The sequence below is a fragment of the Halomonas sp. S3-1-1 genome (assembly GCF_023757625.1).
Taxonomy (GTDB): Bacteria; Pseudomonadota; Gammaproteobacteria; order Pseudomonadales; family Halomonadaceae; genus Vreelandella.
In genome coordinates this window covers 916,310-959,622 of record NZ_JALGBZ010000002.1, presented here as the reverse complement: position 1 = coordinate 959,622, position 43,313 = coordinate 916,310, and the positions used below count along the sequence as shown (strand labels likewise).

The window sequence follows — 43,313 nt, the reverse complement described above, 5'->3', positions numbered from 1 at the left end:
TCACGGCGACCACTTCCGTGGCCACGCCCTGCTCCTTCAGGCGCACCGCCTCTTCCACGGCGATCTCGCAGAAGGGGTTCATGGCCATCTTGACGTTGGTGAGATCCACGTCCGAATGGTCCGCCTTGACGCGAATTTTCACGTTGTAATCGATGACGCGTTTGACCGCGACTAATACTTTCATGGTTTCCTCGCTCGGCTGATAAGAAGCCCAAACTCTGGCTTAATTAACTCGGCGGCCAGTGCATTGTGGCGATGGCTAATGCCGCCTGGCTCTAAAAATGAAAAAAAGGCCTGCTCGATACGACATTCATTCAAGCGTTTGACAGACGGGTATTTGCATCAATGTGCCACAGCTTGTCTACGCCCTACAACGTCGAGCCGCTAAAATGCCGTCTAGAGCTAATATAGCGCTTTTGAAACAATAAATCCGGCGCCCAGGCAAGGCTAAAACGTCTGTCGAGGCGCCACAAATGATCGGCAGACCATCGTCGTGATGACCCGAGACCGGTATTATGCCTATCATGGGGTATAACCAGAAGCAAACGACCGTTTAGTATTAAGTCCGTGTTTTTATAAGCCACGGTACTAACGAGAATAAGGAGAGACCAGTGGAAAACGCAGAGCGCGATGTCATGGAAATGGACGTTGTCATCGTTGGTGCGGGGCCCTCTGGCCTGGCGGCGGCGTGTCGCCTGATGCAGCAAGCCAACGAAGCCGAGCAGGAACTGAGCGTGTGCGTCGTAGAGAAGGGCTCCGAAGTCGGCGCCCATATTCTATCCGGTGCGGTGCTGGAGCCGCGCGCCCTAAATGAGCTATTCCCGGACTGGCAAGAGCGCGGTGCCCCGCTCAACACGCCGGCCACCCGCGACGATCTTTACCTGTTGAAGGATAGTGAGAACGCCCGCAAGCTGCCCCACGCGCTGGTGCCCAAAAGCATGCACAACACTGGCGGCGACCAGACGCGCTACGTGATTAGCGCGGGCAATCTTTGCCGGTGGCTCGCCGAGCAGGCCGAGGCACTCGGCGTCGAAATCTTCCCAGGCTTTGCCGCTCAGGAAGTGATTATCGAGGATGGCGCGGTGCGCGGCATTCTCATCGGCGACATGGGCGTTGCCGCCGACGGCACGCCCAAGGATGGCCACATGCCGGGCATGGAGCTGCGGGCCAAATATACCCTCTTCGCCGAGGGCTCGCGCGGGCACCTGGGCAAGCGCCTGATCCGCGAGTTCTCCCTCGACGAAGGCCGCGACCCCCAGCACTATGGTATCGGCTTGAAGGAGCTTTGGGACGTACCCGCCGAGCAGCACGAGCCGGGGCTGGTGGTTCACGGCTCCGGCTGGCCGCTTCAAAACGATACCCACGGCGGCTGGTTTCTTTACCACGCAGAAAACCAGCAGGTCGTGGTCGGCCTGATCATGGATTTGGGCTACAAGAATCCGTGGCTCTCGCCCTTCGATGAATTCCAGCGCATGAAGCACCACCCGGTGCTGCGCCAGTATCTCGAAGGCGGCAAGCGCGTCGCTTACGGTGCGCGCGCCATCACCAAGGGCGGCTACAACTGCCTGCCGAAAATGACCTTTCCCGGCGGACTTTTGATCGGCTGCGACGCCGGCACGCTGAACTTTGCCAAGATCAAGGGCATCCATACCGCGATGAAGTCCGGACTGGTGGCCGCCGAGAGCGTGTTCGAGGCGATCAAGTCAGGTGACGAAGGCGGCGCGGAGCTTTCAAGCTTCACCGAGAAGTGGGAGTCGAGCTGGGCTTTTGAAGAGCTCAAGGAGAACGCGAGCTTTGGCCCGGCAATGCACAAGTACGGCAACGTCGGGGGCGGCGCGTTCAACTTCGTCAATCAGCTCGTTGGCAACAAGCTGCCAACGCTACACGATACCACCACCGACCACGGCGCGTTAAAGCCCGCCGATGAGTTCGAGAAGATCGACTACCCCAAACCCGACGGCAAGCTCTCGTTCGATAAGCCCTCATCGGTGTTTCTGTCCAACACCAACCATGAAGAGGACCAGCCCTGCCACCTGAAGCTGACCGACCCATCGATTCCCATCGAGCACAACCTGCCCAAATACGCCGAGCCTGCCCAGCGCTACTGCCCGGCCGGGGTGTACGAAGTGGTGGAAGACGATCAGGGTAAACCGCGCTTTCAGATCAACTTCCAGAACTGCGTGCACTGCAAGACCTGCGACATCAAGGATCCGGCCCAGAACATTACCTGGGTGGCCCCGGAGGGCGGCGGCGGGCCGAACTATCCCAACATGTAGCCCCTACTACCCCAACATGCAGCCCCTTTGCATGAATGAGCTCGGCCTCTCGAGGCCGAGCCTTCTCAAACCGCATTCTCAAACCGCAAGGCCCGCCGATCAGGCGGGCCTTGCGGTTTCCAGCAGCGTAATCGGCGCGCGCCGGGCAATCAGCCGTCGCCGCCCGGCCTGCGCAAAGCGCACGTCGATCACCGGATCCTGAGGGTTACCCTCTACCGCGGCGACTTCCCCTTCGCCAAACACCTCGTGCATCAGCCGCTGCCCGGGATAGAACTCGCCATCTACTTGTGCCGGCGCGACGCTTGCAGGCGCCGTGGTCAAGGGGATGTCCTCACGACCCAGACGCGTGAGATAGCGCTCGATCAGGGTCGTCGACTCGACACTTAGCGCCGCCGACGGCGGGGACGGTGCCAAAAGCGCCTTTGCCACCTGCACGCCGTCGTGCCAGCGGCTTTCGGCAATGAAGCGGCTGGGGCGATGGGCGCCTGCGTCATTGAGAAGCAAAAGCCGCTCCTGAGCCCGGGTGATCGCCACGTAAAAAAGCCGGCGCTCTTCTTCCAGTCGCGCATCGGAAAGCGGGTTATCGCGGCTGTAGTGAGGGAAATCCTCTTCATTGATGCCGGCGACCACGACCAGCGGCCACTCCAGCCCCTTCGCCCCGTGCACGGTACTGATCAGCAAGCCGCCGGCCTGGTTTTCCACCGGGCGCTCCAGAAGCTCGATGAAGGCGTCCGGATCTTGCACGCTTTGTGCCTGCTCGATCAGCACGTCCAGAAGGCGCACGTCCTCCTCGCCCTTGTCGCGGCGCGCGGCGGCGCGCTTAAGCGTTTTTTCCGCCTCGATGGTCGTCACCACGTGCTGTAAAAGCTTCGCCGGCGGCCAGGCACTGAGCGTCGGCAAATCGCACAGCAGCGCCCAGCGCTTTTTCAACGTGCGCTGCTGGATCGGCTTGAGCGAGGCCAGAAGCGGGTCGCTGCGCTCGGGAAAGACCTGGGTCTCGGCCAGCCGGTGCGCCAGGCGGCTCAGGCGCTCTCGCGCCACGAAGGGCGTGGGCTGAGCGAGCAGCAGCATGAGATGATTGGGATCCTTTAACAGCGCCGGGCGCCGCGAAAGCTTGAGATACCCGGCCAGCGCCTGCACCAACGGTAGACGGAACACGAAACGGTCCTCGCGGGCCAGGCGGAACGGGATGCCCGCCTGCAACAGCGCCAACTGAAACGGCACTGACAGCGCCCAGCTGCGTACCAAAAGGCTCACCTCGTCCAGCGCTCTGTTCGACGCCTGCCACTGACCGAGCGCCTCAAGCAGCAGCCGATTGCCCTGGCCGGCCTCGATGCGGGTATCGACGTTCCCCGGTGCGGCCAAGCAGAGCTGGTCCGGGCGGCGAGCGTTTTGCGAGATCGCGTGATTGGCCGTCAGCGCCAGCGCGTGGCCGTGACGAAAGGTAGTCGAGAGCGGATAGTCGGTGGCCGCGCCAAAGGTCGCGGTGAAGTCGTCGAGCATGGTGTCCGGCCGGGCGCCGCGCCACTCGTAGATACACTGGTTGGCATCACCCACCGCCATCACGCTCGCCGTGTTACCTGCCAGCAACTTCAAAAGCCGCTGCTGAGCGGTATTGATGTCCTGATACTCGTCGATGATAACGTGATCGAGAAAGCCCTCGACGCGGGCGCGAATAGCTGCGTCTCCCTCCAGCGCCTTCAGCGGGCGATAGAGCAAATCCGCGTAGGTCGTTAGCGCGTGATCCTTTAACAGCCGCTCGGCCTCGACAAACGCGTCGGGGAAGTAGTCGCTCTCCTGCTCGAGCCCCAGCCGCTCGAAAAGTATTTGTGGGGTGCAGAGATCCGCCTTCACCAGCCCGCAAAAGTGCGCCAGCGTTTCGAGACGGTCGGCGTCGAGCGCGGTTTCGCGCCGCTCGGGCTGATCCGCCAGGACGTTGAGGCTTGCCTGACGCAGCAGCCGTTCGAGCTGCCACTCCGCCGATAGAAGCTGACGTGGCTCCAGCGCCCCCCAGCGGCACAGACTCTGAGTGAGCCGGTGCCCCAGCGAGTGAAACGTGCGAACGTCGGGAAGAGGCTGGCCGGCGGGCGCCATGCTCGCCAGGCGGCGCTGAAAATCCTCTCGCGCGGAGCGGTTGAACATCAGCACCAGAATACGCTTGGGGGACACGCCGCGCTCCAGCAGGCGCAGCACGCGGGCGGCCATCGTGGTGGTCTTGCCCGCCCCGGCCACCGCTGCTACCCGGGCATGGCCGTCTGCGTGTTCGATGACCGCGCGCTGTTCCGGCGTCAGCTTCACGGCGTCTCGCGGGCGCGGTCGTCGCCGCCAAGCTCGCCAAGCGGGTAGCGCGTGCCGGCGCTCTCAAGACACAGCCGCGCCCCACCAGGGTGCTCTTCGAGTACTGCCTCGTCGATCAGCCGGTAGAAAACGTTGCGATGAAGCCTGGCTGCCAAGCCAAAGCGCACCGGTATTTCCGGCATGAGCTCGCCATCAGGGGCTTCGGTGAGCGTCATCGGGTGGGTTTCATCGAGGCGCACGACGTCGTCGAACTGGGTGGTAAACCACCAGGCGCCCTCGTTGAAATCCGCCTCGACGATCACGAACGGTAGATCCTTGACCGTGACCCGCCAGCGTTCGGCCGGCGTGACCAGGCAAATACCCTCGTCGAAGCGGCGCAAAAGCGAGGCCAGAAGGTGCGGAATTTCCGGGCGACCAAAGGGCTCGCCTTCGTGTCGCCAGCGCCCGTCGGCGTCGATGACGATATCGATATCGCCGCTGAGCGCCGGATGCCACTGATCCACCGGCGGGATAGTGGCCGAGTCCGGGCGGTGGGTGAGCAGTCGATCGATGTTCATAAGGGTCTCCCGACGGGGCCAGCGCAGTCAGGGCTCACACGAGCCCGGCCTGGGCCAGCGCCTGCTGGACGCGGGGCGGCGCATCGGGAACGGCGCCGCGAAAGAGACGGTAGAAGTTGGCCGTGGTCTGCATGGCGACTTCGTCGACGCTGATACCCCGCTCGGCGGCGATGCACTCCGCGACCTCCACCACCCAAGCGGGCTCGTTGGGTTTACCGCGGTGAGGCACCGGGGCGAGATACGGGCTATCGGTTTCGATCAAAAGCCGGTCCAGCGGCAGCACCCTGGCAAGCTCGCGAAGCGACTTCGCGCTTGCAAAGGTGACGATACCGGAAAGCGAGATGTAGAAGCCAAGGCGGATTGCCTCGCGCGCCATCTCGATATCTTCGGTGAAGCAGTGCAGCACCCCGGCGACGTTGGGGTCGGTATGCTCGCGCAGAAGCGCCAGGGTATCCTCTTTGGCCTCGCGGGTATGCACGACCACCGGAAGCTCGAGCTCGGTGGCGGCGATCAGGTGGCGCTTGAAGCGCTCGTGCTGTACCTCGACGCTTACGCGATCGCGGTAGTGATAATCGAGCCCGGTTTCACCGATCGCCACCGCCCCGAACTGCTCCGCGGCCTCGTTGATCGTCTGGACTCCGGGTTCGTGCTCAATGCTGGCCAGCGGATGAAGCCCCGCGGAGATCGCCACGTCCTGATGGCGGCGCGCAAGCGCGGCAAGACCGGGCATATCGTCGAGCGTGACCGCGATCGCCAGAAACTGGCTCACGCGGGCGGCGCGCGCCGCCGCCAGGGCAGCATCGACATCGCCGTCGTGGGTGTGTTCGGAAAGACGATCCAGATGGCAGTGCGAGTCAACAAACATTAAAGCCTCGGGTAAAACGGCACATTGGGTGCGAAGGTGTGGCTTGTTAGCTAGAGCGTAAAGGAGGCCGGCGCGTTATCGAGCTGGCCGGCGAGCAGGGTTTCGATCTTGTCGCGCACCGCGTAGTCCTGAAGGCCAAAATGCACGCCGATACCCGCCATGCGCCGCCCGCTGATACCGGCCGGCGAGACCCATACCACCGTGCCGGTCACGCTCAACCGCTCGCTTTCACCGGGCAGCGTGATCAGCAGGTGTACCACCTGCCCGAGGCGATAGAAGGTTTCGACGGGGACGAACATACCGCCGCGCTCAAGATACGGCATGTAGGCCGAGAGCAGCGTAGGAATATCCGGCACCGTTAGCGAAAGAGCTTTTTGAGCGGTCATCGACACCTCGTGCAGTGGCATTAATCGGGTGATCGGCTTGGCAGCGGTCAGGAGCGCAAAAGCGCCGACCAGCGCACCAGCCACGCCTCGAGCACCAGCTGAGGGTTGGGGTTGGTGCCCATCGACAGCAGCCGGCGCTGCTCGCGCGCGTAATCCAGCAGGCGAAACCAGTCCTGAACGCGGGCATTCTTGACCGCCTGGCGGTAAAGCGGCTCCAGATCTGGATTGTGTAGCGCCGTGGTCTGGCCGGTCAGGCCGAGTCGGATGAGATCCTCGAGCCAGGCGATACCGTACCATAATATGGCGTCGATCATCTGGCGGTCCAGCCGCGCCGCCTCGGAGACCGGCTCCGCGCCGCGCACCAGCTGCTCGAAGCTATCGTGAATCTGGTGGCGCAGCGCACGCTCGTCCGGGGCGGCAAGCTCGATGGCCAACAGCGGCAGCCCCCCGGAAACCTGCCACCAGAAAAGCGCCTCGTCGCTGCCCAGGTGCTCGGTTAGAAAGCCCTGACACTGCTCGAAGGGAACGCTCGGCAGCGACCACTGCTGGCAGCGCGAGCGTATGGTGGGCAGCATGCGCGAGGGCACGTCTGACAGCAGGATAAAGAGCGTCTGCTCGCCGGGCTCCTCAAGGCTTTTGAGCAGCGCGTTAGCGGCGGCGCTGTTCATCGCCTCCGCCGGGCTGATCACGATCACCCGGTAGCCGCCCTGCTGGGCGGTCTGGTGAACGAAGCGATTGACCTCACGAATCGGGTCGATCCGAATCTGACGCTTGCCCTCTTCGAGGCTAATACGCATCAAATCCGGATGATAGCCCGAAGCGAGCATGCTGCAGCTGTGGCAGTGGCCGCAGGCCTGCTCACCGGGATTCAGACACAGCGTACGCGCCACCAGCGCATCGGCAAGCTGCTGTTTGCCAAGCCCGCGGGCGCCGCTGAGCAGCAGCGCGTGGGGCATGCGCCCCTCGCGTGAGAGCCGCAGAAACTGTTGCCAAATCCCGCGGTGCCAAGGCAGAAGATCCGCTAAGGCCATGCCGCCACCCGCCCTTCGAGCGCCTGCGTCAGGGCGGCTTGCACCTCATCGAGCGGCTTCTGCGCATCGATCAGGGCAAAGCGCTCTGGGTCGGCTGCGGCGCGCGCCTGATAAGCATCGCGCACGGCGCTGAAAAAGGCCCCCTGCTCGCGCTCGAAGCGATCCGGCTCGGTATTGCTGGCCTGTCGCCGGCCTTCCAGGCGCGCCTTCGCCGCCTCCGGCGGCATATCAAGCAGCAGGGTTAGATCCGGCGCGAGCCCCTTTTGCACGAAGCGCTCGAGAGTTTCGATGCGCGCGGGATCGATGCCGCGCCCACCGCCCTGATAGGCGAAGGTGGCGTCGGTAAAGCGGTCGCACACCACCCAAGCCCCACGAGCCAATGCCGGCTCGATCTTCTCGGCCAAATGCTGGGCGCGAGCGGCGAACATCAGCAAAAGCTCTGCGTCGCTGTCGAGCGGCTCATCAAACGTGGTGGCCAGCAGCAGCTCGCGGATCGACTCCGCCCGCGGGGTGCCGCCGGGTTCGCGGGTCGTGATGACCTCCAGCCCTTGCGCTCGAAGCCACTGCGCCACGAAGGCGACGTTGGTGGACTTGCCCACCCCTTCGCCCCCTTCCAGGGTAATAAAGCGACCGCGCTGGGTCATTGACACCTCGTAAAACCGTGAGCGGCGCCGGCATCCGCCGGCACCGCTTTACTGATTGCGTATGTAGCGATTGACGGCGTTGTTATGCTCGCGCAGCGTGCGCGAAAAGTGGTGTGTGCCGTCGCCTTTGGAAACGAAATAGAGCGTCTCGCCGGGCAGCGGGTCGACCGCGGCCTCGAGCGACGCCCAGCCGGGCATCGCGATGGGCGTAGGCGGCATGCCGTCGATCACGTAAGTATTATAGGGCGTGGCTTCGCGCAAGTCCGCGTAGGTGATGCGCCCATCGTAGCGCTCGCCCATGCCGTAGATCACCGTGGGGTCGGTTTGCAGGCGCATGCCCTGCTCCATGCGCCGCTTGAACACGCCCGCGATTTCACGACGCTCTTCCGGCGCCCCGGTTTCACGCTCGATGAGCGAGGCCATGATCAGCGCCTCGTAGGGCGACTCGATGGTGAGATCGTCGGCGCGGTTTTCCCAGGCCTCACTGAGCATCTGCTCCATCCGCTCGAGCGCCTGGCGAAGAATGTCCACGTCGCTCATCCCCAAGTGATAGCGGTAGGTATCCGGGAAGAACCAGCCTTCCGGGTAGGTACCTTCGCGGCCCAGCAGCGCCATCACCTCATCATCGCTCATGCCGGTGGTCCGGTTATCGAGCTTTTCGGCGCGGTCCAGACGTTCGCGCATCTGGCGAAACGTCCACCCTTCGGGCACGGTTAGCGCGTAGGTCACCACGTCGTTACTGCCCAGCAGCGCCATGACCTCGCGCGCGCTCATGTCCGGGGTGATGCGGTACTCGCCAACCCGAAGCCTTGGCACCTCGTCGGGCGCGATGCGCGCCAGCAGGCGAAACGCCCAGCTATCGTCGACCACACCCTGGGCGTCGAGATCGGCGATCGCCTGGTTGAACCCGGTGCCGGGGGCCACGTAGTAGAGCGTTGGCTCATCCAGCGCCACCGGCGCGTCGAGCCGGCTTTGCCAGTACACATAGCCGCCGACTAGGGCCGCACCAACGAGCAGCGCCAGTACCAACAGCGCCCCCAGCAGTCGTTTCACCATCTCACTCGCTGCCTCTTGTCAAAATGAATCCGGGTAGCCCAACAGGCGATGCGCCTCACGTTGAAGGCCTGCCGTCGTTAGCGGCCAGCGCGCAAGCGCGCCACCATCGGCGTCGACCAGAGTATGAACCGGCCAGAGCCCCTGGACGGAGTTGCCGACCCATAGCGCCTCGACGCCCAAAAGCGCACGAGCGTCGATCTCGGCAATGTCGACATGGCCCTGCTCGATCAGCGCATCGCGAAGCGTTCCGGCCACGCCGCACTGCTCGAGCGCCGGTGTAAAAACCCGCCCCCGGTCGCGCCAGAACACGTTCATGCTGACCGCCTCGACCACCAACCCCTGGGTATCGAGCAACAGCCCTTCGTGAACGTTTGGATCACGCCACTCCTGGCGCGCCAGCACGTTCTCGAGCCGGCTTAGGTGCTTGATACCCGAAAGTTTGGGCTGGTGGCCAAGGCGCAGTTCGCAAAGACGCACGCAGGCGCCCTGGCGCCAGCGCTCGACCGGCGCGGTAAAGGGGCGGTAGCTCACTAGCAGCCGCGGCTCGGGCACCTCGGGCGCCCGGTAGCCCTGGCCGCCGCTGCCCCGGGTTACGATCAGCTTGAGCACCTCGAGCCCGCGCGCCGGGTCTGGTGTAAAGCTCGCCTCCAGCGCGTCGAACGAAGGCATGGGAATGTCGAGCGTTTGGCAGCCGCGGGCCAGGCGCTTGACGTGGCAGGACCATAAAAGCGGCTGACCCGCGCGCATCAGCACCGTCTCGAATAGCCCGTCGCCAAACGCGAGCCCGCGGTCGTCGCCGGGTACGTGGCAGGCATCGGGCATCGGCGTTTACACCCGCGTAAACAACAGCGAGCCATTGGTGCCGCCAAATCCAAAGGAGTTGGAAAGCGTGGTGTCGATTCGCATCTCGCGCGCCGTATGCGGCACGTAGTCGAGATTACAGCCCGGCTGCGGGTTGTCCAGGTTGATAGTCGGCGGCGCGATTTGATCGCGAATCGCCAAAATACTGAAGACCGCCTCGACCGCGCCCGCCGCGCCGAGCAGGTGACCGATCATCGACTTGGTCGAGCTCACCGCAACGTTTTTGGCACCCTCGCCAATGACGCGCTCGATAGCCCGGCTTTCGGCGAGATCGCCCGCCGCGGTCGAGGTGCCGTGGGCGTTGATGTAGTCGACCTTTTCCGGGTCGATACCGGCATCCTTGATGGCGTTGCTCATGGCGAGCGCCGCCCCGCGGCCATCTTCCGGCGGCGCGGTCATGTGAAAGGCGTCGTCGCTCATGCCAAAGCCGGAAAGCTCGGCGTAGATGTTCGCCCCGCGCGCTTTAGCGTGCTCGTACTCTTCGAGCACCAGCACGCCGGCACCGTCGGAGAGCACGAAACCGTCGCGGTCGGCATCCCAGGGGCGGCTGGCCGCCTGCGGGTCATCGTTACGCGTGGAGAGCGCACGCGCCGCGGAAAAGCCGCCAAGTCCCAGCGGCGTAGTCGCCATTTCGGCGCCGCCACAAATCATTACGTCGGCATCACCGTAGGCGATGGTGCGCGCGCTGTAGCCGATGTTGTGCGTGCCGCTGGTGCAGGCCGTGGTGATCGCGATGTTCGGGCCCTTGAAGCCGTGCTGGATCGCCATGTTGCCGGAGATCATGTTGATGATCGAGCCGGGCACGAAAAACGGCGACACGCGCCGCGCACCGCCTTTGTTGAGCGCGTTATGGTTATGCTCAATCATCGGCAGCCCGCCGATGCCCGAGCCGATCGCTACGCCAATACGTGCCGCGTTCTCTTCGGTGCACTCGATCCCGGCATCGCTGATCGCCTGCCCACCCGCGGCCATGCCGTACTGGATGAACAGATCCATCTTGCGAGCGTCTTTGGGATTGAGATACTCGCCGATATCGAAATCCTTCACCGACCCGCCAAAGCGGGTGTTGAAACTGCTGGCATCGAAATGCTCGATCGGCGCAATGCCGCTTTTGCCCGCCACGATATTGGCCCACGACTGCTCGACCGTATTGCCCACTGGCGTGACCAGGCCAAGCCCGGTTACCACTACCCTTCTACGCGCCATCAGCTTTCCTCCCGGCATCCTTGGTACAAGACCCAAACGGCCTGCTGTCAAAATTTCGCCTAGTATACCGGAGATTGGCCAACGAATTCACTCAAGTGCAGACACAAAAAAAGCCGCCCCGGGCGGGGCGGCTCTTTTTTCTCCAGACATCGACTGCTTGTCTGGACGATCGCGTCGATCAGCCCTTACTGATGGGCGTTGACGTAGTCGATCGCTTCCTGAACCGTAGTGATCTTTTCGGCTTCTTCGTCAGGAATTTCGGTGTCGAATTCCTCTTCCAGCGCCATAACGAGCTCTACGGTGTCAAGCGAATCAGCGCCCAGGTCTTCGGTGAACGAAGAGCTATTCTGGATATCCTCTTCCTTGACGTTCAGGCGCTCGGCCACGACTTTTTTAACGCGCTCTTCAATGGTACTCATCAACGTACTCCAGTCATTCACAGTTAGCCGTTATTGATAACCAGCTATATCGGGAACCGCTAGCCAAAAGCTGCGGGTAGTTTATAGACGCCCCAGGGTCGACGCAACCGTCGAATCCGGGCCATCAACGCATATTCATACCGCCGTTCACGTGAAGCGTCTCGCCGGTAATATAGCCTGCCGCGTCGCTGGTCAAAAAGCCCACCGCCGCGGCGATCTCTTCCGGCCCGCCCAGGCGCGCCAGAGGAATCTGTTTCAACAGCGCTTCGTGCTGCGCTTCGGGCAGCGCCTCGGTCATGTCGGTTGCGATAAACCCTGGCGCCACGGTGTTGACGGTGATCGCACGAGACGCAACCTCTCGCGCCAGCGCCCGGCTAAAGCCTTCCATGCCGGCCTTGGCGGCCGCATAGTTGGTTTGGCCCAGGTTACCCATGGTGGCCACCACCGAGCTGATCGATACGATACGCCCAAAGCGTGCCTTTGTCATACCACGAAGGCAAGCTTTACTTACACGATAAACGGATTTGAGATTGGTATCCATAACCGAATCCCACTCGCCCTCTTTCATACGCATCAACAGGTTATCGCGCGTGATGCCGGCATTGTTGACCAGAATGGTCGGGGCGCCGAAACGCTCGCCGATCTCCTTGAGCACGGCATCGATGCTCGCTTGATCGGTCACGTTCAAACAGATACCCGCACCTTCGATACCCTGCTCTTTAAGGTCGGCATCGATTTTTTGCGCACCGGATTCGCTGGTGGCCGTACCGATCACGATACGCCCCTGGCGGCCAAGCTCGTGTGAGATGGCGCGACCGATGCCGCGACTGGCGCCGGTTATCAGCGCAACTTTACGTTCAATGGTCATAGCGCTTTGCCTTTAACCGTTTGAGAATCTGACCAGCGTAGCGCCTACGCGCGCTGGTCGGCCAACGCTTCGCGGGCAAGCTCGAGAGCCTGCTCGAGACTGTCCGGGTCGTTTACCGCCAGCCCCTTGCTCGAGCGAACGATGCGTTTGTTAAGCCCGGTCAATACCTTGCCAGGCCCGCACTCGATGAAAACGCTCGCGCCCTGATCGGCCATCGTTTCGACGCAGTCCGACCAGCGCACCGGCTGGTAGAGCTGCTCGATCAGCCGCGTGCGCAGCGTGTCGATATCGGCGTGAGCCTTGGCGTCGACGTTTTGCACGACATTGTAGCGCGGCGCGCGAAATTCGACCTCTTTCATATGGGTGCTGAGCCGTTCGGCGGCCGGGCGCATCAGCGCGCAGTGGGACGGCACCGATACCGGCAGCGCCATCGCGCGCTTGGCACCGGCTTCCTGGCAGGCATGGATCGCCCGCTCCACCGCGCCCTTGTTACCGGCAATCACGACTTGGCCTGGAGAGTTGTAGTTGACGGCAGCGACCACCTCGTTTTGGGCAGCGCTTGCGCACGCCGCTTCCACGGCTTCGTCACCGAGGCCCAGGATCGCGGCCATCGCACCCTCGCCGTCGGGTACGGCGTCCTGCATCGCCTCGCCGCGCAGGCGCACCATGCGCACGCCTTCGGCGAATCCCATCACCCCAGCGCACACCATGGCGCTGTACTCGCCCAGGCTGTGGCCGGCCATGATGCCTGGCCGCGGGCCTTCGAGCTCCTGCCAAACGCGCCAGATCGCAACGCTCGACGTCAGAAGCGCCGGCTGAGTACACGCCGTTTTGTTGAGCGCCTCTTCAGGGCCATCCTGGACGATTTTCCACAGATCGAAGCCCAGGGCATCCGACGCTTCCTCGAATGTCGTTCCCACCACGCTGTAGCGCTCGGCCAGCTCGCGCAGCATGCCTGGCTGCTGCGAACCCTGACCGGGAAACACGAAGGCAAGGGGTTGTGACATATCGTTCACCTTTGCTCTAGTAGGCATTTGCTCATTCGAGCACATGGACGAGACGGCGCCGCTGGCGACCGGCCGTCCAATCAACTTTCAATGCGTTGTTTTATTGCTCGCCCCGTGCGGGCCACGCTCTAAAAGCAGGCGCTCCACACGGGCGGGCAGACTGTGCGCTACTTCGTGTAGCGCGCGTTCGATCGCGTAGTAAAAGCCTTCGGCGTCGGTGCTGCCGTGGCTTTTCACTACGCTCGCTTTAAGACCCAAAAGTGAGGCTCCGTTATAGCGCGCCGGGCTCAGTTCACGCTTGAGCTGACGCAACAAGGGCCTTGCCAACCAACTCGCCAGTCGCCCGCTTGGGCGCGAGCCAAGCGCCGTTTGCAGACGCTCCATAAGCATCCGGGTCAGGCCTTCACTCGCCTTGAGCGTGACGTTGCCGACGAAGCCGTCACAGACCACCACGTCGAGCCCTCCCCGGTAGATATCGCCTCCCTCGGCATAGCCGCGATAATCGAGCCCCAGCAACGTGGCGCGCTCGCGAAGAAACGCATCGGCCTGGCGCACGCTGGCACTACCCTTGACCGCCTCGACCCCTACGTTCAATAGCGCAACGCTTGGCCTCTCGACGCCGTCCAGACACTGCACCATCGCCGCCCCCATGAGGGCGAAATCCACCAGCCGCTCCGGCGGCGAGTCAACGTTGGCGCCAAGATCCAGCAAATAGCAGCGCCCGCTTTGTCCGGACGGAATCGACGTACTGATCGCCGGGCGCGAAAGCCCGCCGCTAAGCCCGACGTCGCGCCGGGCGAGCGCAACGAGGGCGGCGGTATTGCCCGCGCTGACGCCCGCACTCGCCTCGCCACTGGCGACCATCGACAGCATGGCAGCCATGCTGGTGGCGTGACCGTAGCGTAGCGCCCAGGCCGCGGTGGCATCCGGGCGCACATGATCCGACGTATCACGAACCACCAAACGCGACGCTGCCGCAGCCAAGGGCCGCGGCAAGCGCTTAAGCTCAGTCGCCAAGCGCTGAGCAGGGCCAAACAGAACCAGTTCAAGCTCGGGGCGTTCGACTACCGCCCTGGCAGACCCTTCGACGATACAGCGGGGACCTTCATCGCCCCCCATTGCATCAATCGCCAGGCGCACGCGAGACTGGCTCCGTTTTGCCGTTTAAATAAGGCGTGAGGCTTATACCTCGACGACCTTGCGACCGCGGTAGAAGCCGTCCGGCGCAACGTGGTGGCGCAGATGGGTAGTACCGGTTTCCTTGTCCTGGGACAAGGTCGGGCCGGTCAGGGCGTCGTGGCTACGACGCATGCCGCGCTTGGAACGAGTTTTACGACTTTTTTGAACTGCCATGGGATGTTACTCCTGGATTAAGTAGGTAAGTACTGCTTACTTCTTACCGTCGGATGAGTCCTTTCCTTTCAAGGCGCCTAGCACCGCGAAAGGATTCGATGCGGGGGCAGGCGCATCGTCTGCGCCGTCCGTCTTGCTGACCAGCTGATCTGACGAGACATGACACTCGGCCTCGTCGTGATAGACCACTTGCGGCAAACTGAGGATGAGTTCGTCCTCGAGCACCGTCAGCAAGTCCAGCTGTTCGTTTTTCACCAGTACCGGCTCGTGACTGGCAGGAAGCTCGGACGCCAGCGCCTCGTCGGCAATCATTCCCAGCAGGAAGTCGCTCGACACGTCCTGGCTTAGCGGCACCAGACAGCGGCGACACGCAAGCGAGAGCGTTGCACGCAAATGGCCACGAATTTCACGACGACCCTGGGCATCGATACCAAACGCAAGCGATGCAAAGCATTCGCCGGTTTGTTCACCAGCCTCTTCGGCCAAACGGCGCATTCTGTCTAGCGCCACTTGGCCTTCGAGTCGTTCGTCGCGGGCGGCGAGCTTATAAGGCTCGACCCGACTGGGGAGTTGTGAGGTCAACATAGGCGCGCAATGATAGGCACTCGCCGCGGCCCTGTCAAAGCCGTACCGCCATTTCTTTGCCCTTTTAGGCGTTAATCTCACAAGTTTTACCAAAGGCGGTATAAAAAGCGTTATCAAAGGGTATTAAAACGTCATAAAACGCGCTTCTCTCATTAAGCATCCACCTGCCTAACGCCGCTTTTAGCCGCCCGACACTACCCAGACAGACGGTTTTTAACTACTGTTTTAGATCAGGTTTTCAACGTCTTTTTATGAACCGCCTTGAACTGCATTTTCAAACTCGTGCCAGGCCGCAGTTTAAATCAGCCAGGTCGGGCGCTTTTACCACCTTACACATATTAAGTTATAAAACGCCCTTTAAAGTCCCAAGGAGAATGCCGTGCCCGAAGTCGCCAACGCCCCGCTCGTACTCGCCTCGAGCTCCCGCTTTCGCAAAGCGCTGCTCGACCGCCTCCAGCTTCCTTATCAGTGCCGCTCGCCGGATATCGACGAAACCCCGCAGCCGAATGAGTCGCCGGAGGCGCTGGTGCATCGGCTGGCACTAAGCAAGGCGAGCGCCGTTGCCGATGAGTTTCCCGATCACCTGATTATCGGCTCGGATCAGATCGCGCTGTTCGACGGCGAGATACTCGGTAAACCGCACACCGCCGAGCGCGCCTGCGCCAACCTTGCGCGCTTCTCCGGCCATCGAGTGCGCTTTTTGACCGGCCTGGCGCTGCTCGATACTCGCCGCGGCCAGCACGACGTCATCGTCGAGCCCTTCGAGGCCGTCTTTCGAAGCCTGACTCACACCGAGATCGAGCGCTACGTGGCGACCGAGCAGCCGCTGGATAGCGCCGGCAGCTTTCGCATGGAAGGGCTCGGGATCACGCTGTTCGACGCCTTCGATGGGCGTGACCCCAACGCGCTCATCGGCCTGCCGTTAATGGCGCTGTGTACGCTTTTGCGCCAGGCGGGCATGGACCCGCTCGGCGAGCGCGTGGCAACCGCCTAACGCGCCTCGAAACGAAGCGGCGAGCGCGTAGTCTCGACGCCCAAGAGCTCTGCCGCCGCGCCGGTGAAGCCCCGCGTGAAGCGCTCGAAGGGGTCGAGGCGCGGGGTGTAATTTTCCCAGGCAGCCTCATCGACCTGCGCGCGGGCGACCTGCTCAAGGCTACCCAGCTCATCGATGAGCCCAAGCTCGATTGCCTGCTCACCGCTCCAGATCAAACCAGAGAAGAGCTCGTCGCTTTGTACCAGCCGGTCGCCGCGCCCGGCGATGACGTCATCGATGAACTGTTGATGCGTCTGCTCGAGCACGCCCTGCCAGAAAGCGGCGATCTCTTCGTCCAGCGGCTGGAACGGGTCCAGAAACGCCTTGTTCTCGCCGGCGGTCATCACCCGGCGCTCGACGCCGAGCTCATCGATCGCTTCCTGAAACCCAAAGCCCGCGTAGATTACCCCGATGGAGCCCACCAGGCTCGCAGGCGAGGCGACGATGGTGTCCGCCGCCGAGGCGATGTAGTAGGCACCGCTCGCGCCGATATCCTCGATCACGGCGATGATCGGCTTGTCGCCCTGCTCTCTTAGCCGCATGATTTCGGCGTAAACACGCTGGGACTGCACCGGGCTCCCGCCGGGGCTGTCGATATGCAGCACGATGGCGGCGGCGCTGTCCGCCTCCCAGGCCCGGTCGAGCCCTTTGATGATGCGCTCCGCGTTGGCCGGCGCATCAGCGGCGATCACGCCGTGAACCTCGACCAGCGCCAAGTGCTTTTGCGCCGGCGCGGCGCCGCCAGAGGCCGGAAAGAACATGCGGTAGAGCGCAAAAAAGAGCAGCGCGAGCACCAGCGTCAGCAGTAAAAGGCGGAAAAAGAGCTTCCAGCGCCGGCTGCGGCGCTGCTCGGTGAGCACGCCGCCGATCCAGCGATCCATCATTTCGATCTGCGCCAACCGCTGGCGCTCACGCAGCGTCTCGCTGCTGTCGCCCAGCGCGCCCGCAAGCGTCTCGCCGCGCTCGCTTTTGGTTACTTCCGGCCCCTGGGTCCAGCGGTCCTCACGGCCTGACGCCGTATCGCCCTGCTCGTCCAGGCGGCGGCGCGGCGGCGGGTCGAGACGTCCCTCGTCGTTGTTCATGGCATGTTCCTGTCAGCGGGATGGGCGGCCAGGCGAGCTACTCGCCTTCGAGCCAGTTGAAAAGATCGGAAACGCTGTGTGCTATCCAGCGAGGCTCGCTTTGACGAAGCCTGGCCGGGGTGTGTACGCCGTAGGTGACGCCGACACGGTCCATACCGAGTGCGCGCGCCATCTCAAGATCATACTCGGTATCGCCTACCATCACAGCGCGGGAGACGTCGATATCGAGCTCGCCAAGAAGCTCCTCGAGCATCTGCGGATGCGGCTTCGAGCGGGTTTCGTCCGCCGTGCGGCTGGCGTCAAACAGCGCGCCGCTGTCGGTTTCGCGAAAGATCCGTTCGAGCCCGCGGCGGCTTTTACCGGTGGCCACCGCCAAACGCTGCCCCGAACGGGACTTCAGACGCGAAAGTCCCTCCAGGGCGCCGTCGAAAAACGGCATGGGCGTGGTGTTTTCGACCACGAAGTGGTGCGAGTAGCGCTGCCTGAGCGTTTCGGCGCGCCCACCGTCGATGCCCGGGCAGAGCGTGGCAATCGCCTCGGGCAGCCCCAGGCCGATGATGTTCTCGATCGCGCTCACCTCGAGCTCGCCCCACTCGGCCTCCCGGGCGGCGGCCTGCATGCAGGCGACGATTTTCGGCACCGAATTCATCAGCGTGCCGTCCCAGTCGAAAATGATCAGCTCATAACGCATGGTCAATCCTTTAACGGCGCGCGCGGGCAAGGGCGGATTCGAGCGCCTCGGGCAGCGGCGCTTTCACCGTGACCGGGCGGCCGTTACCCGGCTCGGGAAAGGTCAGTGCGCGGGCGTGCAGAAACAGGCGCTCGACGCCGAGCTGGCGTGACATGTAGCCGCTCTCTTTAGTGGCGTACTTGTCGTCGCCCAAAAGTGCGTGGCCGGCGTGGGCGGCGTGCACGCGAATTTGGTGGGTGCGCCCGGTCACCGGCTCCGCCTCGATTAGCGTCACTTTCTCGAAGGTTTCCAGCACCTGAAAATGGGTGCGCGAGACCTTGCCGTTCGGGTCGACTCGCACACGGCGCTCGCCGTTGCCGGCGTCATACCGATCAAGGCGCGCGCTAACGTAGGTCTTGCGCGCCGGCCAGCGCCCGCTGACCAGCGCCACATAGCGCTTGTCCATGGCATGCTTTTTGAGCGACTCGTTGAGCGTCACCAGCGCCTCGCGGGACTTGGCAAGCAGCAAACACCCGGAGGTGTCGCGGTCAAGGCGGTGAACGAGCTCCAAAAAGCTCAGATCGTCACGCACCTGTCTAAGCGCCTCGATCAGCCCGATCTTCACGCCGCTTCCGCCGTGCACCGCAAGGCCTGAGGGCTTGTTCATGACCATCCAGTCCGGACCTTCCATGATGACGCTGCCGATCAACAGATCGCGCAGGCTATCGCTTACCTCCTTTTGCGCCTCACGCGGGGTCAGGCGAAGCGGCGGCACGCGCACCAGATCATGGGCGTTGAGCCGGTAGTCCACCTTGACGCGCTTTTTATTGACGCGCACTTCGCCCTTTCGCACGATGCGATAGATCAAGGCGCGGGGCGCCCCCTTTAAACGGGTCATCAAAAAATTATCGATTCGCTGACCCGCCTGTTCCGGGGCGATCTCCACCCACTGCACTTCGCGCCCTTCGGCCATGGCCGCATGCTCCTGGTCGGTTGTGACACTATCCTTGTCGGTTGTAAAACCGTCAGTGTCAAAGCGGCCCATTCTAACGCAGTGCTTGCGCCATTGCGTCAATTGCTGGCGCCAGGCTTACCTGTTATATTCCAAGTGGCTCATTGGCAGGGCGTGATGCAGGTTGGGTACGCCCAACAGACACCGTTGTTTTCCTGCCCAAGCGCTCTGCCCAAGCGCCTGCCCGTCCAACACGCAGGCCCGAGCGAAGGTCCAATGGATTAGTGTACGCATTACCCATTACCGGATGTAAAAAACGAAGTAACCCTGCCGCCCGACAGGCGGTAGTGTTCGCGGCGATGCCTGGTTGGCCGCCGCGAAAAATTGGAATATACGTTACGCCCCGGTTCGGAGTTCAAATGTCACTGCTCGATTAATCGAAAGTGCCATCGAAAATCCGACCCGAGGCGTCAGGATCAACGCTGTGCCGATACCGGCGTTGACGAATCGATGAATGCCAGGTGTAGGCGGTGTCAGCAGGGCCGGATGGACGTCAACGCCACCGAAACACGTCCTGCCTCCGCCACGTACTCAACGCCTCCTAGCCGAGCGGGCCACACTGCCCCCGGCTCAATGCGTCAGCATAGCCATGCGCCGAGCACAAGCACGCAGCAAAAGCGATTCGTCGACGCCAACGCCTTGACGGCGCATCGGTGCATACGCATTGCGAGACACCATGAAAAGAATGCTCATCAACGCAACCCAGCCCGAAGAGCTGCGGGTTGCGCTCGTCGACGGTCAACGCCTGTACGATCTGGATATCGAATCCGGCGCCCGCGAACAGAAAAAAGCCAATATCTACCGTGGCAAGATCACCCGGGTCGAGCCCTCCCTGGAAGCGGCGTTCGTCGACTTCGGCGCTGAGCGCCACGGATTTTTGCCGCTCAAGGAGATCTCGCGCGAGTACTTTCTAAAGGACGTTTCCGGCCGCCCCAGCATCAAAGAGGTGCTAAAGGAAGGTCAGGAAGTCATCGTTCAGGTCGATAAAGAGGAGCGCGGAAACAAGGGTGCGGCGCTGACCACCTTCATCAGCCTGGCCGGGCGTTTTCTGGTTTTGATGCCCAACAATCCGCGCGCCGGCGGCATCTCGCGGCGTATCGAAGGCGACGATCGCAGCCAGCTCAAGGACGCGATGTCGCAGATGACCGTGCCGGACAAGATGGGCCTGATCGTGCGTACCGCCGGCATCGGGCGCAGCGCCGAAGAGCTTCAGTGGGATCTGGACTACCTCGCCCAAGTGTGGGAGTCGATTACCGCCGAAGCCTCCAAGCGCCCGGCGCCGTTTTTGGTCTACCGCGAATCCAACGTTATCATTCGCGCCATGCGCGACTACCTGCGCCAGGACATCGGCGAGGTGCTGATCGATAGCCCCGAGATTCACGCCGAGGCGCTGAGTTTCATCCGCCAGGTAATGCCCTCGTACCAGCAAAAGATCAAGCTCTACACCGACGAAGTGCCGCTGTTCTCGCGCTTTCAGATCGAATCCCAGATCGAAACCGCCTATCAGCGCGAAGTGAAGCTGCCCTCCGGCGGCTCGATCGTCATCGACCACACCGAAGCGCTGGTTTCCATCGACATCAACTCGGCGCGCGCCACCCGCGGCAGCGACATCGAGGAAACCGCCCTTCAGACCAACTCGGAAGCCGCCGACGAGATCGCCCGCCAACTGCGCCTGCGCGATATCGGTGGCCTGGTGGTCATCGATTTCATCGATATGGGCCCGGCGCGCAACCAGCGCGAAGTCGAAAACCGCATGCGCGACGCGCTCAAGCTCGACCGCGCGCGCGTCCAGATCGGCCGGATTTCCCGCTTTGGCCTAATGGAAATGTCGCGCCAGCGCCTGCGGCCGTCGCTGGGCGAAACCAGCGGTGGGGTGTGCCCGCGCTGTGACGGCCAGGGCAGCATTCGTGACGTGCGCTCACTGTCGCTGTCGATCATGCGTCTGATCGAAGAGGAGGCGATGAAGGAGCGTAGCGCCCAGATTCGCGCCATTTTGCCGGTGCCGGTCGCCACGTACCTCCTCAACGAAAAGCGCAGCGTGCTCGCCGATATCGAAGCGCGTCAGGACGTTCGCGTAGTGCTCCTGCCCAACCCGGAAATGCACACGCCGCACTACGACGTGCAGCGCCTGCGCTCGGATCACCTCGACGAGGACGAAAGCCATACCCTCTCGAGCTACGAGCTCTCCATGGAGACCGAGATCGGCAAGGAGCCGGATCCAAGCTTCGCCCCGCCGGCCCAGCGCGCCGAAGCCGCGGTCAAGACCGTTGCTCACAACGCCCCGGCGCCGGCGTCGCTGCAAACCGACAGCGCCCCCGCTCCCGCCGCCAAATCCGAGGCACCGGCCAACGCTGAATCCGGCGTACTAGGCCGTTTGATTCGCGGCTTCGCCAAACTGTTGGGTAGCGACGACGCCCCCACCAACGAGCAAAAGCCCGCCGCCGAGCCCGCCTCACGCAGGTCGCAGACAAGCGACAAAAGCGCCACTGGCGAGCGCAGCCAGGGCGGCGAGCGCGGTAAGCCGGCGCGCGAGAAGCGCCCGGATAACGCTACGGCGCGCAGCGAGTCCAGCCAAACCGAAGTCCGCAATGGCCAAAGCGCCAAGGGCGACGACGAGTCGAGCGACAAGCGCGGCGGCCCGAACCGCACGCGCAATCGCCGTCGCAACGGCCAGACCAATAGCGCTCAGGCGGGCAACGCCCAATCCAGCGAGACAAAAGCCAGCGATAGCGCCAAGCCCGCGCGCCAAAGCGAGCGCAGCGGCGAGAGCGAGGCGAACCAGACCCCGTCCAATAAGCGAAGTGACGGCCGCCGCGACAAGCCGCGCGACGCCAAGCCCAAGAACGAGAGCCGCGCACCCAAAGAAGCCGACGCCAAGGCGGAGCCCAAAAGCGAGCAGAAGCCCGAGCCAAAAGGCGAGCAGAAAACCGACGCCAAGGCCGAGCCGAAGCAGGACGCTCCGAAAGACGACGGCAAGCCCAAGCGTACGCGCAACAACCCGCGCAACCGCTCGCGCAAGCAGGCGATCAACCCGAAAGCCGAAGCCGAGCAGCTCGCTCTGCAGCGCGACGCCGCCAACGCCCCGGCGCCCGCTGAAAGCGTCAGCGACGTGAAGAGCACGGCAAGCGAGCCCGCCAGCGCCGAGCCCCTCCAGCGCGAGCAGGCACCGGCAAGCGGCGCGAAGAGCGAGCAAGCGCCTGATGCCGAGAAAACCCCGGCCGCTGCGTCGGCGCCGGGCACCGATGACGCCCTCGCCGCGGAGTCCCTGACGCAGGAACGCGAAGTGCAGGCGCCGCAAGAGCCTGTCGCTGAGCAAAAAGCGCCCCAGGCCGAAAGCGCCGAGCCGGAGACGGTTGATGCGACAAGTGCGCCAGCGCCAGTCGACAGCGAGCCTGCAGCTCAGGAGCGCAAAGCGCCGATGAGCAGCGACGCCTCCGATGGCGATACGGCTTCAAGCGCCGACGACGCGCTGGCAAGCGACAAGGTCGCTGCGCCGGAAAGCGTAGCGTCACCCCAGCCGGAGGAAACCCCGGCCGCTGAGTCGCCCGTCGCCACCGAGCCGAAACCCCCCGAGACGGCGATTGCCGAGGATGCCCAAAAGGCGCAGCCCGAGCAGAGCGTTGAGCCTGCTGACGCACCGACACCGGCTGAAAACGACGTTCAGGCGCCGAAGGAAGAAGCCCTCGCCTCACCCCAGGTTCAGGACGAGACCCACGCCGACGAGCAAGCCTCACTCAACGTGAGTCGCGAGGCGTCGAACCCGACGGAGCAGCTCGAAAGCGCCGAGTCAGCGTCGAAAGCCGACACTGCCGCGAAGGTGGATGCCAGCGCCGACGACCAGGCAGATTCGAACGCCGATGGCGCTTCCACGGTAGCAGCGACCGACGCTGAACCGGAAGCCGCGCCTACTGCCCCTACAGAGCGCGCAGTGGCGCAGCCTTCCGATGAGCAGAGCGCTGACCAGGCAAATGCCGAGCCTGCCCCGCAGGACGACAGCGCTTCCGCCAAACCGGCGCCGAAGCGCCGCCGCCGGGCGCACAACGACCCGCGCGAAAAGCGCAAGCAAGGCAGTGCCGGCCAGGAGTAAACCGCGCACGTGAAAAACCCCGCCTCGGCGGGGTTTTTTTTATGCCTGTAAAAGAGTGAGATAAATACAGTGAATTAAATAAGGTGCGAAAAGAAAGCGTCCGTACAAACGCCTAGAGCGTTCGCGGCTCCGGCTCAAGGCGTACGCCAAAGCGGGACTCGACCGTCTCGACGATGGTGTTAGCCACGTCGAAAAGCTCTTCGCGGCTGCCGCCGCCAAAGTGCACCAGCACCAGCGCCTGGCGCTCGTGAATGCCAAAGGCGCCGAAGCGTTGGCCCTTCAACTCACACCGGTCGATCAGCCAGCCCGCCGCGAGCTTACAGCGCCCGTCAGGCTGCGAGAAACAGGGCATGTCCGGATGGCGACCCAGTAACGCCTGGGCCGTGGCCTCGCTTACCACCGGATTTTTGAAAAAGCTGCCGGCGTTGGCGAGCACGTCCGGGTCCGGCAGCTTCTCTTGGCGCGTTTGGCATACGGCCTGGGCAACTTGCAATGGCGTTGCCTCTCTGGTGACGCGCTGAGCCAGATCGCCGTAGCCAAGCTTTGGCGCCCCGTTTCGGGAGAGCCGCAGCGCCAGGCGCAGAATCGCGACCTTTCCCGCCAGTTCGCGCTTGAAGACGCTGTCGCGGTAAGAAAGCTTGCACTGCTCTTGGGAAAGCCAGTAAACGCGCCTGGTATCGAGGGTCATGACCTGCACGCCTTCGAGGCAGTCGCCGAGCTCGACCCCGTAAGCGCCGATGTTCTGCACTGGCGCCGCACCACAGCGTCCAGGGATGAGCGCTAGGTTCTCGAGCCCCCACCAGCCGCGCTCGGCAAGCGTCATCACCAGCGTATGCCAGTGAGCGCCGGCACCCACGTAAGCGATACCCTCATCCCCTTTTCGCTCGATCCACCACTGGTCAAAATCCAGCGTAATGGCCGCGCCTGTAAGGCGCTCTGGCAGCAGCACGTTGCTGCCGCCGCCGAGTAATGTGACAGGCAGATTTTTTGAGCGGCACGCCTCGAGCACCCGGCGAAGCTCCGTCAGTGTTTTAGGGCGAGCGGCAATATCCGCCGTGCAGGGAAGCCTCAACGTATTGGCGAAGGTGAGATCCACCTTCTCTTCAAGCACTGCACCCATCAGCGCTTTCTCAGGGCTTCGATCAAGCCTTGTGAGGCCGCCTCGATTAAATCCAGCACGTGCTCAAAACCCTGCTCGCCGCCGAAGTACGGGTCTGGCACCTCGGTTTCACTCACCTCGGCATACTCGAGAAAGAGGCCGATACGCGCGCGGCAGCCGTCAGGCGCCATTGCCCGAATGGCGTCGAGATTATCGCGGTCCATGCCGAGCACGTAGTCGAAGGCGTCGAAATCCTCGGGGCGAAGCGTGCGCGCCTTGAGCTCGCTAATATCCACCCCGCGGCACAGCGCCGCTTTTTGAGCGCGCTCGTCCGGCGCCTTGCCTACGTGCCAGTCGCCGATGCCGCAGGAATCGACCTCGACCTCACAAGCGAGCCCGGCATCAACGAGGGCCTTGCGAAACACGCCTTCGGCGCTCGGTGAGCGGCAAATATTGCCCAGACAGACGAACAGCACTCGCGTCATTGGGCCTCCGTTTGTTCGATGAGTAAACGCACCCGCGCCAGATCTTCAAACGTATCCACGCCGGTGGGATTTTGCGCGCAGGCCAGCGCCACCTGAATGATGTGACCGTGCTGAAGCGCTCTGAGCTGTTCGAGCTGCTCGAGCTGCTCGAGCTGGGAAGGCGCCATGTGCTGGTAGTCGCTTAGAAAGCTCGCCCGATAGGCATAGATACCGATGTGCCTGAGCCAGGCATCGGTACTCAGAAGACTCGGCTTCTGCGCGAACTGCTCGCGATCCCAGGGCATGGGCGCCCGCGAGAAGTAGAGCGCGCGCCCAGCGTGGCTACGGGTGACCTTGACCACGTTCGGGTTGAATAGCGTTTCGACCTCCAGGATCGGCTCGGCCAATGTTGCAATCGACGCCTCGGGGTCGTCGGCGAGCCGTTCGGCCACCTGGTCGATCAGCGCCGGCGGAATCAAGGGCTCGTCGCCCTGAACGTTGACGACCAGCGTATCGTCGTCAAGGCCCAGCCGCTCGGCTACCTCCGCCAAGCGGTCGGTGCCGGAGGGGTGATCCGAGCGGGTCATGACGACCTCGGCCCCTAGCGGCAAAAGCGCCTCGCAAATGCGCTCGTCGTCGGTGGCCACGACCACGCGCCTGGCCTGGCTTTGATTGGCGCGGCGCCAGACGTGGGCTACCATCGGCTCACCGGCGATATCCAGAAGCGGTTTACCGGGCAGGCGCGAGGAGCCAAAGCGCGCCGGGATGACAACGATGAAATCCGTTGAGCCTGCCATCTACGCCTGCCCCGTGCGTCCTGGTGAGGTGTTGAGCTTCTCGTCGGCGCTGAGTACGCGCGCCTCTTCCGGCAGCATTACCGGGATGCCCTCACGAATCGGGTAGGCCAGCCCATCGTAGTAGCAGATGAGCTCCTGCGCGTCGCGATCGTATTCGAGTTTGCCGTTACAAAGCGGGCAAACCAGCATTGCCAAGAGTTCCTTATCCATGAGCGCCTTCCTCGTATGTGTTTGTCGATAGTGATTCATTCGGGGCACGCGTTGCCAGCGCGTCGATCAGCCAGGCACCAAACGACTCGGGGAGTTCGGCCTCGACCTCCAGCGCCCAGCTCTCGTTGGGTGCAAGCGTACGACACTTTACCGCGTCCTTGGCCGTCATCACGAGCGGCCTGGGCGGGGTAAACGCAAGCGCTTTGGCATCGAAGGCGTGATGATCAGCAAACGCGTGGCGCTCGCCCTCGACGCCGAGAGCGTCAAGCGTCTTGAAAAAGCGCGCGGGGTTGCCGATACCCGCCACCGCGTGCACCGGGGGCTCGAAAGGTAACGGTGTGAGCGCGGCGTGCTCGCCGCTGCCTACCCGCTGCCAGCGCGCCGGGGCGAGCGTCATCGTGACCGGCTCGACGGACAGCGGCCGAGTGAGAGCGCCGTTGACGATCACCGCATCCACGCTTTCGAGCCTTCCTGCTGGCTCTCGCAGCGGCCCCGCGGGCAGGCAGCGCCGGTTGCCAAGGCCCCGCGCGCCGTCGATCACCAGAAGCTCGATATCGCGGCCCAGCGCCAGATGCTGCAGGCCATCGTCGCTGATGAGGATGTCGCAGCCGCGCTCGATCAGCGCCCGGGCGCCGCGCGGGCGGTTCGGGTCCACCGCCACGCGCGCGCCGGTTTGGCGAAAGAGCATCAGCGGCTCATCGCCGCTGTGCTCGACTGGGGTCGTCTCATCCACGATCAGCGGGTACGCCGGTGCGCGGCCACCGTAGCCGCGCGTAACGATACCGGGCGTATAGCCATGGCGCGCCAAGAACGCGGCAAGCCAAGCCACCAGCGGCGACTTGCCGGTACCTCCGAGGGTGATGTTACCCACCACGATGACCGGCACCGGCGCGCGCCAGACGCTTTTTTTGCCCGTGCGGTAGGCGCGGGCGCGACGCCTGGCCACTGCGCCATAAAGCGCGCTCAAAGGCAGCAGCGGTAGAAGCCAGGGTGCTTGGGTGAGACGCTCCCGGTAGACCCCGTCGAGCCAGCGGCCGGCAAGGCTCACGCGTACTCCTGAAACTGCATCTGATGAAGCGCGGCGTAAGCGCCTTGACGCTCGAGCAGCGCCTCGTGGGTGCCCTGCTCGACGATCCGCCCCTGATCCATCACGACGATACGATCGGCGCGCTCGATGGTAGAGAGCCGGTGGGCGATCACTAGGGTCGTGCGGCCATGACAGACGTATTCGAGCGCCTTTTGAATATAGCGCTCGGATTCGGAATCGAGCGCCGACGTCGCCTCGTCGAACACCAGAATGGGCGCCTTTCGGTAGATCGCCCGGGCAATGGCCAGGCGCTGGCGCTGGCCGCCGGAAAGCGTGAGGCCGTTTTCGCCGACCACCGTATCAAGGCCCTGCGGCAGTTGGTCGATGAACTCGCTGGCGTAGGCCGCCTTGGCGGCCTCCTCGATTCGCGCCCGATCAGGCTCGTTCTCGCCGTAGGCGATATTGGCGGCGATGGTGGTGTTGAACAGCGTCACCTGCTGCGAGACGATCGCGATGTGCTGACGAAGTGCGCCGAGCGCGTAGTCGTCGATATCGGCATCGTCGATCAGCAGGCGCCCTTCAGACGGCCGATAGAAGCGTGGCAACAGCCCGACCAGCGTTGACTTGCCGCCGCCGGAGCGCCCAACGATGGCGACCATTTCACCCGGCGCAATGTGCAGGTCGATGCCGTGGAGCACGTTGGGCTGCTCCTCACCGTAACGAAAGCTCACGTTTTCAAAGCGCACGTCACCCTTGAGCGTTTCGGGGACCAGCGTGCCGTTATCCGGCTCGGTGGACAGATCCACCACGCCAAACAGCTCGGCGGCGGCGGCCAGCCCCTTTTGAATGTCGCCGTTGATTTCGGTGAGCTGGCGCACCGGCTTGATCATCAGCGCCGCGGCGGTGATGAAGGCCACGAATTCCCCCGGCGTCATGTCGGCTAAAAAGGCCGGCGCCATGGCAAGCCACACCAGCAGCGCCATCGAAATCGCTACCAGCATCAAAATCACCGGCGAGCTGATCGCCTTGGTCATCGCCTGTTTCATGCTCTGGCGGCGGTTCTCTTCGCTGGCGCGCTCGAAGCGTTTTTTCTCGAAGGCCTCGGCGCCGTGGGTGCGCACCACCCGATAGCCCGTGAGCGCCTCTGACGCAACGTGGGTCACGTCGCCCACGGAGTTCTGTATTCGCTTGGAGATTTTGCGAAAGCGCTTGCTGACGAAGCTCACGACCACGGCGATCACCGGCGTCACCGCCAAAAAGAGCAGCGTCAGCATCCAGTTGGTCCAGAGCAGGTAAAGCACCAGCCCGACGACGAAAAGCCCTTCGCGCAGAATCACCGTGACCGCGTTGGTCGCCGCACTCGCGACCTGCTCGACGTGGTAGGTGACGCGCGAGACGAGATGGCCGCTCGAGTGCTGATCGAAAAAGCGCCCGGGCAGATGCAGCATGTGATCGAACACGTCGCAGCGCAGCGTATGAATCACATAGCGGCCCACGTAGGCCATGTAGTAGGTGCTCAAAAACGTTCCTATCCCGCGGGCGGCGAACATCAGCACCACGAACAGCGGCAAAAAGAAACGAAAGGCGGCGTCCGGGTTCTGTATCCCGTCGATCAGGCGCTTCATCATCTCGGCCAGCGCCGTGCTGGACGCGGCGTAGATCACGAAACCGATGATCGCCAACGCAAACATTTTCCAATGGGGTTTTACGTACTCCAACAAGCGTTTGTACAACGCCCAGCTCGAATCGGTCACACGCGCTCCAGCCCTAATGTGCAGTGCGCCGAATTCTACCCTAAGGCGCGACGTATCAACACCGCTTGCGCCTTTTCACCGACGCACGCGCCGTCTCGACGCGTATTTCCTTACCCGCCTCGACATGAAAGCTCAGCGCCCCATCCTCGGCGGTGCTCCAAAGGCAGCTCGATACGCCTCGAAACCGGCGCACCACCTCATCCGCCGGATGGCCAAAGGCGTTGTCACGCCCGGCGCTGAATACCACGTGCCGCGGCGCGCTTTCACGCACGAACTGTACGCCGGAGCTCGAACGGCTCCCGTGGTGGCCCGCCACCAGCACGCTGACTGTGGCTTCGAGATCATTGATCAGGCGCCGCTCGGTTTGGCGCCCAACGTCACCAGTGATCAATACACGGTGCTCGCCAACGCTAACCTCGAGCACGCAGGAGCGCTCGTTGGGCGTGAGCGCGTTCTCCCCGGCCGGCGGCCAGAGCACGCGGTACGCGATTTCGTCGTGTGCCCAGCGCTGGCCCCGGGCGCAGGGCGTAAACGGCGCCGCCACCACCTCACCCCAGGGTGCCTGCCAGGCCGCCACTGCGTGGTCGCTCAAAAGCGCCTTGACGCCGCCGGCGTGATCGCTGTCGCCGTGGCTAACGATTACGCGATCAAAGCGCTGTCCAGGCGGCCAGAGTGACTCGATCGGCATGAAGCCGCTTCGAAAGCGCGGGCCGGTATCGTACAAAAGCCGCCGGGTGGCGCTTTGAAGCTCGATAAGCTGGCCCTGGCCGACATCGAACACAGTGACGCGCAAAACCCCAGGCGCGAGTGATTTGGGCTGGTAGAAAAACAGCAGCGCAGCGGCCACCGCGCAGGAGGTTGCGCGCAGCCAGCGCGGCACGAAGGCGAGTCCAAAACAGAGCGCCAGCAGTAAAAGCGCCGCGGCCAGGGCAAAACGAAGCTCGATGGCGGGCTCCCATAGCGGCAGCGCCTCGAGCGCGATGCGTAAAAGCGCATGAAAAACTCTAAGGGCGGCTTCGAAGCCGCGCCAAACGAGCTCGCCGGCGCCGAACAGCGGCGCCAGCAGCCAGCCCAGCAGCGCCAGCGGCACCATGACCGCACTCACCCAGGGCACGGCGATCAGATTCACCAGCGGCGCTCCCGGGGCAACGCGGCCAAAGCCGATCAGCACCGCCGCCGCCATGAGTGGCGACAATAAAAGCTGTGTTCGTACCAGCGCCCACACCCAGCCCCTGACGCCCTGGGGCCGGGCTCGCCCCTGCCAGATGACGATCAGCCAGCCCACGGCCACAAACGATAGCCACAGCCCCGGGCGCCAGGGCGCGAGCGGGTCGACCAGCACGACCAGTAAAAGCGCCAGCCACCAGGCCTGCCAGGCTCCCGGCGCGTGGCGCCCGCTGAGCACCCAGAGCCCGAGCAGCGTCATCACCATGGCGCGCATCGCCGGCGGCCCCAACCCCGCAAGTACGGCGTAACCCACGCAGGCGCCCCCCGCCGCTAACCAAGGCCAGGCACGCAGCCGCCAGTTTTGCGGGGTCATCAGCCGGGCCAGAAGGCGGCTGACCCAGAGCACCAGTGAGGCCACCAGCCCCACGTGCAAGCCGGAGATGACCACCAGGTGCGTGGTGCCGGTGGCGTTCAAAAGTGTCCAATCGTCCTGGGTCAGCCGCTGGCTCGAGCCCAAGCTAAGCGCAGCGAGCCAGCGCCTGGTGCGCGCCTCCAGGGACGTGGCGTCGATGTGCGCAAGCGCCAGCGACCTCAACGTCGAACGCTTTGGAGTGATCAAATGCGTCGCCGGGTCCGGGCGCACGTAGCCGGTGGCGTGGATGCCCTCGCGCCAGAGCCAGCGGGCATAATCGAAGCGGTGTGGGTTTTTGAACCCGCCGGGCGGTCGCAGGCGAAGCGTAAGCCGCCAAGTCTGGCCCGCTTCAAAGGCGGTATCGCCATAGGCACTGACGCGCACGCGATCAAGCCCGGCGCAGTCCAGACGCTGCGCCGGGCTTTCGCACTCGAGCACGCGAAGGTTTAGCCGGCTTAAGCCTTCATCGCGCTGCGCCTCATCAATGCGCGCGATGACGCTGAGATCCTCACCGCCGAGCCCCGCCGGCAGCGTTCGCTGCCACTCGAGGTGAACGCCGAGCAGCACCCAGCCCCCTGCCAGCAGTGCGGGCAGCGCTCGAGGGGCGCGATTGACGAGCAACAGCGCGACCACCAGCGCTGCGCTGAAGGCGGGTAGAAGACGCCCTTCGGCGCCGCTGTACTCGGCGATCACTGCCGCACCGAGCGCTGCCATGGCCGCCGGTGCGACCGCCCCTATTCGCATGTTCACCCCCAAGCCGGCGCGTGACGACCGGCGTAGCCTTCGCGGCGCGCGATGTGGATAATGGAGCGCACTACTTCAAAGAGTAACCGACATGCCGCGCCGTTTCCTGCAGCGCTACATGCCCAAGCCCGACACCCTGAGACGCCAGCGATCGCTTCGCTTCATGGCGCCCTTGATCGCCGACCCCGGGCTTTGGCTGTTGACGCGTAAAAGCGTGGCCAACGCCTTTAGCGTCGGTATTTTTTGCGCCCTGCTGCCGATTCCGCTGCAGATGATGTTGGCCGCGCTCGGCGCGCGGATCGGGCGCTGCAATCTGGCGCTGTCGGTAAGTCTGGTCTGGATCACCAATCCGCTGACCATGCCGGTGATCTTCTACTTCAACTATCGGGTGGGAACGTTCTTGATGGGGGCGCCGGTGCGCGAGGCGCCGTCGCGCATTTCGACGCGCTGGCTGGCCGAGCAGATGCACGACATCTTGCCGCCGCTGTTTCTAGGCTCGATCGTCACGGCGGTCGTGCTCGCCGTACTCGCTAACGTGACCATTCGCCTGCTGTGGCGCTGGCACGTCTCCTACAACTGGAAACGCCGCCGACAAAAGCGTCGGCGGCGTCGGGCCAAAATCGAATCCGAGTTCGACAAGTAGCGCTACTCGAATGAAGTGCCGGGCGTGTCGTTCTCCAGGCGCCCGCCGTTCAGGCGCATGACGCGATCCTGATGGGCGGCAAGGCCTACATCGTGGGTCACGATCACGAAAGCGCAGGCGCTTTCGCGGGCGAGTTCGTCCATCAAGCTCAGGATGGTGCCGGCGGTGGTTTGGTCCAGGTTGCCGGTCGGCTCATCCATCAGCACCAAGCTCGGGTCGGTGACCAACGCGCGTGCGATCGCCACGCGCTGGCGCTCGCCGCCGGAGAGCTCGCCGGGCTTGTGATCCGCCCGCGCCTTCATTCCTACCCGCTCGAGAATCTGCATGGCGCGCTCTTCAGCGACCTTTTTGCGCTGACCGCGAATGATCAGCGGCAGCGCTGCGTTCTCCAGCGCGCTGAACTCCGCCAGCAGGTGGTGAAACTGATAGACGAAGCCGATGTAGCGGTTGCGAAAGTGGCCAAGCTGGGTTTCGTTGAGCCCGGCCAGCGACTCGTCGGCGATGGTGATGCTGCCCTTGCTTGGGCGGTCGAGCCCGCCGAGCAGGTTCAAAAGCGTAGTCTTGCCGGAGCCAGAGCTTCCGACGATGGCCACGCGCTCGCCGGCGCGCACCTCGAGGGTGAGCCCGTCGAGCACCGTGAGGTCCTGGGGTCCTTCGCTGTAGACGCGGGTGAGCGACTGACAGGAGAGCATCACCGGGGCGTGGGAAGTGGCTGTGGTCATGGGCGCGTCCTTATTCATAGCGCAGTACGTCCGCCGGCTGCACGCGCGCGGCCCGCCAGGCAGGATAGAGCGTCGACAGGAAGGTTAGGCCGAAGGCGGCGAGTACGATATTGCGAATGTCGCTGAAAATCAGTTTCGAGGGCAGGTGGCTGACGAAGTAGACGCCGGAATCGAGAAACTGAATGCCGGTAACGGATTCGAACCAGCCGATCACGTCCGAAATCGTCAGCGCCAGCACGACGCCGGCCAACACGCCAAGCGCGATACCAATGATGCCGATGGTCAAACCCTGCACGATGAAGATGCCCATGATCGAGCGCGGCGTGGCGCCGATGGTGCGCAAAATAGCGATGTCGGCGCGCTTGTCCGTGACCACCATGACCAGTGTGGAGACGATATTGAACGCGGCCACCGCGACGATCACGGTCAGCAGCAGCCCGATCATGCGCTTCTCCATCTGGATCGCCTGAAAGAGACTTCCTTGGGTGAAGGTCCAGTCGCGGCCGATGTAGCCTGGGCCGAGATCGTTGACGATCGCTTGAGTTTCGCTACCGGCGGCGAACAGATCGTCGAGCTCCAAACGCAGCCCGCCAATGGCGTCGCCCAGCCGCGCCAGCGTCTGCATATCCGAGATATTGGCGTAGGCAAGGCTTCCGTCGAGATCCGCCCCGACGCTGAAGATACCGCTGACGGTGAAGCGTTTTAGCCGTGGGAAAACACCCGCGGGGGTGATCGAGGCCTCGGGCACCAACAGCGTGACACGGTCGCCGACCCCGACGCCCAGCCGGTTGGCGAGCATCGAGCCGAGCACCACGTTCCAGGAGTCCGGCGCCAGATCACTTAGCTCGCCTTCGCGCATGTGATCGCCGATGATCGACACTTGGTCTTCCCAGGCCGGGTCGATGCCGGTCACCATCGCACCCTGATTGCGCCCGCTGGCCGAGAACATGCCCTGCTGCTCGACGTAGGGGGCGACACCGATCACCCGGTCGCGCTCGATCAGACGGTCGGCCAACGCCTCCCATTCCACGAGCCCCGGGCGGTATTCGATCTTGGTGTGGGGCACCATGCCCAGAATGCGAGTGCGAAGTTCGTAATCGAAGCCGTTCATCACTGACAATACTAGAATCAGCACGGTCACGCCGAGCGTGAGCCCCAGCATGGAAATCAGCGAAATAAACGATATAAAGTGGTTCCGGCGTTTAGCGCGCACGTAGCGCAGCCCCACCAGAAAAGGCAAACGATCAAGCATGGCGTCATTCCTTGGTTAACTGGCGCCCATGGTACGGTTTTTTTGCCCGCCCTGCATGGGTAAACGCGCCGGGTAAGCGCAATCCTTCGCACCCGCCCGGCAGGTCCTGGCTTGCTTGCAACTTGCCCAGCGACCCCCTACATTGCGCCTTTTGGCCGGTATCGACGCCGGCGTTTTCCTTGGCAACGAGAGCACTCATCCTTGGCAACTTTTCCCTACCGTTTGCTGCCGGAATGGCACCCTCAGGACGGCCTGCAGCTCACCTGGCCGCGCGCCGACGGTGACTGGCAGCCGCTTTTAGAGCGTATCGAGGCAACGATGGAGCGCATCGTGCTGGCCGCTGCGCGCTTTCAGCGCGTTATCCTAAGCGTGCCGGATGCCGCCACACGTGCGCGCCTCGAATCCCGCTTTGCGACCCTTGGCGTCCCCGGCGAGCGGCTGCTGCTGGTCGAGGCCGATACCGACGATACCTGGGCGCGGGATCACGGCCCACTCGGCGTTATGACGCAAAACGGCGACATGGCGCTGCTCGATTACACCTTCACCGGCTGGGGCGGCAAGTTTCCCGCCAGCCGCGACAACGCCCTGACCCAAGCGCTCGGTGCGCAAAACGTCTGGGCCTGCCCGGTACTGCCGCGCACAATGGTGCTCGAGGGCGGCGGTGTCGAAACCGACGGTCAGGTCACGCTCTTGACCACCAAAGCGTGCCTTTTGAACCCGAACCGTAATCCAACGCTTTCCCAGGCAGAGGTCGAGCAAGCGCTCAAGGCGGACTTTGGCGTCGAGCGCGTTCTATGGCTCGAAAACGGCTATCTCGAGGGCGACGACACCGACAGCCACATCGATACGCTGGCGCGCTTTTGCAGCACTGACACCATCGCCTACGTGCGCTGCGACGATGAAACGGACCCGCACTACGCGGCGCTAAAAGCGATGGAGGCCGAGCTCCAGGGGTTTCGCCAGACAAACGGCGAACCCTACCGTTTGGTCGCCCTGCCGTGGCCGGCGGCGGCGTTCGATCAAGACGACGGCCATCGCCTGCCCGCGACTTACGCCAACTTCACCATCATCAACGGCGCCGTGCTCGTGCCGACCTACGCCGACCCGGCGGATCTGGAGGCGCTCAACGCCCTGGCCCAGGCCTTCCCGGAGCGCCAGATCGTTCCCATCGAGTGCCAAAGCGTAATTCGCCAGCACGGCAGCCTGCACTGTTTGACCATGCAGCTACCCCAAGGCACGCTCAACGCCGCACGTTTCAAGGAGGCCTCATGAGCCGAGAACTGACCGTCGCCGTCATTCAGCAAAACGCCTGGCCGGACAAGGAGAAGAGCCTTGCGGCCTCGGACGAGGGCGTGCGCGCCGCCGCCGGGCGCGGGGCGAAGCTCGTGCTGCTCCAGGAGCTTCACGCCACCCACTACTTCTGTCAGTACGAGGACCCGGCGCTGTTTGACCTGGCCGAGCCGCTGGACGGGCCGACGAGTCAGCGCCTGGAAGCGCTTGCCCGCGAGCTCGATATCGTGCTGGTCGGCTCGATTTTCGAAAAGCGCGCCGCGGGGCTCTACCACAACACGGCGGTGGTTTTCGATGGCGCGCGCGGGCGCGTCGGTCAGTATCGCAAGATGCACATTCCCGACGATCCGGGCTTTTATGAGAAGTTCTACTTCACCCCAGGCGACGTCGACGAGCGTCGGGGCGAGGGCTTCACGCCCATCGATACCTCCGTTGGTCGGCTCGGCGTGCTGGTGTGCTGGGATCAGTGGTATCCGGAGGCGGCGCGGCTCATGGCACTCTCGGGTGCGGAGCTTCTGCTCTACCCCACCGCGATCGGCTGGGACAAAACCGACGATGAGCAGGAGCAGGCCCGCCAGAAGGAGGCCTGGACGCTGATTCAGCGCGCCCACGGCGTGGCCAACGGCTTGCCGGTGCTGGTGGCCAATCGCGTCGGCTTCGAGCCGGACCACTCTGGCGTCGGCTCGGGCATCGACTTCTGGGGCGGCAGCTTCGTCTGCGGCCCCCAGGGCGAGCTTCTGGCCCACGCAGGCACCGAGACCGAGCAGCTGGTGGTCACTCTCGATATGGAAAAAAGCGAGCGCACCCGGCGCATCTGGCCTTACCTGCGCGACCGCCGCGTGGACGGCTACGGCGATCTGACGCGGCGCTATCGCGACTGAAACGCCCTCCTCACTCCATACGAAAACGCCGGCGCTGAATGCGCCGGCGTTTTTGCTCAAGCCTGGGTTCTGCCAGAGCCGCCTGGCGGGCTACTTCCAGAAATCGCGAATCGAGGCGATGCCCTGGGCGCCGACGGCGCGGGCGTGGTTGGCATCGAAACGGGTCATGCCGCCAAGCGCGAAGACCGGCATGCCGGCACGCTCGACGAGCTGCTGAAAGTCGTGCCAGCCCATCGGGGCTACATCCGGATGCGACGGCGTGGTGCGAAGCGGCGACAGCGTCACGAAGTCGCAGCCAAGCGTGGCGGCTTTATCGAGCTGGGTCTGATCGTGGGTCGAGGCGGAGAGCCACTTGCCCTCGCCGATCGGACGGCGCTCCAGCTCCATCAGGCGCTGGCTGGTGAGGTGAATACCGTCGGCATCGACCTGCTCGAGCAGCTCCGGCTCGCCGTTGAGCAGAAGCCTTGCGCCGAACTCGCGGCACAGCGCCAGCGCCGTTTGGGCGCGCTGCACGTAGGCGTCGCGCTCAAGGCCCTTGGCACGCAGCTGAACGAGGCGAACGCCGTCCTCGTCGAGCGCGCGGCGAAGAAGGCTTTCAAAGCGCGTATCGTCCGGCTCTTCGCCGGTGATCAGGTACTCCTTGGGCAGCATTACCGCGCGCAGAATGGGCAGATTGGCCGCCGGGAAGGGGTAGCCGACCAAATCCTCCATCGCGACCCAGCGAACCGCCTGACCTTCACGCCCGAAGGGCTCGCCGGCGAACTCGTGCACCTGCCAAACGTCGAGCAGGATGTGCTTGTCGCTGTACTCGTGGTGAACGCGAATGAGCGGCTGGGCGCGGCGGATCTCGACACCGAGTTCCTCGTGAAGCTCGCGCTTCAAGCCCTCGAGCCCGGTTTCGTAGGGCGCAAGCTTGCCGCCGGGAAACTCCCACAAGCCACCGTGATCGACGTTGGAGGGTCGGCGTGCGATCAGTACGTGCTTTTTATCGGCGCTGACGATGGCGGCCGCGGCGACGTGAACCCGTCGTTTTACCATTACATTCATGACGTTCTTTTCCACATTGGAGCGCCCGGCTAGCCGAGCACTTGACTACAAAGAGCTAAATCGCGTTCTAACACGCTTGTCCAGCATCGACTTTAAAAAGGCGGCGCGCCTAGCTTCGATAGTCGGCGTTGATGGAGACGTAGTCGTGCGATAGATCCGAAGTCCAGACGGTCGCGTGCGCATCGCCCCGGCCCAGATCGATACGAATGGTGATCTCCTCGCCTTTCATCACCCGGCTGCCCGCCTCTTCACTGTAGCTCGCCGCCCGTCCGCCATTTTCGACCAGGCGCACGTCGCCCAGATCGATCACCACGCGGCTGACGTCGAATTCATCGACCGGCGCGCGCCCGACGGCGGCCAAAATCCGCCCCCAATTGGCGTCACTGGCATAGAGCGCGGTCTTCACCAGCGGCGAGTGCGCCACGGTAAAGCCGACGTCCAGCGCTTCCTGGCGGCTCGCAGCGCCTTCGACGTTCAAAGTGATGAACTTGGTCGCCCCTTCGCCGTCGCGAATGATCATCTGAGCAAGCTCGGTCATCACGGCCTGTAGCGCTTGGCGAAACACCGCGATCTGCTCATCGGTTTCCACACGTGGGCCGATGTTGGTCGCGGCGAGCATGCAGGCGTCGTTGGTCGAGGTATCGCTATCCACCGTGATCGCATTGAAAGAGCGATCCACGGTTTCGCGCAGAAGACGCTGTATAAGCGACTGCTCGATGCTGACGTCGGTCACCACGAACCCAAGCATCGTGGCCATGTTGGGCTTGATCATGCCCGAGCCCTTGGTGATGCCGTTGATACTAAAGCGCTCACCGTCGATCTCGGCGGTGACCGTGGCGCCCTTGGCGCGGGTATCGGTGGTCAGTATCCCTTCACCGGCAAGCTCCCAAGCCTCGCTATCGCTGGATAACGCTTTGAACGCGTCAGGAAGCCCCGCCAGCAGCCGCTCCATGGGCAGCGGCTCGCCGATCACACCGGTGGAGAACGGCAGCACCTGCTCGCTGGCAACGCCAGCCTGCTCGGCCGCTGCCTGACAGGTGCGTTTGGCATCTGTCAGCCCCTGCTCGCCGGTACCGGCGTTGGCGTTGCCGGTATTGATGACCCAGTAGCGCGAGGACGTCGTTGCCACCAAATGCGATTTGGCGGTGATGACCGGCGCGGCGCAAAACGCGTTTTGGGTAAATACAGCCGCCGTGACGGCAGTGTCTGGAAGCTCGATAACCACCAGATCGCGGCGCTGAGGCTTTTTGATGCCCGCCATGGCGGAGCCCAGGCGCACCCCGTCAAGGGGTGACATCGTTGGAAACGGACAGTGACCCACCGCCATGCTCTTCTCCTGTAACGTCTATCGGTGCGCTAGGGCGCGCGTTATTGAAGCTTGCCGCAGCACTGCTTGTACTTCTTGCCAGAGCCGCAGATGCACGGGTCGTTACGTCCGACCTTCGGCGCTTCGCGGCGCTGCGGGGCGGCCTCGCCATTGCCGCCTACGCTTGATGACGGGGCTTCTCCGCTCTCGGCATCCGGGCCACGCTGGGCCTCGGAGGCAGCGGCTTTTTCGCGCGCGGCGTCTTCGCGGCGCTTCTGCTCGAGCGCATCGACCTCTTCGGGCTGGCGTACCTGTACATGGCTCAGGATGCGCGTCACGTCTTCCTTGATGTTGATCAGAAGATGCTGGAAGAGCTCGAAGGCTTCGCGCTTGTACTCCTGCTTGGGGTTTTTCTGCGCGTAGCCGCGCAGGTGAATGCCCCGGCGCAGGTGATCCATTGATTGAAGGTGTTCTTTCCAGCGGGTATCGAGTACCTGGAGCATGACCTGCTTCTCGAAGCGCTGGATCAGCGCCTTGCCGGCGGCGGCGATCTTGGCGTCGTAGGCCTCGCGGTGCATGGCCTGCAGGCGCTCGCGAAGCTTCTCTTCGCTGAAGCGGTCGTCCTCGGCGGCCCACTGGGTGACCGGCGCGTCGAGGTTGAACTCGGTTTTCAGATGCGCTTCGAGCCCGGGAAGATCCCATTGCTCGGCCAGGCTCTGGGGCGGCACGTAGTCGCTAATGGTGCTCTCCATCACCTCTTCGCGAATACCGATCACCGCTTCGGAGACCTCATCGGCGGCCAGTACGTCGTTACGCTGCTCGTAGATCACCCGGCGCTGGTCGTTGGCGACGTCGTCGTACTCCAGAAGCTGCTTACGGATGTCGAAGTTGCGTCCTTCGACCTTCTTCTGCGCCCGCTCGACGGCGTTGGAGACCATCTTGTGCTCGATCGCCTCGCCGCGCTCCAGGCCCAGCGCCTGCATCAGACGCTTGACCCGATCGGAGCCGAACAAGCGCATCAGGCTGTCTTCCAGCGACAGGAAGAAGCGCGTCGAACCCGGGTCGCCCTGGCGACCGGCGCGGCCGCGAAGCTGGTTGTCGATGCGCCGCGACTCGTGGCGCTCGGAGCCAATCACGTGCAGCCCGCCCGCTTCAAGTACGGCGTCGTGGCGCTGCTGCCAGTCGGCCTTGAGCGCGGCGATCTGCGCCTCGTCCGGATTGTCGAGCTTGGCAACGTCCGCTTCCCAGTTGCCGCCGAGCATGATGTCGGTACCGCGTCCGGCCATGTTGGTGGCGATGGTGACCGCCCCGGGGCGACCGGCCTGGGCGATGATTTCGGCCTCGCTCTGGTGCTGCTTGGCATTGAGTACGTTGAACTGCATGCCGGCGTTGCGCATCAGCTGGGCGAGGTACTCGGAGGTCTCGATCGAGGCGGTACCCACCAGCACCGGGCGGCCGGCCTCGGTCACCGCCTGAACGTCCTTGATGATCGCTTCGAACTTCTCTTCGCCGCTGAGATAGACCAAATCGTTCAAGTCCTTACGCGCCAGCGGCCGGTTGGTCGGAATGACCACCACGTCGAGGCCGTAGATCTGGCGGAACTCAAAAGCTTCGGTGTCGGCAGTACCGGTCATGCCGGCCAGCTTTTCGTAAAGGCGGAAGTAGTTCTGGAAGGTCGTGGAGGCGAGCGTCTGGCTCTCGCGCTGCACGGTTACGCCTTCTTTGGCTTCCACTGCCTGGTGCAGGCCTTCGGACCAGCGACGGCCCGGCATGCTGCGCCCGGTGTGCTCGTCGACGATCACCACCTGGCCTTCGACGACGATGTAGTCCACGTCGCGCTGGTAGAGATTGCGCGCACGCAGCGCCGAGTGCATGTGCTGTAGAAGGTTCAGGTTCTGGGCGGCGTAGAGCGAGTCGTGCTCGCCTAGAAGGCCTTGGGAGCGCATCATCTCCTCGACCTTGTTGTGGCCCTGCTCGGTAAGCTCGACCTGCTTCTGCTTTTCGTCGAGCACGAAATCGCCGCTGACCGGCGTTTCATCGTCCTCGCTCACTTCGCCGCGCTCCAGGTGCTGCGCTAGGCCGTTGACCACGTTGTAGAGTTCGGTGTTCTCGTCCACCGCGCCGGAAATGATCAGCGGTGTGCGCGCCTCATCGATCAAAATCGAGTCGACCTCATCGACGATGGCGAAGTGCAGGTCGCGCTGCACCTTCTCCTCGAGCGAGAACGCCATGTTGTCGCGCAGGTAGTCGAAGCCGAACTCGTTGTTGGTGCCGTAGGTGATGTCGCACTTGTAAGCGTGACGTTTCTCTTCACCGGTTTGGCCCGAGAAGATAACGCCCACCGTCAGCCCGAGAAATTCGTAGAGCGGACGCATCCACTCGGCGTCACGCCGCGCCAGGTAGTCGTTGACCGTGACCACGTGCACGCCCTTGGCGGGTAGCGCGTTGAGATAGACCGCCAGAGTCGCCACCAGCGTTTTACCCTCGCCGGTTTTCATTTCCGCGATGCGCCCGCGGTGAAGCGTCATACCGCCGACCATCTGAACATCGAAGTGACGCATACCCATGACGCGCTTGCTCGCCTCTCGCACTACCGCAAAGGCGTGGGGCAGCAGCTTTTCCAGCGACTCGCCGGACTCCAGGCGCGTACGTAGTTCACCGGTTTGTGCCTGTAGCGCGGCGTCGTCCAGCGCCTCGATTTCGGTTTCGAGCTTGTTGACGTCCTGCACGCTTTTCGTCATGCGTTTAACGTCGCGGTCGTTCTTGGAGCCAATGGCCTTGCGCAATAATGTGTTAATCATGAAGTTTCCAAATCATTTCAAGCGCACCAGCGGAGCACCCTTAAAAAAGCTGTTTCAAGCAAGATGGTAAAAACGAAAGTGGGGCTGGACGGTGGGCGGTCCGCGCTGGGTTAGCACGTCGCGGGCGGCGACCCGGGTCAAGGCAAGGCGTGGGGCGATCGAAGGGCGCTTTTTCAGGCACGCGGTGATTTTTTTGACACGACGCAGCAGGGAGCGAACCCGACGCCGACGGGCCAAACGCTGCGACTGAACACGCAGGATGGCCGGCACCCAAAGACAGATCGTCGCCGCCCGCTCGCTGGCTTTGACGGCGGATAGCGGCGACAGCGACACCGGCAGCAGGCAACTGACCAAAAGCCCTGCCAGCCACCAGCGCGCAAGCCCGCTGCGGCGAGCGCGCCGCAGGACTATCTGAGGGCTTGGCGCGGACGTGGATGACATGCTGGGTGTCGACTCCCTGGCGTGTTAGGCTCTTTCGATGACGCCCCGGCCGCTCGCAACTGGCGGCCTGAAAGCGCACGAATCCGGTTTTCTGGAATTAAGCGTATGAGTATAAAGGTTAAGCGTTCCCGCGCACAGCCCATCGGCCAGGTGCTTAAAAGCTCTTCCGACATCAGTAACCTGATGCGCCAGTCGCGGCTAATCGATCAGGCCCAGCGCCACCTGCGCGGGCACCTGCCCGAAGAGATGCGTGAACACATCTTTGTCGGCGGCTTTAGCAATGCCCGTCTGACCTTGATCAGCGGCCAGGCGAGCTGGCTTTCCTGGCTTAGATTCGAGCAAACGAGGCTATTGCAACTGCTGCACCAGCTTCCCGGGTTCGAAGCCGTTACCGGCTTTCATTTCAAGGTGCGCCCGGTTCGCCCGGTCGTTGCACCGCCGCGCAATACCCGAGCGCTTTCACAAAAAGCGAGCGAAACGCTTACTCAGTGCGCCGAGGATACCCAGGACAGCCGCCTTAAAGGGGCGCTTGAGCGCTTGGCCTCTCACGCCGCGAACAAAAACACGTCCTCCTGAACGCATAAAGCACCGCAAGCGGTGCTTTATAAATGGGGGAGCGGGCGGCGTTTTCAACCGTGCTCCCTGCTTTAAAACGCTAGCCCTCCCTTCTGCTTCAGGGCTCAGCGTTTGGCCTGATGAATCAGGCCATGGCCGGGGCGGCGTAAGAAATCGGCGCCACGTCCTTCTCGTCTTCGAACGTTACGACTTCATAGGCTTCGGGGCGGGCGAGCAGCTCGCGACAGAGCTGATTGTTCAGCGCGTGACCGGATTTAACCCCGCGGAACTCGCCGATCAGGCTGAAACCCAGCTGGTAGAGATCGCCGATCGCATCCAGAACCTTGTGCTTGACGAACTCGTCCTCGTAGCGCAAACCGCCCTCGTTCACGATGCGGTAGTCGTCGACGACGATGGCGTTATCAAGGCTTCCGCCGAGTGCGAGGTTATTGGAGCGTAAAAACTCCAGATCGCGCATGAAGCCGAAGGTACGCGCCCGCGATACCTCCTTGACGAAGGAGGTCGTAGAGAAGTCGATCAGCGCGTTTTGGTGCTGCTGTTCGAACACCGGGTGATCGAAATCGATGGAGAACGATACCTTGAAGCCCTGATGGGGCAAGAAAACCGCTTCCTTGTCGCCGTCACGAACCGCGATCCGCTCCTTGATGCGGATGAACTTCTTGGCGGCGTCCTGCTCGAGAATGCCCGCGGACTGGATCAAAAATACGAAAGGACTGGCGCTGCCATCCATGATTGGAATTTCGGCGGCGCTCACGTCGATGTAGGCGTTATCGATACCGAGCCCGGCAAACGCCGACATCAAATGCTCGACGGTCGCGACCTTGACGCCGTTTTGCGAAAGCGCAGTGCAAAGGCGTGTGTCTTCGACTAACTCGGCGCGGGCAGGAACGTGTACCACGGGGTCCAGATCGGTTCGAACGAATACGATGCCGGTGTTCGCAGGTGCCGGGCGCAGCGCCAAGTGGACTTTTTTACCCGAGTGCAGACCCACTCCGGTAGCGCGAATCACGTTTTGTAATGTACGTTGTCTGATCATGGGCGTGGTAGAACTCTTATAACGGGGCCTTCGGCAAGGAACCGACGCCGACCGTAGAAAAGGGAAGTTATCGAACAGTGTTTACTTTAACAGCAAACGAGCGTTTTAACCAAGTTTTCTCGGTTAAAACGCTCGCCAGCCGTTTAAAGCACTGTCATGTAAAGCCGACTGCCGTTTGAATCAGTCCGCCTGACGGCGCAAAAACGCGGGGATGTCCAGATAGTCGTCGGACTCGGCGGACCGGCGCTTCTCGGCACGCGGTTTAGGCGCAGACTCCTGAGCTTCGGCGCGGGCCGCGGACTGCTGACGCGTGACGGTCGGCTGCTGCATTTTGCGGTAATCGGCAGG

Annotated in this window: 40 protein-coding genes and 1 pseudogene (1 of these 41 cut by a window edge); 7 read left to right on the top strand and 34 right to left on the bottom strand. The window is 63.3% G+C overall.

The features are described 5' to 3' along the window. Window positions 1-184: pseudogene (locus MQW23_RS09355) on the bottom strand (electron transfer flavoprotein subunit beta/FixA family protein); the annotation flags it as partial. Window positions 185-611: 427 nt separating this feature from the next. Here MQW23_RS09355 and MQW23_RS09350 point away from each other — a divergent pair. Beyond that, entirely contained in the window at window positions 612-2,276 is a 1,665-nt protein-coding gene (locus MQW23_RS09350; protein WP_252107652.1) for an electron transfer flavoprotein-ubiquinone oxidoreductase, read from the top strand. Between the two features lie 99 nt (window positions 2,277-2,375). On the opposite strand, the gene MQW23_RS09345 is transcribed toward MQW23_RS09350, so the two are convergent. The 15 genes from MQW23_RS09345 to MQW23_RS09275 all read right to left on the bottom strand — a co-directional run bounded on the left by MQW23_RS09345 (window position 2,376) and on the right by MQW23_RS09275 (window position 15,412). After that, window positions 2,376-4,574 carry an ATP-dependent helicase gene (locus tag MQW23_RS09345; protein ID WP_252107651.1) on the bottom strand — a complete coding sequence of 733 codons (2,199 nt, stop codon included), beginning with the start codon at window positions 4,572-4,574 and terminating at the stop codon, window positions 2,376-2,378. Then, on the bottom strand, window positions 4,571-5,131 hold the full coding sequence (locus tag MQW23_RS09340; protein WP_252107650.1) for a DUF1285 domain-containing protein: 561 nt from the start codon (window positions 5,129-5,131) through the stop codon (window positions 4,571-4,573). The genes MQW23_RS09345 and MQW23_RS09340 overlap by 4 nt, the downstream gene beginning before the upstream one ends. Window positions 5,132-5,165: 34 nt before the next feature. Beyond that, window positions 5,166-5,996: a TatD family hydrolase gene (locus MQW23_RS09335; protein ID WP_252107648.1), complete on the bottom strand. Its 831-nt coding sequence runs from the start codon at window positions 5,994-5,996 to the stop codon at window positions 5,166-5,168. Between the two features lie 50 nt (window positions 5,997-6,046). Continuing rightward, window positions 6,047-6,382, bottom strand: coding sequence for a PilZ domain-containing protein (locus MQW23_RS09330; RefSeq protein WP_252107646.1), 336 nt, complete (start codon window positions 6,380-6,382; stop codon window positions 6,047-6,049). Between the two features lie 47 nt (window positions 6,383-6,429). Beyond that, window positions 6,430-7,413 (bottom strand): DNA polymerase III subunit delta', encoded by a 984-nt coding sequence (locus tag MQW23_RS09325; RefSeq protein WP_252107639.1) that lies wholly within the window; start codon window positions 7,411-7,413, stop codon window positions 6,430-6,432. Next, entirely contained in the window at window positions 7,404-8,057 is a 654-nt protein-coding gene (gene tmk, locus MQW23_RS09320) for a dTMP kinase (RefSeq protein WP_252107637.1), read from the bottom strand. Before tmk ends, MQW23_RS09325 begins: the two co-directional genes overlap by 10 nt. A gap of 48 nt (window positions 8,058-8,105) precedes the next feature. Further along, the gene (gene mltG, locus MQW23_RS09315; RefSeq protein WP_252107636.1) at window positions 8,106-9,113 is read right to left on the bottom strand and encodes an endolytic transglycosylase MltG; all 1,008 of its coding nucleotides are present in this window, start codon (window positions 9,111-9,113) and stop codon (window positions 8,106-8,108) included. An 18-nt stretch (window positions 9,114-9,131) separates the two neighbouring features. Next, window positions 9,132-9,935: an aminodeoxychorismate lyase gene (gene pabC / locus MQW23_RS09310; protein ID WP_252107635.1), complete on the bottom strand. Its 804-nt coding sequence runs from the start codon at window positions 9,933-9,935 to the stop codon at window positions 9,132-9,134. 6 nt (window positions 9,936-9,941) lie between these two features. Then, a complete protein-coding gene (fabF, locus tag MQW23_RS09305) occupies window positions 9,942-11,180 on the bottom strand; it encodes a beta-ketoacyl-ACP synthase II (RefSeq protein WP_252107633.1) in 1,239 nt (412 codons plus the stop codon). 185 nt (window positions 11,181-11,365) lie between these two features. Beyond that, window positions 11,366-11,599, bottom strand: coding sequence for an acyl carrier protein (acpP, locus tag MQW23_RS09300; protein WP_008956801.1), 234 nt, complete (start codon window positions 11,597-11,599; stop codon window positions 11,366-11,368). A gap of 124 nt (window positions 11,600-11,723) precedes the next feature. Then, window positions 11,724-12,467, bottom strand: coding sequence for a 3-oxoacyl-ACP reductase FabG (gene fabG / locus MQW23_RS09295; RefSeq protein ID WP_252107631.1), 744 nt, complete (start codon window positions 12,465-12,467; stop codon window positions 11,724-11,726). A gap of 44 nt (window positions 12,468-12,511) precedes the next feature. After that, entirely contained in the window at window positions 12,512-13,474 is a 963-nt protein-coding gene (gene fabD, locus MQW23_RS09290; protein WP_252107629.1) for an ACP S-malonyltransferase, read from the bottom strand. Window positions 13,475-13,561: 87 nt separating this feature from the next. Beyond that, window positions 13,562-14,614 carry a phosphate acyltransferase PlsX gene (gene plsX, locus MQW23_RS09285; protein WP_252107627.1) on the bottom strand — a complete coding sequence of 351 codons (1,053 nt, stop codon included), beginning with the start codon at window positions 14,612-14,614 and terminating at the stop codon, window positions 13,562-13,564. Window positions 14,615-14,656: 42 nt separating this feature from the next. Next, window positions 14,657-14,827, bottom strand: a complete 171-nt coding sequence (gene rpmF, locus MQW23_RS09280; protein ID WP_252107626.1) for a 50S ribosomal protein L32 — start codon at window positions 14,825-14,827, stop codon at window positions 14,657-14,659. A 36-nt stretch (window positions 14,828-14,863) separates the two neighbouring features. Further along, a complete protein-coding gene (locus MQW23_RS09275; RefSeq protein ID WP_252107625.1) occupies window positions 14,864-15,412 on the bottom strand; it encodes a YceD family protein in 549 nt (182 codons plus the stop codon). Between the two features lie 379 nt (window positions 15,413-15,791). Here MQW23_RS09275 and MQW23_RS09270 point away from each other — a divergent pair, with 379 nt between their 5' ends. Next, window positions 15,792-16,406, top strand: coding sequence for a Maf family protein (locus MQW23_RS09270; RefSeq protein WP_252107623.1), 615 nt, complete (start codon window positions 15,792-15,794; stop codon window positions 16,404-16,406). Here MQW23_RS09270 and sppA read toward each other — a convergent pair. From sppA to MQW23_RS09255, 3 genes are read right to left on the bottom strand one after another with little or no spacing between them, the layout of a single operon-like run. Next, window positions 16,403-17,527: a signal peptide peptidase SppA gene (sppA, locus tag MQW23_RS09265; RefSeq protein WP_252107621.1), complete on the bottom strand. Its 1,125-nt coding sequence runs from the start codon at window positions 17,525-17,527 to the stop codon at window positions 16,403-16,405. The genes MQW23_RS09270 and sppA overlap by 4 nt on opposite strands. A 37-nt stretch (window positions 17,528-17,564) precedes the next feature. Beyond that, on the bottom strand, window positions 17,565-18,218 hold the full coding sequence (locus MQW23_RS09260) for an HAD family hydrolase (protein ID WP_252107615.1): 654 nt from the start codon (window positions 18,216-18,218) through the stop codon (window positions 17,565-17,567). Window positions 18,219-18,228: 10 nt separating this feature from the next. Beyond that, a complete protein-coding gene (locus tag MQW23_RS09255) occupies window positions 18,229-19,170 on the bottom strand; it encodes an RluA family pseudouridine synthase (RefSeq protein ID WP_252107613.1) in 942 nt (313 codons plus the stop codon). A gap of 715 nt (window positions 19,171-19,885) precedes the next feature. Between MQW23_RS09255 and rne the strand changes: the two genes are divergently transcribed. After that, window positions 19,886-23,296: a ribonuclease E gene (gene rne, locus MQW23_RS09250; RefSeq protein ID WP_252107612.1), complete on the top strand. Its 3,411-nt coding sequence runs from the start codon at window positions 19,886-19,888 to the stop codon at window positions 23,294-23,296. 112 nt (window positions 23,297-23,408) lie between these two features. Here the strand turns inward: rne and murB are convergent, their stop codons facing one another. Genes murB through MQW23_RS09215 form a run of 7 tightly spaced genes read right to left on the bottom strand, consistent with a single transcriptional unit; the run spans window position 23,409 to window position 30,970 of the window. After that, window positions 23,409-24,416, bottom strand: coding sequence for a UDP-N-acetylmuramate dehydrogenase (gene murB / locus MQW23_RS09245; RefSeq protein ID WP_252107606.1), 1,008 nt, complete (start codon window positions 24,414-24,416; stop codon window positions 23,409-23,411). After that, window positions 24,416-24,880, bottom strand: coding sequence for a low molecular weight protein-tyrosine-phosphatase (locus MQW23_RS09240; RefSeq protein ID WP_252107604.1), 465 nt, complete (start codon window positions 24,878-24,880; stop codon window positions 24,416-24,418). Before MQW23_RS09240 ends, murB begins: the two co-directional genes overlap by 1 nt. Further along, on the bottom strand, window positions 24,877-25,656 hold the full coding sequence (gene kdsB / locus MQW23_RS09235) for a 3-deoxy-manno-octulosonate cytidylyltransferase (protein WP_252107602.1): 780 nt from the start codon (window positions 25,654-25,656) through the stop codon (window positions 24,877-24,879). Before kdsB ends, MQW23_RS09240 begins: the two co-directional genes overlap by 4 nt. Further along, entirely contained in the window at window positions 25,657-25,866 is a 210-nt protein-coding gene (locus tag MQW23_RS09230) for a Trm112 family protein (protein ID WP_252107600.1), read from the bottom strand. Then, window positions 25,859-26,914: a tetraacyldisaccharide 4'-kinase gene (gene lpxK / locus MQW23_RS09225; protein WP_252107598.1), complete on the bottom strand. Its 1,056-nt coding sequence runs from the start codon at window positions 26,912-26,914 to the stop codon at window positions 25,859-25,861. Before lpxK ends, MQW23_RS09230 begins: the two co-directional genes overlap by 8 nt. Next, complete coding sequence (gene msbA, locus MQW23_RS09220; RefSeq protein ID WP_252107597.1) at window positions 26,911-28,647, bottom strand: lipid A export permease/ATP-binding protein MsbA; 1,737 nt, start codon at window positions 28,645-28,647, stop codon at window positions 26,911-26,913. Before msbA ends, lpxK begins: the two co-directional genes overlap by 4 nt. Before the next feature lie 55 nt (window positions 28,648-28,702). After that, entirely contained in the window at window positions 28,703-30,970 is a 2,268-nt protein-coding gene (locus tag MQW23_RS09215; protein WP_252107596.1) for a DNA internalization-related competence protein ComEC/Rec2, read from the bottom strand. Between the two features lie 91 nt (window positions 30,971-31,061). Between MQW23_RS09215 and MQW23_RS09210 the strand changes: the two genes are divergently transcribed. Continuing rightward, window positions 31,062-31,613: a DUF2062 domain-containing protein gene (locus MQW23_RS09210; protein ID WP_252107595.1), complete on the top strand. Its 552-nt coding sequence runs from the start codon at window positions 31,062-31,064 to the stop codon at window positions 31,611-31,613. A gap of 2 nt (window positions 31,614-31,615) precedes the next feature. On the opposite strand, the gene MQW23_RS09205 is transcribed toward MQW23_RS09210, so the two are convergent. Together MQW23_RS09205 and MQW23_RS09200 are read right to left on the bottom strand one after the other, a co-directional pair. Then, window positions 31,616-32,335, bottom strand: coding sequence for an ABC transporter ATP-binding protein (locus MQW23_RS09205; protein ID WP_252107594.1), 720 nt, complete (start codon window positions 32,333-32,335; stop codon window positions 31,616-31,618). 10 nt (window positions 32,336-32,345) lie between these two features. Next, on the bottom strand, window positions 32,346-33,587 hold the full coding sequence (locus tag MQW23_RS09200; RefSeq protein ID WP_252107593.1) for a lipoprotein-releasing ABC transporter permease subunit: 1,242 nt from the start codon (window positions 33,585-33,587) through the stop codon (window positions 32,346-32,348). Between the two features lie 201 nt (window positions 33,588-33,788). Between MQW23_RS09200 and MQW23_RS09195 the strand changes: the two genes are divergently transcribed. Together MQW23_RS09195 and MQW23_RS09190 are read left to right on the top strand one after the other, a co-directional pair. Further along, entirely contained in the window at window positions 33,789-34,859 is a 1,071-nt protein-coding gene (locus tag MQW23_RS09195) for an agmatine deiminase family protein (protein ID WP_252107591.1), read from the top strand. Next, a complete protein-coding gene (locus MQW23_RS09190; protein WP_252107589.1) occupies window positions 34,856-35,758 on the top strand; it encodes a carbon-nitrogen hydrolase in 903 nt (300 codons plus the stop codon). The genes MQW23_RS09195 and MQW23_RS09190 overlap by 4 nt, the downstream gene beginning before the upstream one ends. Window positions 35,759-35,848: 90 nt before the next feature. Here the strand turns inward: MQW23_RS09190 and MQW23_RS09185 are convergent, their stop codons facing one another. The 4 genes from MQW23_RS09185 to MQW23_RS09170 all read right to left on the bottom strand — a co-directional run bounded on the left by MQW23_RS09185 (window position 35,849) and on the right by MQW23_RS09170 (window position 41,353). Further along, entirely contained in the window at window positions 35,849-36,796 is a 948-nt protein-coding gene (locus MQW23_RS09185) for a Nudix family hydrolase (RefSeq protein WP_252107685.1), read from the bottom strand. A gap of 118 nt (window positions 36,797-36,914) precedes the next feature. Then, window positions 36,915-38,132, bottom strand: a complete 1,218-nt coding sequence (argJ, locus tag MQW23_RS09180) for a bifunctional glutamate N-acetyltransferase/amino-acid acetyltransferase ArgJ (protein ID WP_252107582.1) — start codon at window positions 38,130-38,132, stop codon at window positions 36,915-36,917. A 41-nt stretch (window positions 38,133-38,173) separates the two neighbouring features. Further along, the gene (secA, locus tag MQW23_RS09175) at window positions 38,174-40,912 is read right to left on the bottom strand and encodes a preprotein translocase subunit SecA (RefSeq protein WP_252107581.1); all 2,739 of its coding nucleotides are present in this window, start codon (window positions 40,910-40,912) and stop codon (window positions 38,174-38,176) included. A gap of 54 nt (window positions 40,913-40,966) precedes the next feature. Beyond that, the gene (locus MQW23_RS09170; RefSeq protein ID WP_252107580.1) at window positions 40,967-41,353 is read right to left on the bottom strand and encodes a hypothetical protein; all 387 of its coding nucleotides are present in this window, start codon (window positions 41,351-41,353) and stop codon (window positions 40,967-40,969) included. 105 nt (window positions 41,354-41,458) lie between these two features. On the opposite strand from MQW23_RS09170, the gene MQW23_RS09165 reads away from it, so the two are divergent. Further along, complete coding sequence (locus MQW23_RS09165) at window positions 41,459-41,929, top strand: DUF721 domain-containing protein (RefSeq protein ID WP_252107579.1); 471 nt, start codon at window positions 41,459-41,461, stop codon at window positions 41,927-41,929. A gap of 124 nt (window positions 41,930-42,053) precedes the next feature. Here the strand turns inward: MQW23_RS09165 and lpxC are convergent, their stop codons facing one another. Together lpxC and ftsZ are read right to left on the bottom strand one after the other, a co-directional pair. Next, window positions 42,054-42,965, bottom strand: a complete 912-nt coding sequence (lpxC, locus tag MQW23_RS09160; RefSeq protein WP_252107577.1) for a UDP-3-O-acyl-N-acetylglucosamine deacetylase — start codon at window positions 42,963-42,965, stop codon at window positions 42,054-42,056. A gap of 180 nt (window positions 42,966-43,145) precedes the next feature. Beyond that, window positions 43,146-43,313: the final stretch of a cell division protein FtsZ gene (ftsZ, locus tag MQW23_RS09155; RefSeq protein WP_252107575.1), read on the bottom strand. Its footprint extends 1,008 nt past the window's final position; only the last 168 of its 1,176 coding nucleotides appear in the window; its start codon lies beyond the right edge, outside the window; it ends in the stop codon at window positions 43,146-43,148.

Excerpts from the sequence above, each read along its gene's own strand:
- MQW23_RS09340 (WP_252107650.1), bottom strand. The coding sequence starts at position 5,131 with ATGAACATCGATCGACTGCTCACCCACCGCCCGGACTCGGCCACTATC.
- MQW23_RS09335 (WP_252107648.1), bottom strand. The coding sequence starts at position 5,996 with ATGTTTGTTGACTCGCACTGCCATCTGGATCGTCTTTCCGAACACACC.
- MQW23_RS09330 (WP_252107646.1), bottom strand. The coding sequence starts at position 6,382 with ATGACCGCTCAAAAAGCTCTTTCGCTAACGGTGCCGGATATTCCTACG.
- MQW23_RS09325 (WP_252107639.1), bottom strand. The coding sequence starts at position 7,413 with ATGGCCTTAGCGGATCTTCTGCCTTGGCACCGCGGGATTTGGCAACAG.
- tmk (WP_252107637.1), bottom strand. The coding sequence starts at position 8,057 with ATGACCCAGCGCGGTCGCTTTATTACCCTGGAAGGGGGCGAAGGGGTG.
- mltG (WP_252107636.1), bottom strand. The coding sequence starts at position 9,113 with ATGGTGAAACGACTGCTGGGGGCGCTGTTGGTACTGGCGCTGCTCGTT.
- pabC (WP_252107635.1), bottom strand. The coding sequence starts at position 9,935 with ATGCCCGATGCCTGCCACGTACCCGGCGACGACCGCGGGCTCGCGTTT.
- fabF (WP_252107633.1), bottom strand. The coding sequence starts at position 11,180 with ATGGCGCGTAGAAGGGTAGTGGTAACCGGGCTTGGCCTGGTCACGCCA.
- acpP (WP_008956801.1), bottom strand. The coding sequence starts at position 11,599 with ATGAGTACCATTGAAGAGCGCGTTAAAAAAGTCGTGGCCGAGCGCCTG.
- fabG (WP_252107631.1), bottom strand. The coding sequence starts at position 12,467 with ATGACCATTGAACGTAAAGTTGCGCTGATAACCGGCGCCAGTCGCGGC.
- fabD (WP_252107629.1), bottom strand. The coding sequence starts at position 13,474 with ATGTCACAACCCCTTGCCTTCGTGTTTCCCGGTCAGGGTTCGCAGCAG.
- rpmF (WP_252107626.1), bottom strand. The coding sequence starts at position 14,827 with ATGGCAGTTCAAAAAAGTCGTAAAACTCGTTCCAAGCGCGGCATGCGT.
- MQW23_RS09275 (WP_252107625.1), bottom strand. The coding sequence starts at position 15,412 with ATGTTGACCTCACAACTCCCCAGTCGGGTCGAGCCTTATAAGCTCGCC.
- sppA (WP_252107621.1), bottom strand. The coding sequence starts at position 17,527 with ATGAACAACGACGAGGGACGTCTCGACCCGCCGCCGCGCCGCCGCCTG.
- MQW23_RS09260 (WP_252107615.1), bottom strand. The coding sequence starts at position 18,218 with ATGCGTTATGAGCTGATCATTTTCGACTGGGACGGCACGCTGATGAAT.
- MQW23_RS09255 (WP_252107613.1), bottom strand. The coding sequence starts at position 19,170 with ATGGCCGAAGGGCGCGAAGTGCAGTGGGTGGAGATCGCCCCGGAACAG.
- rne (WP_252107612.1), top strand. The coding sequence starts at position 19,886 with ATGAAAAGAATGCTCATCAACGCAACCCAGCCCGAAGAGCTGCGGGTT.
- murB (WP_252107606.1), bottom strand. The coding sequence starts at position 24,416 with ATGGGTGCAGTGCTTGAAGAGAAGGTGGATCTCACCTTCGCCAATACG.
- MQW23_RS09240 (WP_252107604.1), bottom strand. The coding sequence starts at position 24,880 with ATGACGCGAGTGCTGTTCGTCTGTCTGGGCAATATTTGCCGCTCACCG.
- kdsB (WP_252107602.1), bottom strand. The coding sequence starts at position 25,656 with ATGGCAGGCTCAACGGATTTCATCGTTGTCATCCCGGCGCGCTTTGGC.
- MQW23_RS09230 (WP_252107600.1), bottom strand. The coding sequence starts at position 25,866 with ATGGATAAGGAACTCTTGGCAATGCTGGTTTGCCCGCTTTGTAACGGC.
- MQW23_RS09215 (WP_252107596.1), bottom strand. The coding sequence starts at position 30,970 with ATGCGAATAGGGGCGGTCGCACCGGCGGCCATGGCAGCGCTCGGTGCG.
- MQW23_RS09210 (WP_252107595.1), top strand. The coding sequence starts at position 31,062 with ATGCCGCGCCGTTTCCTGCAGCGCTACATGCCCAAGCCCGACACCCTG.
- MQW23_RS09205 (WP_252107594.1), bottom strand. The coding sequence starts at position 32,335 with ATGACCACAGCCACTTCCCACGCCCCGGTGATGCTCTCCTGTCAGTCG.
- MQW23_RS09200 (WP_252107593.1), bottom strand. The coding sequence starts at position 33,587 with ATGCTTGATCGTTTGCCTTTTCTGGTGGGGCTGCGCTACGTGCGCGCT.
- MQW23_RS09190 (WP_252107589.1), top strand. The coding sequence starts at position 34,856 with ATGAGCCGAGAACTGACCGTCGCCGTCATTCAGCAAAACGCCTGGCCG.
- MQW23_RS09185 (WP_252107685.1), bottom strand. The coding sequence starts at position 36,796 with ATGGTAAAACGACGGGTTCACGTCGCCGCGGCCGCCATCGTCAGCGCC.
- argJ (WP_252107582.1), bottom strand. The coding sequence starts at position 38,132 with ATGGCGGTGGGTCACTGTCCGTTTCCAACGATGTCACCCCTTGACGGG.
- secA (WP_252107581.1), bottom strand. The coding sequence starts at position 40,912 with ATGATTAACACATTATTGCGCAAGGCCATTGGCTCCAAGAACGACCGC.
- MQW23_RS09170 (WP_252107580.1), bottom strand. The coding sequence starts at position 41,353 with ATGTCATCCACGTCCGCGCCAAGCCCTCAGATAGTCCTGCGGCGCGCT.
- MQW23_RS09165 (WP_252107579.1), top strand. The coding sequence starts at position 41,459 with ATGAGTATAAAGGTTAAGCGTTCCCGCGCACAGCCCATCGGCCAGGTG.
- lpxC (WP_252107577.1), bottom strand. The coding sequence starts at position 42,965 with ATGATCAGACAACGTACATTACAAAACGTGATTCGCGCTACCGGAGTG.